This is a genomic window from Leptonema illini DSM 21528 (genome assembly GCF_000243335.1).
Lineage (GTDB): Bacteria > Spirochaetota > Leptospiria > Leptospirales > Leptonemataceae > Leptonema > Leptonema illini.
Map to the genome: position 1 here is coordinate 1624870 of NZ_JH597773.1, position 41110 is coordinate 1665979.

Below are 41110 nucleotides of genomic sequence, written 5' to 3' on the forward strand. Positions count from 1 at the left end.
GTCCAGGCCGTATCTGTATATTCGGCGGCAAAGATCGTATAATCGTATTCCTGCTCGAGCACGGCAAGGCGGCGGCTGAACTCCACATCATCCAGCGATCCCTCGCGCTCCGCACGGGCAGGAACGTCATGGACGCTGACCAGCAGAGTTTTACCGCCTAACGCCTCTCGCAAAAGACTACCGAATTCGAGCGGATCGACGTCCTGATGGATCGGTAGAAGGCAGAAGTTCCGCGGATGCGAGCCATGCGTCGTATGACCGTTGATCCGTTGAGCGAGGATGCGCGTGATGGGAAATAAAAGCGTAGGTTCTTTTCTGATAATTCTTTCAAAGGATTTGCCCGACAGACGTATGAGCTCGCAGTCCCGTACGGCAAAAACGGTGGCTGTGCGCGTTTCACCCGTTAATACAGAAAGCTCGCCAAAGACGTCCCCCGGATGAAAAAAGCCGCTGCGTAGAATACGCCCGTCAGCGTCACGATGGATCCATCGCAAACGTCCGTTAAGAACCACGTAGAGACCGTCGCCGGCATCGCCCTGACGTAAGACCTCTTCATGGTCAGGGATGCTCATCCATTGCATCATAGGCTCAAGGCGGCGAAGAACGGTGGCAGGCAGGCTCGAAAACAGATCAAGCCTTTTCAAGAACTGAAGCAAATCCTTTTCGACGGGGCGGAACAGTCTTTTCTTCGACGAACGCAGCCGTCGCCCGATGACGTCGGCTACGGCTCGAAGCTGCTGTGGATAACGATGCATCAGATCTTCGAAAAGATCGCGGCTGATGCGAATGAGCTCGGAATTCGTTACCGCTCGCACCGTCGCCTGACGGCGGTCATCGGTTAACAGAGCCGCTTCGCCGAAGTATTCGCCGGCGTTGACCTCGCCGATTACCGTTCCGGCCTGTTCAGCTCGCAGGCGGCCGCTGACGACGACATACAGGTCGCTCCCGGATTCCCCTTCTTTCAATACGATTCGGCCGGGCTTGAGTTCGAGCGGCTCAGCCTGGCGCAGTAGATCTTTGATCGTCTCGACGGGCACGGCTTGAAAGAGCTCGGTATTCTGTAAGAATTGAACGAGCGAGATTCCCCGCCGCCGCAGACTTTTTAGATCCATCGTTCACAATCCAGAACGATGAGATCCGGCGTCAAGACCAGAACGCGAAAATGCGAAATCGACCGGCGAGGCTACGCCTTTAGAAGCCAGCGGCTCCTATCCATTTCGCAAGAGCTGAACGGCAAGGCCGCCGTTTGAGAAGCCGAGGCGCTTCTGCCAGGCCATGGCCGTCGCCCTCTGCCACCGCGGATCGCTGCTTAACCAGGCGATTGTCAGGTCGGGGCGGCTTCTGGCCAGGCCGCCAAGCGCGGCATATAGATTTCGCAGATCTTCGCCGATGCGCTGCCCGTAAGGCGGATTACACAGAACAAACGAATCGGGCAGATACGATACATCAGAAAACGAACACTGCTGCCATTCTATAGTGAGGCCCGCACGCCGCGCGTTCTCTTGGGCGGCCTGAATCGCTCCTGCGTCGCGATCCGAGCCGAAGAATAGAGGCTGCGACTCGGCACGTATCTGCCCTTTCCAGTGTTCGCGCAGCTCTGTAACAAGCTCGACATACTTCGAAGCGTCCGGCCATGACTGAAAGGCGTAGGTTCTCTCCGTAACAAGGCCGGGCACGATGCGTTTTGCGATCAGGGCGGCCTCGATCAGAATCGTACCCGATCCGCAAAACGGATCATACAGAGGCGGACGGTTCCGCGCCCATCCGGAGGCAAGAACCATGGCAGCTGCAAGGTTTTCGCGCAGCGGCGCCTTCGCCGTCTGCAGGCGATACCCGCGACGGTGAAGATGGTCGCCCGACGTATCGATGCTGATCGTGCATCGATTCTTCACGATACGCACGTATATTCGCTGCGACGACTCCCCCTCTTCGCCCGGTCTCACGGCGCAATCCTCGTTAAGCCAGTGCAGAAGACGCTCCTGCACGGCCTTCTCGTGATAGAGGCGAGAGCTTTCACATGTTACCCTGACATCGATCGGAACGGAGGGCGTCAGGAAACGTCCCCACTTAATGCGACGGCATTGCTTCTCGAAGCCGTCAAATCCCGCTACAGGAAAAAGCGCGATCCTCTGTAAGATGCGCGACGCCGTGCGCAGGCAGAGGTTAGCCTGAACAACGTCGCGGTCCGTTCCTGAAAAGGCAAGGCCGCCCACCTCGGGAACGCCCTGAATGCGCAACAGTCGCAGCTCGTTCTGCGCCAGCGTTTCAAGCCCCGGATTGCAGATGCAGAAATAATGATTCAGGTCTTTCATCTTCTTTTTTACCGATTGTTCGGCCGCCACAGGAAGCGGATTTCCGGGCCGCAGCAGCCCGAAAAAAACTCTGGCGCCATCCAACCCTGATTGACATAAATGTCAGTTTTCGCTATATCTGGTAGCATGGCGGTCTGCTCAGAGGGCAGGCCAGACCACAAAAAGAGAAATCAGTACATATGGAAGAAGTTCATGACATTAATTCAGAATGCGCGCATCTTTAACGGAAGCAAGGCGCCCTCCTTTATCGGAGACATCCGCCTTGAGAACGGTCAAATCAGCGAAATATCAAAGCAGCCTCTTCAGCCCCGTGCGTTTGAAGAGACGGTCGATGCGACGGGGCTCTGGGCCATGCCGGGCTTTATCGACTTTCACACGCACTACGACGCTGAGATCGAGATCTCGCCCGATTTGCAGGAGTCCGTGCGTCACGGCGTAACGACCATTACTCTCGGTAGCTGTTCGCTCTCTCTCGCGCTTGGAGATCCGGTCGACCTCGCCGATATGTTCAGCCGTGTGGAGGCCATTCCGCGCAAGTCCGTTCTTGAGATTCTACAGTCACGCAAAACATGGAACTCGGCCGAGCAGTATCGCAATCATCTGAATGATCTGCCGCTCGGCCCGAACGTCACCTCTTTTGCCGGGCATTCGGCGATCCGTACGCATGTTCTCGGTCTGGAGCGAGCGCTGAGCCGCCGCGCGAAGGTCAGCCGTGAAGAACTGGGCCGCATGAACGATCATCTTGAAGAGGCTCTTGATAACGGCTTTCTTGGCATGTCGATCAACACGCTTGTGTGGGATAAGATGGACGGCAGTCGCTTTCGCTCTCGACCGCTTCCGTCGACCTTTGCTCCCTGGAGCGAATATAAATTTCTCAACCGCACGTTGAGGCGCCGCGGAAAGGTCTTTCAGGGCGTTCCGAACGTTTCGACGAAGGTGAACGTCATCATGTTTCTTCTTGAAACGATGGGCATTCTACGTCCGGCGTTGAAAACGACCGTTATCTCGCTGATGGACGTCAAATACGATCCGCATCTTTATAAAGTACTCTCTTTGATGGGACGCCTTACGAATACAATTCTAAAATCGGATTTTCGTTTGCAGGCGTTACCCGAACCCTTCGATCTTTATGCCGACGGAATGGATGTCGTCGTCTTCGAAGAATTCGCCGCCGGAGCTGCGGCCAATCATATTGAAGATGAATATGAACGGCGAAGGCTCGTGCAGAATCCGGAATACCGTAACTGGTTTCGCAAGCAATGGACGAACTGGTTTCTGCCAAGAGTGTTCCATCGAAATTTCAAAGAGACGAAGATCGTCGAAGCGCCCGATCCTACGCTTCTCGGCAAATCGATCGACGACGTGGGCAGAGAGCGCGGAGTCGATTCGGTAACGGCCTTTCTCGATCTCGTCGCTGAATATGGAAACAGCATCCGCTGGTATACGGTAATGGCGAATCACCGTCGCGAACCGCTGGAGAAGATCGTTTCTCTGCCCGATGTGCTGATCGGATTTTCAGATGCAGGCGCTCATCTTCGCGGCATGGCGCATTACAACTTTCCGCTGCGTATGCTGAAGCTTGTGAACGATTCGCACAGAGACGGACGCCCTTTTATGAGCCTGGAGCATGCCGTTCACAGGTTAACCGGCGAGATCGCCGACTGGTTCGGAATCGATGCCGGCTATTTAGGAGTAGGCCGTAGAGCCGATCTTGTGCTCGTCGATCCCGCTAAACTCGACGATTCGCTTGCCCGCGACGTTGAGGCGCCGATGCCGTTTCTTGACGGATTCAAACGCTGGGTGCGCCGCAACGACGATACGGTGAAGCAGGTGTATATCAACGGACGCCTTGCCGTAAAAAACGGTATTCCAGTACCCGAGCTCGGTCAGAAGAAAGGCTTCGGCCAGTTCCTCGGCTCACAGATCGGCTACTGAAAGATTTCAATTGCCGGCCATTTTGAGAATGAGCTTGAACTCGGCGGGCGTCACAGGCTGCACGGAAAGTCGAAAACTCGTAACAAGCGACATGCCAGAGAGAGCCTCTGTCGCTTTGATCTCTTTCAAAGAGATCGGACGCAGAAGCGGGGCCACGGGAACGATATCGACGACCGACCAGTCGCCCTCCGTCGCCGTCGGGTCGGGATACGCCTCTTTTGCAATCTCGACGATACCGACGATGCAGGGATTCTTACCGCTGTGATAGAAAAAGGCTCGATCGCCTTTCTTCATGCTTCGCAGGTTATTTCGCGCCGTGTAGTTACGCACACCGTCCCACATCGAGCGCTTTTCGCGCAGATGATCGTCCCAGGAGAAGGTCTCGGGTTCGGACTTGAGAAGCCAGTAATTCACGGGCAAAGATTCAAGGCATGCAGAAGTCTGTAAACCGGAAAACCTAAGGACTGAATACGAAGATGCTCGCCATCAGTCTGAGCGCAAAAACATAGAACGGCTCCGGAATCACAATAATTCTTCTTGCGTATTTTTCGCCCTGTGAGTTATGCTGCGACTCACATGTCGTCAGCCTTCTTGAAAATCAACATTGCCCACCTTCTCTTCAACCTTGTTTTTCTTTTATTGTTGCGGGTCAAAACCGGGAGTGACGCCAATGACTTTCTGGTCTGGAATCTCTTCCTTGCCTTTCTGCCGCTTGCCTTCGCGCTGCTCCTGACTGCGATTCGCTCAGGCAGTGCAATACTGTCTGTCGTCCTTGCCCTTCTCTGGCTGCTTTTTTATCCGAATGCCCCATACATGATTACGGATCTCATCCATATCGATGTAAACGTACCGATTGATCCGTCAACAGGAGATGTAAAGGGGGTTCTCTGGGTTGCAGTCCTGATCTTTTCTTTTGCAATGCAGGCGCTGCTTTTCGGCTTTTATTCCATCAAGCTCATACGCACCGTGCTGCTCAGGCGATTCAGCCGCGGTCTCACAGAAATAACGATCGGCCTCAGCCTGACGCTCTCAAGCTTCGGTATCTATCTCGGTCGTATACTTCGATTGAATTCATGGGATGCGCTGACTCATCCGATCGAGACACTGCTTCTGATTCTCGAACATCTCTTTCCACCGACAAAAAACCCGGAAACGTACCTGACCATTATCGTTTTCACTACCGTTCAATATCTGCTTGTACGAAGTATTCATGCTTTAGATGAAAAGAGGTAACACAGATGACTCGAAAAACAACGCTTCTCTTCCTGCTCGGCTGCGGCGTGCTCTATTTCGCTCTGCCGTTTACGGGCATGTTGATCCGCTGGCAGGGAACCGTATTTCCGGATACGCCTCCGGGTTATGCACCAGGCTATGGCATCTTTCCCGCTGTGGCGACCGATCCGGCTCCAGGATTTAACCTGATCGTCTTTATCGCCGGCTGTATCGTCGCCGGATTCATGGCGCTTTTCATTTTGATCCCCGCTCTGTTCGGGTTTAAAAAAACTGACGACGGATACAGGCCGTCCACGGGCACACCGTTTCCTTCCTATTTCTTGCCGTCGCTTATTGTCTTCATCGCCAGCTGGATCATCAACTGGGCAAGATGGCCCGCGCCGCTGGACATGTACATCTTTGTTCCTCTCTGGTGGAGCTTCATTCTACTGCTCGACGCAATCGTTTATAAAAGGAATTACGGTCGCTCGATTTTCTCGACCACACCGACGACCTTCAAGCTCGTCTTCGCCGTATCAAGCGTCGCCTGGTGGTCCTTCGAGTACCTCAACTATTTCTTTCTCGAGCTCTGGTATTATCCGAATGCAGATCTGTTCACGTCGTTCGGCCGTACCTTCTGGTATCTTCTCAGCTTCACCGTCGTCTGGCCCGGCATATTCGAATTCTACAGCCTTCTGCGCACATTTCCGTTCTTCAGAAACCGCTACAGCCAGGGTATGACGATTCGCTTTCCCGTGTGGCTGCAGATTGCGCTGCTTTTCGGAGGATTCGCTCTCGCCTTTCTGTCTGGCATCTTTCCGCGGCCGTTATTCTTCGCTCTCTGGCTGTATCCGATGCTGCTTGCAGCGTTAGCCATGAGTCTGTCGGGCAAATGGACGATCTTTCGTCCGATCACGCAGGGCAACTGGTCTTTCGTCGTTCTGATCGGTCTGGCCACGCTGGCCAACGGTTTCTTCTATGAGCTCTGGAATGAGGGAAGTCTGTGGTTTCATCCGACGGTGGACGACAATCCCAATTACTGGAGCTATAACGTTCCTTATGTGAACGTCATCTTCCTCTTCTCGCAGATGCCGCTTCTCGGTTATTTCGGCTACATCGCCTTTGGAAGCATCGTCTGGTCGATCTGGCTCTATATCGCCGAGGTAATCGGGTTCTCGCCGAAATTCGATCCGACCGAGTGATCGAGGCATAACCGGATAGATGCAGGATCGTCTGCTTCAAAAATCAAGGCTGATGAAGCAGACGTCGTCTTCAAAGGAAGAAGAGCCGTGAAACTGCTCAAGACGATGGCATAGATGATCACGAAACATAGTCGGCGGCATATGCAGACTATCGAGTAGAATCTTATTCAGGGCGGACTCTCCAAAAAAATCATGCCCGACTGTGGAACGAGCCTCAAGCAGCCCGTCCGTATAAAAAAGCAGACGTCCCGAAGATGGCAGCTTCAGCCTGGTATTGCTGTAGCTCCGGTTTCTCGCAATCATTTCGCCGTTTGAAAATACGGCGACAGGAATCCGGGGTTGTACAAGTATTTCAGAAACGCCGTCGGCAGTAATCAGAAAGGGACTGTTGTGGCCTGCGCTGGAATAGACGAGGCTACGCTCTACCGGGTCGTAAATTCCATAGAAAATGGTAACGAAGTTACCCGAAGTCTGATTGAAAAGCACGTCATTCATATACTGAATGAGTGACGCCGGATCGCTCAATCGATCGCCTGCCTGGAGCAACACCGTTTTTATCATCGAGGTAATAAAGGCTGCCGTAACGCCATGCCCCGATACGTCGCTTAAAAAGATTCCCATCTCTTCAGAGTCCGGCAGGCGAATAAAATCGAAGAAGTCGCCGCCCAGCTGTTCCATCGGCCTGTAAAACGTCGACATAGTATGAAGCGGCGGGAATGCCGGAATCAAACTGTACTGAATCTTTTTTGCAAGAGCGATGTCGCGCTCCATAACGAGATTGCGCTTTTCCAGTTTGTTTCGTTCGATTTGAAGCTCCTGCGTACGCTCCTGTACCTTTTGATCCAGGCTGGCATACAGCTCCGCATTGTGAATCGATGCAGCCATCTGTCCTGAAAGCAGCTGCAAAAGAGCGATGCGGTCATTTGTAAAGGCGCCGCGAACATGGCTGTTTTCGAGATACAGAATCGCAACGGGGTCACCCAGATGAACGACACCTATACACAGCAGGGACTTCGGCTGTTTCTCGACGATGAAAGGATCCTTGAAAAATCTGGCGTCCGTCGTTGCGTCATCAATGACAAGGTGCTCTCTTGTGCGGGCCACATAGCGTATCACCGATGCGGGAAAATCCCCACCGGCATCGAGATCCTGATGATCGACCATTTCCGTCGGACGATCTGCAAATCCTGTCGCGACCTGAAAAATCGATCCTCCGCGAACCAGAAACATGATGCCCCGATCGGCGCCGGCATTTTCAAGCGAAATCTGGATCAGACGACCAAGCAGTCGTTCGAGGACGATCTCGCTGGAAATCGCCATCGATGCCTTAATCAACGTCGACGATTCAAAAGCGATACTGCCCGACCCCGATGAACGCGAAGACGGCGCCACCAGTACGGCTTTCTCGTCTTCCAGCAGAAGACCCCCATAGTACTCTTCAAGCTGACTTACCTTTCCCGTCGCTCCCCACACGCGGTAATGGTTATACGCACTGCGCAGAAGCTCACGAGCTGCATGATTCACTCCGTAGCGAAGATGAAATCTGGCCGCCAGCTCATAGATCAGAGCGGTATGGTGAAGATTGCGATAATCGAGCGCTGATTCGATGGCGCGATTGTACAGGTTGACGGCGTCAAAGTATCGGCGGCGGAATTTAGCGAGCTCCGCCTCCATAAGTAGCTTCAGATGTAAGAAATTGTGCGGATTATGATCGGCCCATCGCTTCATACGATGAAACTCGCGCCGCATGCGCCGCAGAGCGCCCCTGCGCTCCACGACATTGCCGTCCATTAAGGTCGCATCGGTAAGAAAGCTGAAAAGACTCCACGAAACAAGGTACGGAGACCCGGCCAGGGCCTGTATCGAAGCGTCGCCATGCATGCGATGATAGCGGGCCTTTTCGAAAAGCTCATAGGTAAAGCAGATCTCCATTTTGTTCAGATGAAAGATGCCCACTCCGGATTCATATTCAATATCGACGATTCGCTGGAGGATTGCGTCCTCATCGTACTCGCCGTCGCTCAGAGATCCTCTTTCGCGCGTTAGACCGCGATAGGCCAGCCACTTCTGGTGATTCGTACGCCCCGACAGAAACCCGGTCTCGACGTTCGCGCGTTCGAGAAGCGAAAGATAATGCTCGTTCTCGGCGACAAGGCTTTTCAGGTCCAGTTCCGGATTCCAGAGATTGATAAAGCCGGCGGCAAAAGACACATACAGCCAGTCGCCAGAACTGAGACCGAGCTCCAGGGCCTTCGAAAAATGAACGCGCAACTCTCTCCAGTGCTCGTTCCATGATACGCTGAAAAGGGCGTACAGGTTCAGGATCATACTCTTCCATTCACGCCCCGTGTACTTATCACTGATCTTGAGAGCAAGGTTCCCAAAATCGTGAGCGCCCTGAAAGTCCCCCATGCCGGCCAGCAAAACTCCGTAGCCCATATATGCGCCGGCCGTCTCAATACTGTTCCCATGGCGAATGGCCAGGAACGTCTTGGTAAGAATCGCCGTCGCGAACAGGTTCGCGTTTCCCGACATGTATGCCGAGGGAATAAAATTTATCAATAGCTTCAGCGCAAGCCTGACGTCTCGATCCTCTATCTCGGGCATCGCCGCCAGGTCTTCGAGCCGGCGGCCACGAAGGCGCAGCCTGACGCGCAGAAGCATATATATAACTGTGGCAGTCGATGGGCTTTCAGAAATATTTACGTTGAGGTATCTCAGTCCGTCGATGCAGGCATTGATCGAATCCTTCATTCTCCAGAGATAGTTGTAATGAACGGCCTGCATTTCTCGAACGACGGCCTTATCGTAATTTCCTCTCGCATGCCGTATAATCTGTCGGCATACGGCGTCGGCCTCAGCCGAACGACCGCACAGATACTGAAGCTTTGCCTGCATTCTGTAGATGCGATCCGTTAATTCGTAATCGGTAGCCCAGGACGTCGAGGGAAGCAAATCTTTCGCAATTGAGTTGAACTGCAAAGCCGGCGCATAAGCGTTAGACGCCCTGGCCTTCTCGGCGGCGATCAGATTATAATAACGCACTCTCTGCAATTCTTCAGCGTCTTTGATCAACGGCAGAGCGTAGTTCAGATGATGAACGATATCAAGCAGCTTTTCTGGTTCTTTCTCGAAATCCGTATGCTTCACGAGCAATCGCCCGATTCGCAGATGAAACGTCTGCTTATCCTCATCCGGTATCTGGTCGTAAGAAGCCTGCCTCAGTCGGTCGTGCTGAAAACGATACCGTACATCGCTGCCCGACATACTGTTGTCGTTGATGCTTTCGAGAAAATGAAAGATACGATAGTTAGCCGTAAGCGGAATGATAATGCCCTGCTCAAGCGCTTCCCACATAGCGTCGGCGGTCTGTCGCCTCGATTTTTCATGCAGCACATCCAGGGTCTGAAAATCGAACGATCCGCCGAGACAGGCGGCAAGACTGAGCAGAGTGCGTGCAGACGGGCTGAGCCTTGTGAGCCGACGTCGCAACAGTTCGACGACGTTATCACCCACGTATTCGTTGCGAAACCGCACGAGATCCCACTTCCATTCTCCCGAGGTCGGATCAAAAGCGACGATGCCGCTATCGTACATATCTTTAAGCAGCTCGCGCGTAAAGAACGGATTCCCCTGCCCGAAACGGTGCACGATGACGGTAAGATCGGCCGCTCGTTCAGGCGTGCATCGAAACGTATCACAGATCATCTGCAGCACGGCCTCAATACTCAACGGCTCGACATAGATCTCGTGAACTTCGCGTATCTTTCGGATTTCATCGATCAGAATTCGCAGCGGCTCTTCGACCTCTTCGGATCGATACAATCCGATAAAAAACATATTCGTAGCGTCACGCGCAGTCGCTATATTCTGAATCAGATGCAGGCTGGCCATATCGGCCCATTGCAAATCGTCCAGCATCAGGACAAGAGGCTGTTCCCCTGAAGCAAAAACTCTGATAAAACTACCGATCGTAAACAGAAAACGGTTATGCGCCTCGGCCGGCCCGGGTTCGTCAAGCGCAGGCTGCGGGCCCATCACAAGGCTGAGTTCGGGAACCAGATCGATTAAGATCTGTCCGTTGGATCGAACGGCCTTCTGTATCTCTTCCTGCCAGACCTTGAGGCGATCTTCGGGCTCGAGAAGAAGCTGAACACAGAGATCTCTGAGCATGGCGATAATACCCGAGTACGGAACATCGGTATTTAACCTCTGGTATTTCCCTCGAATAAAAAATCCGTGACCGGGCGTGATCCATCGATGGATCTCATTCACAAGCGCCGTCTTGCCCGCCCCGGATTCCCCGAATATAGAAAGTGAAACGGATTGACGGCGGTTAACTGACTGATAGAGCGAATGCAACCTTTCAATCAGGCGATCAAATCCATAAAGCCTTTCCGGAATACGAAACTCATCGGAGCGATCGTAAAGCCCGGCGACAAAATCGCTACGACCGCTTTCCAGCAAAGCTCTGGCCTGTTCAAGGTCTGCCCTTAAACCGAAGGCGCTTGCATAGCGCTCCTCCGGCGATTTTGCCATCAGCTTTTCGACGATACAGGAAAGCGGCTGAGGAATGCGATCCTTCTGATCCTTTCCGGATACAGGAAGATCGGTCAGCGGTGTGGGATGCCGCGCAATATGGCAATGTATAAGCTCGGTGGGATCGGCTGACGTAAAAGGAGGCGCTCCACTCAGCAGATGATACAGAGTGACGCCAAGCGAGTAGTAATCCGTGCGAAAGTCTATGCTACGATTCACTCGCCCGGTTTGCTCGGGCGAAATATAAGCGGCCGTCCCTTCGATAACGCCGCCATGACCGACTTCCTGTTTTTCGCGCTCAAGACGCGAGGAAAGACCGAAATCGATAAGCTTGACGATTCCCTTTTTTCGATTCCAGATGATATTGGACGGATTGATATCTTTGTGAATGATGCCGGCTGCATGAACGGCTCCCAGAGCGGAGCTGAGCGCGATACTCAGGTTCAGGGCCTCTTCGATCGATACGGATTCAGATCTGATAATCTCGCTCAGAGGCAGACCATTGAAATCCTCAAGAACAAGGACGGGAATATTCTCAAATCGCTCAAGAGAATGCGCGCAGATGACGCCGTCAATACGGAGGCCGCGAAGGATTTCGTATTCGCTCAGAAAACGGGCAATTTCTTCGGGGCTGGCGAAATCACTGCCCGGCATTTTCAGAATTACCGACTGATCGTCAGCCTCCCGCACGGCGGCGAAAATCCGCGTCCTCGGGCTTTCATAGATTCTGTTTACTACGCGATATCCTGATAGCGCGAACATTCAACCGACCTGTCATTACGGATTGACGACCTGCAGGGAACGACCGAGCCTCCAGGTCGGGAGATTCGACGATACTGTCGGCCTGTCGCAAACGGTCTCACACTGTTTTCTTTCTCTATAGGGCGCCAGAGTCCATTTCGAAAACCGCTACTCTCGCGCGATGGAACAACAGATCATCGGCCTGAATATTGTCGACAAAATACAAACGCCAGTCGGTTCATTTTCCAGAAAAGCGCGGCATTCCGCGAATAAGTAGAATCGCTGAATCTGGCAGCGGTACGGAATGAATGAGAGGATCGCCGCCGCTCTACGTTCGTTCTCTCCCGTCAGCTTCCCCGCTCTCGAAGACGTTGCAGGATCTCAAGCTGATGCTGCCTTATCTCCAGCATCTCCTGCTGCTGCTGGAGGAGCAGATGATCCAGTTTCTCCTGCAACGTACGCACTTCTATCTCTGCTTTCAAATTTATCATATAGTCCTTCCGCGCTCGTTCTCGGTCCTTTTCCTCCTGACGATTCTGACTCATCATGATCACGGGCGCCTGCAGAGCAGCCAGGCAGGACAGGATAAGATTTAAAAGAATAAACGGATACGGATCAAAGCCAGAATTCCGAAGCCAGATGATATTCCCGGTCGTCCAGACGGCGATGAAAAGAAGAAACGATAGAATAAAGGTCCAGCTGCCTCCAAAGGAAGCCACCCGGTCGGCGATGCGCTGACCGAACGTAAGAGGCTCTTCCTTTTCCGGTGTGATCTCAGCGGAAAGAGTGGATTGATCGCTGATAGAAGCCAGCACCTGTCGCTCGTTATCAGACAAGGCTCCCAGCTGCCTCTGTAAATGGTCTGCAAGATAGTGCGCCTTCCATGCATGCAGCTCTGCGAGAGACAGATAGCCGTTCTCTGCGAAATCGGGATGAGATTTCTGTATATAATGCAGAACAGCATGTCGGATCGTCTTCGCTGATACACGCTCGGAAAGTGGGAACATTCGACCGGAAAGATCACTGCGAAATTCTGCCATGCCTCACCATGCAGCGCTTTCAACCGCTGTCAATCCTGACTTTCCTGTCCCTCCTCTCCTTCAACGAAGCGTTGAATTCCCCGAACGATTAGGTCGGGACGCTGCCACGGGATGAGATGCCCCTGATCGGCTATACGTTCGACGATTACACTGTTCGCTCGCTTACCCGATGACAGCATACGAAGCGCAAAATCCGCATTCTCCGGTGGAACAAGGCTATCATCATCCCCCTGAATAACGAGAACGGGCATCGTTAACCGTGACCAGAGCGGCAGCATGGCCTCAAGCTGCGGCTTGAGAGGTTTGATCTCTTCATCGGCGCGAAGAAGCAGATCGGGCACAAGCGGGCGCACAACCCAGGTGCGTCCCAGTTTCTGAAACCATGTCGGATTCTCAAGCTCGGGGTCAATGGAAGCGGCCACAAGTATCAATGCCTGCACCGATCCGGGATAATCCATGGCAAAACGAACCGCAACAGGTCCTCCATATGAATGGCCGACGATGATAGCTGGCCGGCCAGGAGCAACGTGTTCGAGCACTGCTTGCAGGGCCGCGGCCTGAACCTCAAGCCTCGTCTCAAGCCCTCCGACTGCCGATCCGCCCCAACCTACGCGATCGACTGCAATCAGATGAGCCGAGGCGGCCAGTTCCTCATCGGCCATTACATGAGCGAAATCATTCCAGGCTCCGGGAGAGCCGTGAATCATCAGCACAGGCGTGGCCTTCCCATTACCCGTCTCTGCCACGAGTACAGACCGACCGGAGGCCAGGTGGATCATCTGGAACACCGGTTGAGCGCGGTCCTTAAAGACAAGCTCGGGCTCGGGTGGTGCGAAGGATCCACATTCGGTTAAGAACATGAATGCAAACAGCAGATAGCAAACTCGGCGCACATTTCAAGAAGGTGCGGATTTACGAAACGAACAGAAAAAATAAGCGGATCGGTTAGGCGTTGCTCTGTAATGATTGTCTCCTTCGGTCAGGCAAAGAAGCATGGCAGTATGCAAAGACCATCCGTCACGGGCAGCACTTTAAAGCGAATAACCGCTACTCCTATTTTTCAGGATTTCAAGAGATTTCTGCTGCGTGGAAACGTCATCGATCTCGCCGTCGGTATCATGATCGGCGCCGCCTTCGGAAAGATCGTCACCTCCCTCATTGCCGACATCCTGATGCCGCCTCTCGGACTTCTCATAGGTAACGTTGATTTCAAGGATTTAAAGATCGTTATCGGTGGAAGCGAGACCGAACCGGTAACGCTGAACTACGGTCTATTTATTCAAAATGTGTTCGAATTTCTCATCATCGCCTTTGCTCTTTTTCTGATCATAAGATTCAGCGAGCGTTTGAAACGACTCTCGGCTCAGTCAGAAGCTGCTCCGTCCGTTCCGGCCGATATTCAACTACTGACTGAGATCCGGGATCTGCTGAAGGGTGAATCCGGGAGCGGAAAAAAGGGAGGTAGAAGAGAATAACTCATCTTCGCCGTTCATAGAGAGATAATCCTCTGTTTTTGCTTGATCCCCATCCCCCTGAACGACCTCTGGTCGTGACCGGTGCAAGAATTCAAACCGGGGAGAACGATATGGGCGACGTTACAGGCTTTCTTAAATTCAGACGCAAAGATTCCGGCTACAGACCGATCGAAGAGCGTGTTCACGACTACAACGAGGTGGAGAACGATCTGCCGAACGACGAACGTCATGAGCAGCTCGGCCGGTGTATGGATTGCGGCGTCCCCTTCTGTCACTGGGCGTGTCCGGTCAGCAACATCATGCCCGAATGGCAGGACTATGCCCATAAAGGCGAATGGAAGAAGGCATGGGAATCGCTTCAGAGCACGAATAACTTCCCGGAAATCACGGGCCGCGTCTGCCCGGCGCCGTGCGAGGCCTCCTGTGTGCTCGGCCTGACCGATCAGCCGGTCACCATCCGCGAAAACGAAAGAACGATTATTGAAAGGGCCTTTGAAGAAGGCTTTATCCAGCCGCAGCCGCCGCAGAAGCGCACAGGCAAAAAGGTCGCCGTCATCGGATCGGGCCCGGCCGGCCTTGCCGCCGCCGATCTTCTCAACAGAGCGGGCCATACGGTCACCGTATTTGAAGCCGAAGAGCGAGCAGGCGGATACATGCGTTTTGGCATCCCCGACTTCAAGCTGAAGAAGTCCGTCATCGATCGACGCCTTGCGCTCTTTCAGGAAGAAGGGATCGAGATCCGATGTGGCGTGCTTGTCGGGCGCGACATTACGGTAGAACAGTTGAAAAGCGAATATCATGCGGTCTGTCTGGCCGTCGGTGCGCGTCAACCTCGTGATCTGACGGTTCCCGGACGCGAGCTGAAAGGCGTCTATTTCGCCATGCAGCTACTCAAACAGCAAAACCAGCTTGTGCACGGAGAAGTCATTCCGCCCGAAGAGCTGATCGAGATCGAAGGGAAAAACGTCCTTGTCATCGGCGGCGGCGACACGGGGTCGGACTGCGTCGGCACATCGAATCGTCGCGGCGCGAAATCCATACGTCAGATCGAGCTTCTGCCGCAACCTCCGGCAGAGCGCAGCGAGCAGACGCCGTGGCCGCTCTGGCCGAACATGCTTCGCACATCCAGCTCTCATAAAGAGGGTTGCGAACGTCAGTGGAGCGTTCTTACGAAAGAGATCATCGGCGAAAACGGCGTCGTGAAGAAAGTGAAATGCGTCGAGCTCTCCTGGCAGGGCGGCAAGATGAACGAGGTCGCCGGAACGGAATTCGAGCTTGAGGTTGATCTGATCTTTCTTGCAATGGGATTCGTGCATCCGGTACGTAACGGACTGTTAACCGACCTCGGCGTCGCCTACGATGCACGCGGCAACATTCAGGTCGACGGCAACTACCAGACCAGCGTGCCCGGATTCTTCGCCGCCGGCGATGCCACCCGCGGACCTTCGCTTGTCGTTCATGCCATCAATCTCGGACGGCAGGCGGCTCTTGCCATCGACAGGTATCTGACGGCGAAGTAATCTCTGACCTGAGAGGGATCACAGATAACCCGGACGCTACGTCCGGGTTTTTTATTGCGGGCGTCGGCTACGCCTCGCAGTTCTGCTTCAAGGTCGCAAGGGCCTGTGGCCAGACCCGCTCGAAAAACTCTACGTGCTGCTCATCCATATCGGTTTCGATTCGCAGCTCCGTGCCTTCGGAGTGCTTTTCGAAATAGTAGTTTTCCTCAGCGCCGGCCCATGGCTTCACCTTTTCGCTCGTCGTATCCTCGACTCCGTTCGCGATCATGCCGAGGTGCTCGATCTTCACGTGTAAATGTGGGACCGCCTCTTTAATGCGACTGACCATTCCGCCTTCGCTGCCTTCATTGCCTTCTGAGGGAAAGGGAGCCAGGAAGAGCATCTTTGCTCCGGTCTTCCACTCTCCTCTGAAAAACGACCCTTCTGAAAACACTCGAGTCCAGCTGCGATAGCCGGTGTCGCCCAGCATCGATTCCCAGACCTTTTCTACCGGTGCCTTGATGACGATATCGAAATGCAAACGCTTCATAATGCCTCCCGTGAAATGAACTGATGATTTTTACAGAAACAAATCAGGGAGTAAAGAAACGGCTATTGAATTTGTTTAAAGCAGGGAAACCACGGTGACACGGAGGAAAGCCAGAACGACCACCGTTTGTATGATCGAGCGAACAGGCTCACTTGATTTCTTGAGATTATTTCCGCACAACGCGAAACGGTGGCGTGTAGAGGGCGGGATCAAAGCCGGTAATCGCAGGATCATTGGGGATTAATTGGACAAGTGAAACAGTCGAATTAACATATCCGCACATTCCCGTTTCTGTATCGCGATAAGAATAAACTGTCGCTTGAACTGTTGCAGGCTTATCTGAAATATAATAAAATCCCTTATCAGTCTTATATATTGACTTTGCAGATGTCTCGGAGCCCTGAATATAGCGGGTGCCGTTACAGTTTTCAGATCGGTAAACGATCGGCATCGAGCGATACGCATGTTCAATTTCAAGACCTGAAGTAGCCCCCATGCCGAGCATCACATTTACGCGATACCCTGTCCCGGTCAGGAACCCAACGGGCGTAACATCGGCCAGCTTCACGTCGTTCGAGTCCAGGACCTCATACTGAGGAATGGATTCTATGGCTGCCTTCAGTGCAGCAAAGTTCTCGTTGATCTTTGCCGAAGAGATCACCTCTCCGCTCTGAAACGAGGTCATCGTCGATACTGTAACGGCAAGAAGCGCCGTCCCGAAGAATCCCAGGGCAAGCCCGGCGCCACCGTAGAGGCCCTTGAAAAACCACGAGCGATGTTCTTTCTTTGCTTTGTTACGTTCCATAGCGGTGTCATCTGCTCTATACGGAAATTGAATGCTGTCAATCCAAACTCAGCGGCGAGCAAGAGGGAAAAAAGGGCGCAACGGCGATGAACGGATAAGGCCGGGGAGCCGGGGGCAGAAAGCCAGGAAAAATAAGCCTCAGAGGACACCGAGATCGCGGAGGAACCTTTCGAGTACTTCGCTCTTGTCGGTGACTAAAACTCTTCGTTTCCGAGAGTCTGTAAAACCCTTCTGAGCAGAGGCCCTATGAGAAGCCCCTTGCTGCTATCTATTTAAACATCGCATGTCGGAATGCCTCGTCAGACGTGATATTCTTTTCAATGAAAAATATGCCTGCCGGGCTATCACTCTGCACTCCGGACTCTGCGTTTCTTCGAGCCTGCTCTCTTGTGATTTTTGAGTAGTACCCGTTCGCATAGTAAAGCCCGTTTTTATCTGCCTTTTTATAGAGATTACCGTAGTAATCGACGATTTCAGGCGCGAATCCAGGACCGGTTATTTTACGAACGGTTCTATCAGAGTTCTCCCAGTAATAGGCAGATGGCTCGTGAAGCTGAATCCGATCATCGTAAACAGTCAACTCGCCGACGATGCGTCCCGTACAAGGAACATCTGGAGTCTCGCAGTAATCGGAATACCAGACAGGAGCGACATACGCTGAGTCGACCAGAATCGCCTCAAACGAACTTCCGCATGAATTACCGCCGCACAGCATATTTCCAATGAACTCTTGCCGCTCAAGGTGGATGATTCTTTGAGCATTCAGCATGCGGTTCTGAAATACGTAGCCACCGAAGATCCAGCAGTCGAACCTTGAACTTCTGAACCAGTGAGCCGTAGTTCCTTCGATCGTATCTGTCTTGTCGCTGACTCCGGACACGGCGACGATCTGCCCGAAGACAAAGGCTGAGATCTTCCTGCCCGAAACGGACGGAGTAGCTCTGCAGTTCAACGATGTTGCAGTAACGATAACTGCCTTTTCCGTCTCGGATTCAGCGGAAAGCGAGCATTGCTGCACGACCATTGCGCCAAACAGCAACAGCAGTCCCTTCAAAAGAACCCTCACGATCATTCTCAATCTCCACAGTAGACGTCGGGGTCATGAAGGCTGTGCAGCTTTCCTTCGATAATCTGTCTCAGGCCTTCCGGCGTATCCTTTACAATGGCCTCTCCCGAAACATTGTGATTCTCCAATACGACGCTCTGAAAATCGAAGCTGTAAGGGCACCGAAAGAGCACCTCGTTACCCGAACGCTCCAGTTTCCAGGGAAAGGATACTCTCGTGACCTCCTCAGTGACGACACTTCCCTGAATGATATTACAGTTCGGACCTGACACATTGATCGTAGTCGTGCTACAGTAGCCCTGGATCAACCTTCCGCCCTTGAGAAACTTCTCAAGCCTCTCTGAGATACAGAATCGTTGCTTATCAGGCCCGAAGAGAAAGAGTTTGCTGCCCTGCTTCAAGCACTGCTCCGTTTCCTGTATAGCGGAGGGAAGCGTCGAGACAGCAGCCGGTGATACAAACCCCTCCACATCTTTTCCGTCCACCTGTGCAACAACGAGCTGAAGCGCCGTGTTGTCTTTGTTCTCTCTGGCGGATACAACCTGAATTCGATCACCCTGATGAAGGACGGCGATAGCCTCGGATTTTGGCTGCGCATCTTTCAGGAGCGGAACCTCGGGAGCGAGGACGATTCCGGGTTCGGATTTCCCTTTACATGATGCAGTAATCAGAACAAGGGCAGCAAGCAGGACACGCAAGAATGTGGTTCTTTTCATCTTGTGGAACTCCTGACTGGCGGCATTATTCCGGCGCTATTGCTCAATTCTCCGAGCATTGGCAGAAGATGGTGCCATCACGCCGGCTGCCTGTCAACAGGAAAAATAACCAACTATCTCGTGCGTAATCTGCGGGCCTTCTGGACATCGCTCGGATCCCTAAAATGCTCCGTGACGATGGAGCTGGCGGATTAAAGGTAAAGAATGAACCTCAGAGGACACTGAGATAGCAGAGAATCGTTTTCTCCGTGCCTCCTATGTTAAACGTATTTCCCGCTTTGCGCTGCGGTCGCTTTGAATACGAATCAAGAGGAATAAACCACGGAGACACGGCGTAAAAACCAAGAAAACCAGAGTTCGATGGGCCGTTCTCTTACTCGTAACCGTAACTGTAACTGATATCGCCGAATAATAATGCTGCTCCTGACCAACTCCTCCGCTTTTCAAACCCTCTCCGTGTCTCCTATGTTACATGACCATAGTCAAGCCCCTCCCGCACTCCGACCCAATTTTTTTAATCAGGCGATTCCTTTTCAAGCGGCTGCACTGTGCAGACCGTAGTATTTCAGTTTCTTCTTCAGATTGGCAGGGTCCGAATGCCGGTAAAACTCACCATTCCTGACCATGAGATACAGGATCTCGGTCATCTTTCGAGCTACTGCAACGATGGCCTTTTTCTTCCCTTTGATGGGGTACAGTCGCTGGTAAAAGGCACGCAGATCTCCGCCTTCGTTGGATCGGGTCAATGCCCATGCGGCCTGGATAATGACTCGCCGGATAGGCTTGCATCCCGTGTGAACGATATGTCCGTAATGCACCATCGTTCCGGATATCTGGACCTTCGGCACCAGGCCCACAAAGAAGCCCACCTGTTTGGCGCTGGAAAATCTTTTCCCATCGCCGAGATAGCCGAGCAGAGCCAGCGCAAGAATAGGACCGACACCGGGCATCGACATGACAAGGGATGTATAATCCAGATTCTCTTTTAATGCGTCTCGAATCTGCTCTTCCAGCTCTTCGACTAACCCTTCCATGTGGTCGATGTCTCGCATCAGCCGGGAAGCCTCAGCCTGATAGAACTCTGGAAGTGATTCAAACGCTTCCTGTCTGTTTTCTCGTCGACTCAGATGGCTTCTTGTGAGATGAACAATTCCTGCTTCGACGAATACGGAATGGAGACGATTCTTACTCATGCTGATCATCTCGCTCCAGTGCGCCTGTTCGGTAGAGAGTCGACGGATTGCTTCCTGCTTCTCTGTCGGAATTTCCACGGTCGGCAACTCTTCCCGGGGATGGCGCTGCGCCAGCCGGGCCAGTTTCAGGGCGTCTTCTTTATCCGTCTTTTTCAAAGAGTCATAGATGACGGCAACATCGCCGGGATTCAACACGATCATGTCGCAGCCGATATTTTTAGCCAGCCGTCGAGCAATGCGAAAGGCCTGGCTACCGGCTTCCATAACGACGGTCTCGCCTTTTTTCAGCCATTTTTCAAGGGCTCGAAGTCCCTGATCATCTGTTTTCCCGGAAAACCGCTCAATTCGTTCGCCCGTAACCCGAACTGCTTCAAGGGTTCTTTTGCTCAGATCGATTCCGACTACCGGTTTGTTCGTATCCATACTCCAGCACCTCTCTTCATTCGTAGTAACGAAGGAGCAGGAAGGGCTTGACAAGCTCTGATTTGTACACCAGTCTCCTATTCGAGGTCACCCGAGCTTTCCTCTCGGCGCCTCATATGGAAGTTCGGTGGCCGGTTTAGGTTAATCTCCGTGCCGAGATCACAAGTCCCACTGCTCAGAACAACCTGCCACCGGCCTTCCAGCCCCGTCGAACTGGAAGTACATCAGAACTTTGCTTCGTCTACTTGCTTTTCATGGCCATCTCCGTGGTTAAACGGATTGCCGGCTTTCTCCGATCCCTCAGCGCCCTCTGAGGTTAACCACTCCTACAAACGAAAAAGGCCGCTCTTGCAAGCGGCCTTTCCATGAATCGTTCTGAATCAGATCACTTCTTCAGAAGCTCTTTCATCGCCGTTCCGATGTCAGCCGGAGACTTCACGACCTTAACGCCCGCTTCGGTCATCGCCTTCATCTTGGATTCAGCCGTACCTTTGCCACCGGAGATGATGGCGCCGGCATGGCCCATACGACGTCCCGGAGGAGCCGTCTGACCGGCGATATAGCCGACCATGGGCTTCTTAACGTTTGCCTTAATCCATTCTGCAGCGTCTTCTTCGTCAGTACCACCGATCTCGCCGATCATGATGATACCTTCGGTTTCGGGGTCTTCATTGAGAAGCTTGATGGCCTCTTTATGCTTCGTGCCGATGACCGGGTCACCGCCGATACCGATACAGGTGGACTGACCGAGACCGACAAGCGTCAGCTGACCGACGGTTTCATAGGTCAGAGTTCCGGAACGGGAAACGACGCCGATCGATCCCTGCTTGTGAATAAAGCCGGGCATGATACCGACCTTCTGCATGCCGGGGCTGATAACGCCGGGGCAGTTCGGTCCGATCAGAGTCGTCTTTGAGTTCTTGAGAACCGTATACAGACGGGCCATATCACGTACGGGAATGCCCTCGGTGATACATACGGCCAGAGGAATCTCGCATCCTACGGCTTCGAGGATGGCGTCGGCGGCAAAGGCCGGCGGCACGAAGATCACGGTGGCGTTTGCGCCTTCTTTCTCAACGGCGTCACGCAGCGTGTTGAAGATAGGAACCTTGTTTTCCCATTTCTGTCCGCCTTTACCGGGCGTCACACCGCCGACGATCGTCGTGCCATATTCAAGCATCTGCGTCGTATGCAGCGTGCCTTCTTTACCGGTGATGCCCTGCACCACCAGTCGGGTATTTTTGTCTACGAGTACTGCCATGTTCTTATACTCCTCACTTGCCTTTAACGGCGCCCGCTACCTTTTCGGCGGCGTCGCTGAGTTCGGCGGCTACGATGATGGGAAGGCCTGAATCGGCGAGAATCTTCGCTGCGATGTCGGCGTTCGTTCCTTTCAGTCGAACGATGAGAGGCAGGTTGATCTGCACCTCTTTCGCCGCCTGAACGATACCGTTAGCGACACGGTCGCACTGAACGATGCCACCGAAGATGTTAACGAAAATCGCCTTCACGTTCGGATCACCGAGAATGATACGGAAGCCGTTTGCGACGGTCGTCGGATTCGCTCCACCGCCCACGTCGAGGAAGTTAGCCGGCTCGGCGCCTGCATGCTTGATAAGGTCCATCGTTGCCATGGCAAGGCCGGCGCCGTTTACCATACATCCGACGTTGCCGTCCAGACGCACATAGTTCAGGTTGAATTCCGACGCCTTGACTTCAAGCGGATCTTCTTCAGTCAGATCGCGCAGCGTTTCGGTTTCGGGATGACGATAGAGGGCGTTATCATCATACGCATACTTGCAGTCCAGAGCATGCAGTTCGCCCGATTTCGTGAGAACAAGCGGGTTGATCTCAAGCATCGAAGCATCTTCTTTCTCGTAAACGTCCCACAGAGCGAGAAGGAACTTCGTTCCCTGCTTCAGCGTTTCAGCCGGAACGCCCAGCTTGAAGAGAATCTCGCGCGCCTGCCATGCCTGCATACCGATGGCCGGCTCGATGGCGATCTTCACGATCTTCTCGGGCTGGTGAGCGGCGACCTCTTCGATGTCCATACCGCCTTCGCTCGAAGCCATGACGATGGGCTTGTTCAGCGCACGGTCATGCAGAATGGAAAGATAGAGTTCTTTTTCGATGTCGGTGCCCTGCTCCAGCCAGATCTTCAGAACCTGCTTGGCTTCGCCGCCGGTCTGAATGGTGTGCAGATAGTTACCGAGCATGGCCGTTCCATACTGGATGGCCTCTTCTTTTGTGCGGGCCAGCTTAACGCCGCCTTCCTGCACTTTTTTTGCCGTAGACGGATTCGGTCCGTCGTACAGCGTTCCTTTACCGCGTCCACCTGCGTGGATCTGACTTTTAACGACGATAAAGCCGCCGCCCAGGGCGTCGTAAGCGGCACCGATATCGGATGCCTTCTCAACGACCCTGCCGTCGGATACCTTGACGCCGTAGCGTCGAAGAATCTCTTTCGCCTGGTACTCGTGAAGTTTCATACTTTCCTCATACTACGTATTCGCTCTTTACATTATCAAAGACGGTGAAAAGGTTTGCGGCGAACGCACCGTACAGGTACGTGGTATGTCGCGCAAGACCGTTCGATCCTAAAATTTCTTTAGAATTACAGGGGCCTGGAAGCGGCTCTCAGGTCAATTGATTTTAGTCCGGAGCCGCTAAAAAAACCCGAACGGTGCTCATCTGAATCGAAACAGTGCAGTATGAAACATAAGATCGACCTCTCCATCCTGAAGCTTCTTGAGAAGCCGGTGCCCTCTCATGTCGTCGAGTTGCATCGTACGCTTACCTCGCACGGCTTCCAGTGCCATCTTGTAGGCGGATGCGTGCGCGATCTTCTGCTCGGTCGTAAGGTGCAGGATGTCGACATCACCACCGACGCCCGCCCTGAAGACGTCGTGCGCATCTTCCGTCGCACCGTGCCCACCGGTCTGCAGCATGGAACGGTGACCGTGCTGTTTGACAGTCATCCCTATGAGGTGACGACCTATCGCACCGAGTCGGAGTACACCGATGCCAGGCGCCCCGATCGCATCGAATATGCGTCCACGCTTGAAGAGGATCTCAGCCGACGGGACTTTACGATCAACGCCCTTGCTCTGAATCCGGCGACGGGCGAGCTCATCGACGAGTTCGACGGCCAGGCCGATCTCGAACGCCGCATCATCCGCACGATCGGCCGCCCCGAAGATCGCTTCTTTGAAGACGGATTGCGTCCCGTACGCGCCTGTCGCTTTCGCGCCACACTGGGCTTTCGTATCGAAAAAGAAACGCACGATGCGATGCTGCGAGAGGACGTGCGCTCGCGCATGAAAGGCGTCGCCATCGAGCGCTTCTCGGATGAGCTCTGGAAAGGCCTCAAGGCTTCGCATCCTTCGCCTATGTTTGAGGCCATGCAGGAGGCCGATCTGCTTTCGATCTTTGTTCCCTGTGCCACATCTCAACCCGTATCGTTTCTCGAATCGCTCAATGCCTTTGCCGATCCCGTATTCCGCATGGCGCTCTGGCTGGATCGAGCGTCGAGCGAACCGGAACGTTGTGCGAAGCATCTTCGCCTCTCGGGGGCCGTCATCAAGCGCATCGTTCTCTACGGAGCTCTCTTTCGTCTCCTGGAATCGTTTGACGGCGATTCTATCGTCGCTCTTGAAGATGCGCAAAAAGCCGCTCTCGAAAAGAGCCGCTGGCGCAGATTGCTCGGTCGATTCAAGAAAGAGCTTCGCGGCGAAGGCGATCCGGCGCCGGCTCTCTTTCTTGAGGCCGCCTCTGCCTTTATCAACGAGACGGCGGTGACGCTGCCACATTTCTCGGGTAACCCCATTGACGTCGATGCCGATCGTCCGGCACGGCCGCAGAGCGGAGGAATCGTCGCCGAAAGACTGACGGCGCATTACGACTGGATGATGCGTTCGTTAGCCACCGAACCGTTACTTATCACCGATCTTGCGATCAACGGAAACGATCTGCAGCAGCTCGGCTTTCGCGGCGCCGAGCTGGGCGCCCTGCTTCAGCTGCTGCTGGATCGCATCCACATAGACCCTTCGCTCAATACGAAGGAGTGGCTTCTTGAAGAGGTTGAACGTCAGCGAAAGTCGTAGGGCCCGTGAAAGACGCCTTTTTCGGTGACGATACCGCTGATCAGCTCGGCCGGCGCCACGTCAAAGGCCGGATTAAATACATTCACATTAGCGGGCGCCGTTCTACGTTCACCGAAGCTGCGCACCTCATCGGCTGTGCGCTCTTCGATGACGATGGCCGAGCCGTCGGCGATGGTCGTATCGATCGTCGTCGACGGAGCCAGAACGTAAAAAGGGATTCCGTAGTGCTTTGCGAGAATCGACAGCGCAAGCGTACCGATCTTGTTTGCCGAGTCGCCGTTTCGCGCGATGCGATCGGCGCCGACCATAACGAGGTCGACACGACGCTGCTTCATCACCATCGCCGCCATGCTGTCGGTGATCAGAGTCGTAGGAATGCCGGCCGTCACCAGCTCGTATGACGTCAGTCGGGCTCCCTGTAGAAGCGGCCTCGTCTCGGTATTGATTACCTTAATCTTCTTTGCTTCTTCAAAAAAGGCCGTATAGATCGCCCCCAGCGCCGTTCCCCGGCCTGCTGTGGCCAGCGATCCCGTATTACAATGCGTAAGAACGGTCGCCCCTTCCTTAATTAAAGTGGCGCCGTGTCGACCGATGGCGTCGCAGAGTTCGACATCCTCTCTGTAAATGGCGACAGCTTCCGCTTCAAGCTGCTGCTGCAGTTCATCTGCGGCTAACCCTTCGAGGCCTGCCGCCTTTGCCGACATGCGATCCATCGCATAAAACAGATTCACCGCCGTGGGACGGGTTTTTCGCAGCGTATTGCAGATCTCAAGAAAGCGCTCCACAGAGGCTGCCTCGCCCGCTTTCACGGAATTGCGAAAGACGACGATCGCAGAAAGAGCCGCCATCACGCCGATGGCCGGAGCTCCGCGCACGCGCAGGGCGACGATGGCCTCGCATGCCGTATTCAGATCGTGAATCGGCAGCCAGATGGTTTCGACGGGAAGCCGTGTCTGATCGATGATCGTCAGCTGACCGTTTTCGTATTTCAATGATGGAATGTAATTCATCAGTCGTTACCCTAAAACTCCCCGGAATTGCCCGAATTTCTTCCCGGATCAGTACGAGTGCTCTCGCGCTCATGACGATCGTATATGGATTCATACTCTGGAAAATGATCAAAGAAAAGATCGGCCGGCACAATGCGGTAGTGCACGCCAAACTGCGATAGAAAATCCGCCGTATGCGCAATAAACGGCGTCATATTAAACGGAATGCGCTCCTCAAACTCATGGATCTGCGTCAGAGAAACGTCCGCTCCTTCTGAGATGTGAGCCTTCATGAGATTCCAGTTTGATTTAAAGCGCATAGCGTTCGGGTTTATTTCTTCCCGTATACGCTCCGAAAGTTGAATCAGTCGCGGAAGCGGACATCCGGCATCGGCATAGTGTGCGATGTTGATCTTGATGAGATGATTTTCGAGACCGAGCGGCTCCCATACCGAGCGAATCGTTCCGGCGTGATACCGGGCCTGGCGGATGTCTTCAAGCAAACGATGCAGATCGGCGTCGGGATACTGGCCCGGCGGATAACCGAACTCCCCGGCCCACAGCCAGGCGTAAATATCCTCGGCCGTATAACTATGATAGTGCGAGTAGAACCACTCGGCTCGCTCGCTCTTCTCGTCCATCAGGAAGAAATCCGACTCGAAGATTTCGTCCAGGAACATGCTATTTCCTTGATCGAGAGATCGATCGAATGACGCCTTTCTTCTTGGGACGGTCCTGGGAGCCCTGCTTGCGCGAAACTCCGCTTCCGGCGCCTCGTTTTATGGAAGGGCCGGATGTTTTCTTTGAGAAGGCCTTCTTTGTAAATGACTTTTTTGCGGTCTTTATGGACACGTCTGTCGTTGCGTTAGTCTTCGCCTTCTTCGTCGCCGTCTTGCGTCCCGGAACGCCTTTCTCCGATGTATTCGCATCGCCTGCTTTCTCGTTATCCGAGTTCTCGCGCACGAGAATTCGGATGGGAATGCCTTCGAGTTGAAACTCCTCGCGCAGACGGTTCTCAAGGTAACTCAGAGCCGACGCAGGTAGAAGACTGGCGCGGTTAACAAAGAGTACGAATACGGGCGGCATGCGTCCGGTCTGAGTCGCATAAAGCAGCTTGAAACCGGCCGGTATTCCGAGTTTGCCTTTCAGCCACTGACGCACGATCTCGTTCAGCCTCGCCGTCGGAACGCGAAACGAGGCGCGCTCGAATACTTCGATGGCTTTTTTTAAGGGTTCCATCGCTCGCTTGCCCGTTAGAGCCGAGCAGAAGAAGATGGGGATCTTCTTCAAATACGGAAAGAGAGCCTGCACGTCGGCCAGGAATTCCTTCTGCGTGTTCGTTTCTTTTTCGGGGATGGCATCCCACTTGTTGATGACGATGATGGACGGACGCGAGAGCTCCTGCACAAGAGCGGCGATCTTTTTGTCGTAGTCGGTGATGCCTTCGGGAGCGCTCAGCAGCTGCACGACGATATGACTGTCCTGTATGGCGCGACGGGTGCGACGCGCCGAGAAGAACTCGGGGGCCTCTTTAATGCGACCCTCGCGACGCAGGCCCGCCGTGTCGACGACGCGTACCGTATGGCCGAAGTGCTTGAAAACCGTATCGATCGTATCGCGCGTCGTACCGGCGATATCTGATACAAGCGATAGTTCCTGCCCGATCCAGCGGTTGAAAAGCGAAGATTTACCGACGTTCGGTTTGCCCACAAGGGCGATACGAACGTCTTCAGTCTCGGAATCCGAGACGACGGTCGAGTCCTGTTTGACGACGGGTGTATAACCCTCTTCCCGGTCTTTCTCGGGAGGCTGTTCGTCGCTCGTCGTTCGATCGCGGGCGGCGCCGTCCAGTCGGTCGTCGATCTCTTTGCAAAGCGTGCGCATGTTCCAGCGGCTTTTCGCCGATACGGGAATGGGCGATAATCCGACCTCGTAGAAGTCGGGCATAATATCGTCGGCCATTTCGGGGTTATCAACTTTGTTAACGATCTCGACGACCGGCATCTGCGGAAACTGACGCCGGAACAGCTCGCGAAGCTCAATATCAAACGGGGACGGCGACGGAGCGTCATAAACGAGGATTACGCAATCGACGGATTCGAGAAAGCTGCGGGCCCGTCTGAGGATCTCTTTTTCAAGAGGCTGTTCTTCATCGAGATCGAGGCCGGGCATATCGACCAGTTGAAAATGATAGCCATAGCGGCGGATCTCGACCTCAAGCAGGTCGCGTGTCAGGCCGGCGAAGTCGTCGGTGATCGCCCGCGCCTTTCCAAGCAGCGTATTGAGCAGCGATGACTTACCGGCGTTCTTTTTGCCGGCAAGGGCCACAACGGGTATATTCTTTTTCATGATCGCTCCCTGTATTTCAGGGCGCGGTCCATCTCCCGCTGATCCTGTTTCTTACGTTCGTCTTCGCGTTTATCGACGTTCTTTTTACCGCGACAGAGGCCTAACTCAACCTTGATCTTGCCGCGCGCGTTAAAATAGAGCTTAAGAGGCACAAGCGTGAGGCGCTTCTCATGCACCTTTGACATGAGCTTCGTGATCTCTTCTTTTTTCAGGAGAAGCTTGCGCGACCGGGCCTCTTCGTGATTGAAGTAGGTGGCGTTGCGATACGGCTGGATGCGCAGATTCAGCAGATAGATCTCGTTGCCTTTAGGAATGGCAAAGGCGTCGGCGATGTCGGCCTGGCCTTCGCGCAGGCTTTTCACCTCGGTGCCGACCAGCACGATGCCTGCCTCGAGGGTCTCAAGAACCTCGTAGTTATGGCGGGCCCTTTTATTCACAAGGGGCTGCGGATTATTTCTTTTCTTTGGTTCAGCCATAATCAAACACCGACCCTGCCGGTTTTTCAGATGCCTGCACCGTGGAAAGTCGGAATTCAAGGCGACTGATTCTGAGGACCCATGCGCCGGACACAGCCGTTGCCGCGGTTATTGAGCCGGAGCCTGGTCTACGGGCGAAAAGTTCGGGCTCATCAGCATCCCCGAAATCTTCATGCACAGTTCGCCTCCGGCTGCACCGCCGTTCATGATATAGAAATTGTAAAGGCCTTCGTTTCTCGTCTCAAGATCGTCGACAGGTCGCAGACAGACCTTTCCATCGAGCGACGTATCTGATAAAGAAGCGCTCAGACGGCCCGTCCCTTCAAGGCGCACGGTGAAGAGCGGACTCTGTATCTGCGCTTGATTGAAGTCAACCGTTCCTTTCTTGAATTGCAGCGGCAGATTAAAGCGCTCGATCGTCAGCTCCTCTGGTGTGGCCGGCAGCATCGCCAGAAGCCCTGGAAGCTGTTCCGGTTCGAGGCGATCCAACTTCACCTGAATCGTCCCCTCCCATTGCGACGGAGGCGCCGTAACGCTGCTCATGTCGAGATTGACATCGAGCGACTTGAAGCTTCCACCGAAATTGCCGATGCCGAAGTTCCCGCCGTTCAATCGTACCGTGCCTTTAGGCGCAAACCGGATCAGGGCCAGCTTCTTCAGATCCGCCACGGCGTTCTCAGCTTCCAGACGAAAGCCGCCGTCGCTCTGTAGCGAGAGGTCGTCGATCTTCGTCTGACCGATCAGGCCGAGCTTCATGCTTGTGAATTCCAATCGCAGGGCCGGAGCCAGCCTCTTCTGAAGCGTCGACTTGAGTATGCCCTCAAACGGAAAAAGTAGCAGGAAAAAAAGAAAGAACGACACCACGCCCGCAACGGCAACCCACAGGCGCTGACGTCCGCTCAGCCGCGCCTCTTCTTCAAGCGATTCATCGAGCTCTTCGTCGATTCCCTGTTCTTCGGTTTCCGTTGCCATCTTATCGTTCCTGTTTTACAGGCTGCAGCACATAGACGGTGATGCTTGCATCATAGGAATCCCGCGAAAGCGCCTTTCCTATATGCAGATCGCCGACGGTAACGCCGTTCGTCTGCGTGTATTCCATGTCATAGAGAAACTGCATGAGCGGCTCCAGCTGCACTCCGCTGAACGTCACCTTTACCAGCGTTCTTTTATCGTTGCGCCCGACCTTCTGCTCATCACTGCGGATGCTTGATGCGGTCAGATTGCGGTTCTGCAATGACTGGGTAACGATGCTCAGTAACTGGTTTTCGTCGGGCGGATTTCCCGTCGACGCCATCGACTGTATCTCGTCGCGCAGCTTCACAAGCGTCTTCACGTCGCGCCTGGCCTGCGCAAGCTGCTTTCGCAGATTGGAACGCTTCTCGAGAATGAGATGCCCGAGCAGGCCGAGCGCAAGCACGCCAAACAAGACGCCGGCAAGCATCAGAAGAAGCCTTTCGCGTGAACTCAGTTTATCCAGCATCAGCGACAGTTGACCTCAAGATTATTCGTGACCGGCTTCAGAACGAGCTTCAACCCGAGGCGCACCTTCTGTCTCGGATTGATATCTCGCCGGATCACTTCGACGGCCGAGAAGAGCTTGCTGTTCTGATAGTGTTCCTGAATGGCGACGAGCTGATTGACGCTATCCACCTCAAGATCAAGCTCCACCGCCGATTCATCGTATTTAATGCTTTTCAGTTTAAGCGACGCCTGCGACGGATCGGCCGTATGATCGGTCACCTCTTTCAGGATATCGAGCGTGCGATAGCCGCCGAGCACGGTACGCATCACACGCAGGCGATTCTGGCAGATCGCACGGGCGGCCTTCACGGGATCCTGCTTCGGGTTGATGCCGGGGATGGCCTTTGCAATCTCCTGCATCTGTCCCTGTAAGGCCGAGAGCTGATTCTGTTCTGATACGATGCCTATAATAAACGAAAAAAGCAGAATAAGCAGCGCCGATGAGGCGACGATGCCCGGCATCATAAAAGGCCTCCAGCGAATCTCTCCACTGCGCAGCCGGGCGCCCGTCGGCGTCTGCAGAAGATCGAGTCGGGCCTCTTTCTTTGCTCCGACGGCGTGCAGGGTACCGAGACAGATGATCCACTGCTCGACGCCCTCTTCGGCCAGCATGAGCGGATAACGCCTGAAACGAAGATTCGTCTCTTCTTCAAGAACGTCGCTGATACCGCGCAGCAATGATCCGCCGCCCGAGATATAAAGATGCGACGGTTCGCGAAGAGGCGATGCGAGAATGGAGCGCTCGATCTCGGCCGCCATCTCCTTCACAAGGCGAAGAAGGCCCTGCTTCATACGCTTCAGCTTGGGAGCCGTAAGACCGGATCGTCCGGGTAGCGACGCCGGCAGCTCGTCGATGTCCTTGCGTGAGATATCGACGCCCGAGTCGCGTTTAAAACGCTCCGCCTCGTCTATCGAAATGCCGAGTTGCTCCGCTATCTCTTCGGTAAAGTCCGCTCCGCCGATAGGCAGGATGCGCGTGAAGGCCAGCTTGCCGTCAGAAAGCAGATTGAACAGCGTGCCATGAAGGCCGATGTCGAGCTGTGCGATAACACGACCCGCCGTCTCCTGCACCGGCAGCAGATTCACCGCGCTGGCCAGCAGATGCGGAACAGGAGCCATGTATCCGATGCTTTTACCGCTTTTTACGACAGGATCGGCAAGCAGCTCGATCTGGCTTTTCTCGACGGCAAAGGCCGTCATGCGTGATTGCTCGTTGCCGCTCTGCCAGCACGTCGATACGATCTCGACCTCTTCCAGAGGCACGGGCAGAAGCGGTTCCAGGTCGCCGGCCAGGATCTCGGCGGCCAGCTTCGCATTCTCGGTGGGCAGATCGACGTTACGGGCAAAGAGCTCTGTGGATGTTACCGGCAGATAAAAGACCGATTCGTCGGGAAAAAGCGTCTGGATAAAGCGCAGCAGGTTGTAGCTGCCCGTTTCGCCGTCCCCGTCGGGCGCAGACAGAGCCGGCAGTGTCTCTTTCTTTAGAATGTCAAAGGTGCCCATGCCGCGGCGCACAAGCAGGGCGCGCAGCTCATGACTTCCGCGATCGACGATGACGACGTTTTCCTGAAAAAGACCCATTCTCGTTACAAGTTATCCCGGAAATCCGGGCTTATTATAGATAGCTCCTACCATTATCGGATGCCGGGGCACCAGATTCCACGCCCCCGTCTGGACTTCGAGCGAAAAAGGGCGACGGTCGACAGGCATCCCCTTATCGCTATTTGTCGCTACTCCTCACTATAAAAAAGCAGCTTGCGGCGCTTGCGGTCATATAGCCCCGTTACCTTGCGGATGACCGGGCTGCCCGTTCCGTTTTCCGGAGGCATGATCGTTCCGATACCGATGATCCGATAGATCTCGCCCTCCGTTTTAAGAAGGCCCGTGAATTCGCCGCCGGCACCGGCCAGCTCGCTGTACAGCGAAACGCCTGCCGACGTCGTGCGCTGCAGAGAAGGCAGATGCTGCAGCTCAGACAGCTCTTTAATATAGCCGCCCTTCTCACGTCTCAGCTTGAAGATCTCAAGCACCGCCTCGCGCGTCATCGAATCGCTGAGGCTCATCAGCACGTGATAGCGGGCCGCGTTGACGTTAATCTTGCCGGGATCGCCGTCCGGACTTATGTAGGCGGTGAGGTTATTCGCCGGAATCCAGTCCGCCGGCGTAAGAAGCGACTTCTCGTCTTCGGTCAGGAATTTCAGCTCTTCCTGTTCCTCTTCCCAGTTCGGCGGCGCCTTTGATTCGTAGATCGTCTGCCGGTTGAGATCCTTTACGATTGCCATCTCAGAGACCGAAAGAATGAGCCCGTTCTTGATCGTAATGGGCGGCTTCAGATTCTCATAGTAGCTCTTCTCGGCGCCCTGGCCATCGGTCGTATCGTTCTCGTCGATCCAGTCGACAAGCGAATCGACGGCATCAAGAGGAATGCCGTACTGCGAGAAAAGCCTCTGGAAGATATTGCGATACGTGTCGTCGGGCATATCGTCCAGCGGACGCACGAGCCGGTTAACGTTCAACTTGCCGTCCTCAGGCTGGATGCTGTATTTCACAAAGCATCGACTGCATTCGTCGCTGACCTGAAGGTCGGGCGGATCAAGGGCAAGCCCTGACTGAAAGAGATACTCTTCGGGTACGTTTTTAAGAGCGCCGAGGCCGGCCTGAAAACCGGCAAGGGCAAGCTGCCGCGCTTTGAGGCCTTCGGTGCCCATGCGCGCCGCCGCCCATTCATCGTGTGCATCGGAATAGAACTTCACGGCAATGGTAAAGGCGGCCACCCCCATCGCAAAGACGACAAGGATGACGACCGCTCCGCGGCGGCCCTTCTTCTTCCAGCGACGCCACACCTTCAGCAAACGCTCCACGTCGTCATTCGCACATACGCTCCGTGATCAGCAAGCGAAAAGAGCAGAATCAGGGCGCCATGCGCACAAGCAGATTGCCACGCTTGCGTCCCGTGTCGACGTACCGGTGCGCCTCGACGATATCATGCGCATCAACGATACGATCAATGACGGCCTTGAAGTCGCCGCTCTGCATCTTCGCGAGAATCAGCTTCAGATCTTCAAGTTTTTCGGGTGCCGGACGAAGCCCCGTCGCCGCAATCTTCACTTTCTTTTTCGAGAAAAGAGACGTAAATAAAACAGCCGGAAAGACCGAGAAATCGAACGCCGCTTCAAGTAAGACGCCGTTCTCGGTTAACACGTTTTTACATTTGCCGAAGCAGAGATTGCCCACCGTATCAAAGATAACGTCGTATCGCCTGTCGGACTTTGTGAAATCGGCCGTGCGATAGTCGAGAACGTGATCCGCTCCGATCGATTTCACAAGCGCATGGTTCGCCTCGCTGCAAACCGCCGTCACCTCCGCTCCGAGCATACGAGCGACCTGCACGGCTGCCGAGCCCACAGAGCCCGAGGCGCCGTTGATCAGGATCTTCTGCCCGGCCTTCAGACATCCGACGTCTCTTAAAAACGGAAGCGACGTTAAGAAGCCATCGAGACAGGCAACGGCATCTTCAAAGGCAATCGAATCGGGAAGCGGCAGAAGCACGGCCGTATCGGGCAGAACGATATACTGCGCATGTGCGCCAAATTCAGGACCGGTAATGCCGAAGACGCGATCCCCCTCTTTAAAACGCTCGCTTCGCGAACCGACGACCGTGCCGGCAAGCTCTTCGCCCAGCACCTGCATCTTCGGGCGAAAGAGCCCTGTAAAAAGACGCGCCATCATATCGCCACGCCGAAAGACCGCCTCTGTGGCCGTAACCGTGCTGTAGTGCACGCGGATCAAGACCTCGCCGCCTTTCTCGTCCGCCTTCTTTTCACTCAGAACAGGCACCGGCCGATCCTCGACGCCATAGACTTCGGGGCCTCCGTATGTTTTATAGGCCAGCACCTTCATAGTCTGCCCCTCGGTGAGCGGATTCATCTCTTTTGCTTTCTTAACTTCTTTTGTGTTTGACATACAGACAGCATAGGCTTACACTGTAAGCCAGTCAACCGGAAAAGATGAAAGCGAAGAAGAAAACCAATCCGACATCAACAACACGGCCCGAGAAATCCGCTAAAAAAGGAAGCAGCCGTCAGATTGAAAGGCACCCCGGAAAGGAAGCAAGGCGTCTTCCTTTAAGTAGAGAACGCATCTTGCTGGCCGCACTATCCATTGCCGACACAGAAGGGCTGGATGCGCTCTCGATGCGACGTATTGCCGCTGCTTTAAAAGTGGAGGCCATGTCGCTCTACAAGCACATCGCCGATAAAGAGCAACTTCTCGATGGACTTGTGGATCTCGTTCTTGAAAAGATTGAGATCCCTTCGTTAGACGGAACGGGACTCACATGGCAACAGGCGATGACCATTCGAGCGCACTCCGCCCGTCGGGCCTTCAGCGCTCATCCCTGGGCCGTCGCTGTGTTTGAATCGCGCAAACGTCCGTCTGAAACGCGCATCCGTTACGGAGACGGAGTCCTTCGCATCCTGCGTCAGGCCGGATTCTCGGTAGTGATGGCCTACAGGGCCTTTCTTTTACTCGACAGCTACATCTATGGCTTCCTCTCTCAGGAGCTGAACTGGGCCATCGACGAAGATCAGATCCCCGAGCTGGCTCGCACCATGATGCCATTTCTCGAACAGGCGCCCTATTTCAAAGAGGTTATGCAACATGCGATGAGCACGACATCACAGAATCAGTTCGATCGCGAGTTTGAATTCGGATTGCAGATGATACTGAGCAGCCTTGAATCCTACAGGCATGATCCGGGTCCGAAAGCGTTTAAAAGCGGATTGCTGTTCTTTCCCGTCGGGGGCTTTTTCTAACGGAAGAACTTCACCGCAGAGGCCGCGGAGGGCTCAGAGAAGATCACAATCAGATTTCAATAACGAGAAGTAATTAGAATTTGTTGTCCACGAAAGGCACGAAAGACACGAACCTTGAATACAGGCATTTCTCCGGCCTTGCCTGAGCCTTATCCCGTGAACGCAACCCAAAAGAATTTAAGCCTTCGTCGACCACGGTCTTCTTTCGCGCTTTTCGTGTTTTTCGTGGACTAAAAGGATTTCAAACAACGATAGGATTCTTGATGCCGGCAATATAACGACATGGTATGCACGAATCGAGGTTTCGGCTATCGGCCTTTCGATTTCGCGTTTATGCAACCGGAGCTTGAGGCTCTCGTTAAGAATTTGTTGACCGCGAAAAGCGCGAAAGACGCGAACCTCGAATACGGCATTGCAACGGCCTTACCTGAACCTTATCCCGTAAGCTCAGAACAAAAGAATACAAAACTTCGTTGGCCACGGTCATCTCTCGCGCTTTTCGTGTTTTTCGTGGACTAATAGGATTTCGGATTATTAAGCAAGACGCCGGGAAAAACCGCTTGTCGTCTGGCTGCCTGCTTCCCTCGTTACAGAAGAGCTGCTTTGATTGCCTTAAATCGGCCTCGAAAAAAGGTGTGCCTATGAGCCGTAAACTGCGTTTTCCAAAAGACTGGATTGAAAGAAAACAGCAGAAAGAGAAGATCAGCGTCCTGACCTGCTACGATGCCACATCGGCGGTGCTCGTTGAACGGGCCGGCGTCGATGCGATCCTTGTAGGAGATACGATGGGCATGGTCCTTCAGGGCCATAGCTCGACGATGCCGGTGAAGCTCGATCATATCATCTACCACGGACAGTGTGTGCGTCGCGGCGCTCCCGGCACCTTCCTCATTGTCGATATGCCCTTTGGTACCTATCATGCTTCCGTCGAACAGGGCGTGAACAATGCCATGCGTCTGATCCAGGAAACGGAGGCGCAGGCCGTAAAGCTTGAAGGCGCCGACGAAGATACGTTGAAGATCATTCGCAAGATCGTAGCCGGAGGCGCTCCGGTGATGGGCCATATCGGATTCACCCCGCAGAGCTATTTAAGCCTGGGCGGTTTTCGCATCCAGGGCAAGTCGAACGATGCCGCCGATGCGCTGATCGAACAGGCCAAGGCTCTGCAAAGCGCCGGATGTTTCTCTATCGTTCTCGAACTCATGCCAACTGACGTATCCCGTCGTATCAGTGAAGCCGTGCAGATTCCAACCATAGGCATCGGCGCCGGTATTCACTGCGACGGCCAGGTCCAGGTCTTTCAGGACCTGCTTGGCCTGCTGCCGGACTTTGCTCCGAAGCATGCTCGCAAATACGATCAGGCAGCGGAACGCTGGATAACGGCCATCGGCCAGTATGATAACGATGTGAAGTCGGGGAGTTTTCCGGGGCCCGAGAATTCTCACTAAGCCCTGGCCGCACCCACCCTCACCCCGCGGGTGGCACAAGCCACACCTGCGCCCACCCTCACCACGCGGGTGGTGCCTTGTTGATTGGGTAAGCACCAGGCCTGGTTCGGGCGGGCGCAGGTGTGGTGGGAGGGGCTGGAAGCGAGCGACGGGAAGGCTTCTTAATCACCTATCTGTTTAAGAACTCGATTGGACGAAAGGCCAGGTTGAGTGCCAGGCAGGGATTCGGGAGGGTGCGGCCGGGGCGGTGGGGGTTGGAAGCGAGCGGCGGGAAGGCTTCTTAATTTCCTGGCATTTTAAGAACTCGAATGGACGAAAGGCCAATCGGCAATTCAATCCACTCAGCTGGAAAAACCTATAGATTCTGTTTGACATATCTCTGACGCCAAACTTATGTATTCTGTATGATACCAACAATGAAGAAAAGAATCACTATTCTTGGATTAATTGTTCTTGCTTCTCTAACAGGCTGTGTTAGCGCAGCAAGAACGCACTTTACTGCAGGTGAAGACGAGGATTCTAAGGTAGTGCGTTACGTTATTTCGCCCGGTCTTGGTGTTATAGGTGTGGATGGAGAAGAAATTCCGCCAATGAAGCAAGTGGCCTTCGATAATCGCGGAGGGGGTCTCCTGAACAAGGTCTTCAATCTGAACCCCGGAAAACATGAACTTAAAATCGTGTTTCGGTCTGATACTTACGAAGCAAAAAATTCCATTCCGTTAACGGTCGACCATCAGGCCGGCCAGGTTGTATTTCTCTGTTATGATATAAATCGAACAGCTTTTCAATGGAAGCCACGTACACTCGTTGCATCGCCCGATCAGATTACCGTTGAACATGGAATCGGACTGGGCATACTGCACATTTATCTAACGGAAGCAAAGGATCGAAACGATTGCTATGAGTAATAACGAGCAATAAAGTGGCAACCGTTCTGCTTAAATCTCCCCGTTCTTTCCAACCCGACTAGCCGCTCCTACAGCGATTTTCAGTGGACGGCTCGCTGGATAGCATCGGGCCGGTCGGGTTCGGGAGGCGCGATTCTGGAAGGCTTCTTACTCCCTGACATCTTAAGAACTCGATTCGCCATAGCGCCAGCCTGTCCGCTCCCTCAGCGTAGCGTAGCAGGAGTGCGGATCGGCGCCGATTGACGCAGCCTGGGCCCTATGGGTCGAGCGCGTCACTCGTCGCATGCTGAGGGGCGGATGGGCCCCGAGCAGAGAGCAAACGGGCACTAAATCCTGAGCATTCCGATAGGACCGTAAACGCCGGGATTCGACTAACGGGGTTACCGATCAAGAGCAGAATCTTTACCCAATCCAGCTAAAAGAAAATTCCGGATTGACAATGTTTACAGATAAGTTTAGTGTTCGCGTCAATAGAGACGTGCAGGCTGAGGTTTGGCGCGAAATCTGGACTAAGCCGCTCCGACTGTGTTCATATACCAAACGGGATATGACGATGGCCGTGAAACGGACGTATGGCAAGATTAATACGCATACATACATTACAAGTTTTTCGCAATTGCTCAATGGGTAAAACAAATGGCAAAAAGTAAAAAAGAAGATGAATTAATAGATTTACAACCAGACATAAATACGCCACGGCCCAGACTTCATAAATTAATAATTAAAAATTTTCGCTCAATAGGGACAGACCCCGTTGAAATCGACCTTGATGATATTGTAGTCTTAGTTGGCCCAAACAATTCAGGTAAAAGCAGCATCTTAAGAGCATATGAAGTCGCAATGTCACAAGGGTCCAATAAAGGAAAACTTTCAATCGATGATTTTCCAAATGGAGTCGTTGATGAAGATTGTTATCCAGAAATAGAACTACATACAATCGTATTTACGAATGCACCCGGAAAAAAATGGCTTGATGATTTAGGAAATCAAGAATACATCATTCGTGAACGATGGATTTGGAGCAGTCCAAACAAGGACCCCAAAAGGCAAGGCTTCAACATTGAGTTGAATGATTGGGATGAAGAAAAAGTTCCGTGGGGTGCCCCCAACGTTGCAAATTCAAGACGTCCTTTGCCTCATAGAGTGGATGCGTTTGATACTCCGGATGCTCAAGCCAAATCAATTACAGATTTGATTGCTGGTATTCTGAAAGACAAAATTATTGAAATCAAATCAGATCCAAGCCAAGAAATTTCTGATTACGAATTGATTTTAGATAAAATAAGAAATCTTCAGACGAAAGCTGTGAAAGCCACTGAAAGTGAAATCATTGTAATCGAATCAGAAATCACTAAATACATCGAAAAACTTTTTCCAAACCACCAAGTCAAATTCGATGCAAAAGCAGAAACGGATATCGAAAAAGCTTATGAACCTTTCAAAAGCAGGACCGAAATGTTAATCGGTCCAAAAGATGGATATTTTTCAAAAATCGAACACCAAGGAAGTGGTGCACGAAGAACAATATTGTGGGCAACTCTTAAATATATTTCAGAAAATAAAAACGATACAAAAGAAAGACCGCATGTCTTATTACTTGATGAACCCGAAATCTGTTTACATCCTTCAGCCATTCGGGAAGCAAGATCTGTTCTTTACGATCTTCCGAAATCAGGAAATTGGCAAGTAATGCTTACCTCTCATTCTCCAATATTTATCGATCTTTCGAGAGATAATACCACAATTATAAGAGTTTTTCGAGATGAAATGTCTAGCGTTCAAAGCACAACACTCTACAGACCAAGCAAGGCAAAGCTTTCTCATAATGATTTAACTAATCTCAAATTATTGAATATATGCGATCCATATGTTCATGAATTCTTTTTTGGGGGAAAACAGATAATTGTCGAAGGTGATACTGAATATACTGCATTTTCAATGATAAAAGAGCAACTCCCTGATGAGTACCTGGATCTTCAAATAATTCGAGCTAGAGGAAAAGGAATTATACCGTCTGTTGCCAAAGTCCTACTTCAATTTTCAAAAGGGTTTTCCATTTTACATGATACCGATACTCCTAAAACAAAGGACAATAAGAACAATCCTGCTTGGGGAATGAATTCGACTATAGGCAATATTCTATCTCTGGAAAATGCATTGGGCCGGGTTCATTTATTGGCATGCAAAACCAATTTCGAATCTGCAATTTTTGGCGAAGAGATTAAAAATGAAAAGCCATACAATGCATTAATACGAATAAGATCTGATCAGGCGATATTTGAAAAAGTAAAATTACTACTTGACGCACTGATTGACAATAATGTCACCCCACCATCGAATATAATCCGCTGGAACTCTATTGCTGATTTAGAATCCCAATGTGGATTAAAATAATGTGCCACTGCGATAACTGCATTTTTACTGCCGCGGGCACCTTCAGTCCCATATCGCCCTCTCCCTTCGGTCGCCTTATAAACGCCGAACTATTTGGGGCGTTATAATAGGTTCCGCTATGGCGTCGGGCTTCGGCAAATTGTCCTGCCTCCGCTGGCCATCTTCGTGAAACCTATTTCGTTCGCCAAAAAGCCGCCCTGCAGACACTTTTAAACCTATTTATGGAGATTTATGTGCAAGAAACCTTATTGATACCGGATCGCTACGACATGCTGGCCCGAAAAGCAGGCGGCGTGCTTCCACGCATTATCGTAAAAGTGGATGAAGCTCTGGATTTCATTGATTCTGTATATTCGGATATGCGCTCCGCTGGTAGAGGAGCATTTTTGATTTTTCGCGCAGAGTCAGGGGTTGGTAAATCTACGTTTCTCAACACGATTTCCTTTTTCCGTGATGGAATTGAGATTCAGACTGTTCCCGGTGAGCAAGAGCTATCGGGTTTCTTTCGAACTCTCCCGAAAAATTCCAGCCAGCTACGCATCCTTGTATTGGAGGGGCGAGAAGCATTGACGGATTTCTCGGAAGCAGATATTGAGAAGGTCCTTCATGGGATTAATGGGTTTCTCAGGTCGGAAAACGGAGAGAAAACCCTAATTGCTTGGACCTGCAATTCTGATGAGCTTCAGCAAAAACTCCTCGAACTGGGCCAGCGAATCGGTGGATCTGCGCTTCTCGGAAGTTATGGGGGCCTTTTTCGTTTTGCTGGTCCCGAAAAAGAACAGTATCTCGAAATTGCCCGCAGAACAGTTGCCGAATTAAATTCGGGAATATCGCTCTTAGAACTCGGTATTACCGAGGAGAATGGCCGGCTCTTGGCCGGCCAAGCGAACACAATAGGCGACTTCATGCTCGCCGTTAGGCAATTCGCGGCCAAATCAAAAGATCAGCTTGCGAAACTTTTAGAGAAAGACCAATTCCGTCTCTGGTTTTTCGTTGTAGCGGGAAATGAACCAGAAGGTGACGTAGCGACTCTTACGAGAGGCGTCTCGGCTCATGCGGATATCGACCGAATGCTCAATGCTACAGGCGCTAATGTTGTCAGGGAGTTACAAAATGTGCGGGACAAGGTAGGCACATTGGTCAATACTCTGGATGTAAGACTCATCTATGTTCCCTTGACGTTGGTCAATTCAATACAAGCCATCTCAAAAATGCCTGAGGAGGATAACGATACAACCTAACCGGACAAACGAAAGGTAGTTCTCCCAGTACCTCTCGAATCGATTGAGTATTCTGCGAAAATTCTGGAGCCAGGCAAAGAGTCTTTCGACCTTCCATCTGCGTTTATATCGACGCAGCTCCCGCCCATCCTGTGTGCTCTCCTTTTTCCGGCCCCGTCT

General features: G+C 53.0%; 34 protein-coding genes (1 of these 34 cut by a window edge). 11 read left to right on the plus strand and 23 right to left on the minus strand.

Going from position 1 to position 41110, the window contains the following annotated elements:
* Together LEPIL_RS24035 and LEPIL_RS07425 are read right to left on the minus strand one after the other, a co-directional pair.
* Nucleotides 1-1112 carry the start of a cyclic nucleotide-binding domain-containing protein gene (locus LEPIL_RS24035; protein ID WP_002771432.1) on the minus strand. The gene continues 1138 nt to the left of window position 1, outside the view, so the window shows 1112 of its 2250 coding nt (coding positions 1-1112); the start codon lies at nucleotides 1110-1112; its stop codon lies off the left edge, out of view.
* A gap of 96 nt (nucleotides 1113-1208) precedes the next feature.
* On the minus strand, nucleotides 1209-2342 hold the full coding sequence (locus LEPIL_RS07425; RefSeq protein WP_143464619.1) for a THUMP domain-containing class I SAM-dependent RNA methyltransferase: 1134 nt from the start codon (nucleotides 2340-2342) through the stop codon (nucleotides 1209-1211).
* A 162-nt stretch (nucleotides 2343-2504) separates the two neighbouring features.
* Here LEPIL_RS07425 and LEPIL_RS07430 point away from each other — a divergent pair, with 162 nt between their 5' ends.
* Entirely contained in the window at nucleotides 2505-4247 is a 1743-nt protein-coding gene (locus tag LEPIL_RS07430; protein ID WP_002771435.1) for an N-acyl-D-amino-acid deacylase family protein, read from the plus strand.
* Nucleotides 4248-4253: 6 nt separating this feature from the next.
* Here LEPIL_RS07430 and LEPIL_RS07435 read toward each other — a convergent pair whose 3' ends face one another.
* Nucleotides 4254-4661: an EVE domain-containing protein gene (locus tag LEPIL_RS07435; RefSeq protein ID WP_002771437.1), complete on the minus strand. Its 408-nt coding sequence runs from the start codon at nucleotides 4659-4661 to the stop codon at nucleotides 4254-4256.
* Between the two features lie 162 nt (nucleotides 4662-4823).
* On the opposite strand from LEPIL_RS07435, the gene LEPIL_RS07440 reads away from it, so the two are divergent.
* Together LEPIL_RS07440 and LEPIL_RS07445 are read left to right on the plus strand one after the other, a co-directional pair.
* Nucleotides 4824-5480 carry a DUF1361 domain-containing protein gene (locus LEPIL_RS07440; protein WP_002771439.1) on the plus strand — a complete coding sequence of 219 codons (657 nt, stop codon included), beginning with the start codon at nucleotides 4824-4826 and terminating at the stop codon, nucleotides 5478-5480.
* A 5-nt stretch (nucleotides 5481-5485) separates the two neighbouring features.
* Nucleotides 5486-6661 carry a hypothetical protein gene (locus LEPIL_RS07445; protein WP_002771441.1) on the plus strand — a complete coding sequence of 392 codons (1176 nt, stop codon included), beginning with the start codon at nucleotides 5486-5488 and terminating at the stop codon, nucleotides 6659-6661.
* Nucleotides 6662-6697: 36 nt separating this feature from the next.
* Here the strand turns inward: LEPIL_RS07445 and LEPIL_RS07450 are convergent, their stop codons facing one another.
* The 3 genes from LEPIL_RS07450 to LEPIL_RS07460 all read right to left on the minus strand — a co-directional run bounded on the left by LEPIL_RS07450 (nucleotide 6698) and on the right by LEPIL_RS07460 (nucleotide 13760).
* A complete protein-coding gene (locus tag LEPIL_RS07450; protein ID WP_002771443.1) occupies nucleotides 6698-11962 on the minus strand; it encodes a SpoIIE family protein phosphatase in 5265 nt (1754 codons plus the stop codon).
* 326 nt (nucleotides 11963-12288) lie between these two features.
* On the minus strand, nucleotides 12289-12981 hold the full coding sequence (locus LEPIL_RS07455; RefSeq protein ID WP_002771445.1) for a DUF1003 domain-containing protein: 693 nt from the start codon (nucleotides 12979-12981) through the stop codon (nucleotides 12289-12291).
* 29 nt (nucleotides 12982-13010) lie between these two features.
* A complete protein-coding gene (locus tag LEPIL_RS07460) occupies nucleotides 13011-13760 on the minus strand; it encodes an alpha/beta fold hydrolase (protein WP_052608235.1) in 750 nt (249 codons plus the stop codon).
* A gap of 222 nt (nucleotides 13761-13982) precedes the next feature.
* Between LEPIL_RS07460 and mscL the strand changes: the two genes are divergently transcribed.
* Both mscL and LEPIL_RS07470 read left to right on the plus strand, forming a co-directional pair.
* On the plus strand, nucleotides 13983-14456 hold the full coding sequence (mscL, locus tag LEPIL_RS07465; protein ID WP_052608488.1) for a large-conductance mechanosensitive channel protein MscL: 474 nt from the start codon (nucleotides 13983-13985) through the stop codon (nucleotides 14454-14456).
* A 110-nt stretch (nucleotides 14457-14566) separates the two neighbouring features.
* Nucleotides 14567-15976: a glutamate synthase subunit beta gene (locus tag LEPIL_RS07470; RefSeq protein WP_002771451.1), complete on the plus strand. Its 1410-nt coding sequence runs from the start codon at nucleotides 14567-14569 to the stop codon at nucleotides 15974-15976.
* A gap of 67 nt (nucleotides 15977-16043) precedes the next feature.
* On the opposite strand, the gene LEPIL_RS07475 is transcribed toward LEPIL_RS07470, so the two are convergent.
* From LEPIL_RS07475 to sucC, 7 genes are all read right to left on the minus strand, one after another.
* The gene (locus LEPIL_RS07475; protein ID WP_002771453.1) at nucleotides 16044-16505 is read right to left on the minus strand and encodes an SRPBCC family protein; all 462 of its coding nucleotides are present in this window, start codon (nucleotides 16503-16505) and stop codon (nucleotides 16044-16046) included.
* Nucleotides 16506-16671: 166 nt separating this feature from the next.
* On the minus strand, nucleotides 16672-17310 hold the full coding sequence (locus LEPIL_RS23780; RefSeq protein WP_002771455.1) for a hypothetical protein: 639 nt from the start codon (nucleotides 17308-17310) through the stop codon (nucleotides 16672-16674).
* Between the two features lie 268 nt (nucleotides 17311-17578).
* A complete protein-coding gene (locus LEPIL_RS07485) occupies nucleotides 17579-18382 on the minus strand; it encodes an SH3 domain-containing protein (protein ID WP_002771457.1) in 804 nt (267 codons plus the stop codon).
* A gap of 2 nt (nucleotides 18383-18384) precedes the next feature.
* On the minus strand, nucleotides 18385-19092 hold the full coding sequence (locus tag LEPIL_RS07490) for a hypothetical protein (protein WP_002771462.1): 708 nt from the start codon (nucleotides 19090-19092) through the stop codon (nucleotides 18385-18387).
* 533 nt (nucleotides 19093-19625) lie between these two features.
* On the minus strand, nucleotides 19626-20708 hold the full coding sequence (locus tag LEPIL_RS07495) for an IS110 family RNA-guided transposase (RefSeq protein WP_002771464.1): 1083 nt from the start codon (nucleotides 20706-20708) through the stop codon (nucleotides 19626-19628).
* A 385-nt stretch (nucleotides 20709-21093) separates the two neighbouring features.
* Nucleotides 21094-21969: a succinate--CoA ligase subunit alpha gene (gene sucD, locus LEPIL_RS07500; protein ID WP_002771466.1), complete on the minus strand. Its 876-nt coding sequence runs from the start codon at nucleotides 21967-21969 to the stop codon at nucleotides 21094-21096.
* Nucleotides 21970-21982: 13 nt separating this feature from the next.
* Nucleotides 21983-23197 (minus strand): ADP-forming succinate--CoA ligase subunit beta, encoded by a 1215-nt coding sequence (sucC, locus tag LEPIL_RS07505; RefSeq protein WP_002771468.1) that lies wholly within the window; start codon nucleotides 23195-23197, stop codon nucleotides 21983-21985.
* Nucleotides 23198-23419: 222 nt separating this feature from the next.
* Between sucC and LEPIL_RS21805 the strand changes: the two genes are divergently transcribed.
* Nucleotides 23420-24811, plus strand: a complete 1392-nt coding sequence (locus LEPIL_RS21805) for a CCA tRNA nucleotidyltransferase (RefSeq protein ID WP_002771470.1) — start codon at nucleotides 23420-23422, stop codon at nucleotides 24809-24811.
* Here the strand turns inward: LEPIL_RS21805 and mtnA are convergent.
* From mtnA to LEPIL_RS07555, 9 genes are all read right to left on the minus strand, one after another.
* Nucleotides 24796-25821: an S-methyl-5-thioribose-1-phosphate isomerase gene (gene mtnA / locus LEPIL_RS07515; protein WP_002771472.1), complete on the minus strand. Its 1026-nt coding sequence runs from the start codon at nucleotides 25819-25821 to the stop codon at nucleotides 24796-24798. The two genes, LEPIL_RS21805 and mtnA, sit on opposite strands and share 16 nt — an antisense overlap.
* Before the next feature lie 11 nt (nucleotides 25822-25832).
* The gene (locus LEPIL_RS07520; RefSeq protein ID WP_002771474.1) at nucleotides 25833-26480 is read right to left on the minus strand and encodes a hypothetical protein; all 648 of its coding nucleotides are present in this window, start codon (nucleotides 26478-26480) and stop codon (nucleotides 25833-25835) included.
* A 1-nt stretch (nucleotide 26481) separates the two neighbouring features.
* Complete coding sequence (gene der, locus LEPIL_RS07525) at nucleotides 26482-28149, minus strand: ribosome biogenesis GTPase Der (RefSeq protein ID WP_002771476.1); 1668 nt, start codon at nucleotides 28147-28149, stop codon at nucleotides 26482-26484.
* Nucleotides 28146-28625, minus strand: coding sequence for an SsrA-binding protein SmpB (gene smpB, locus LEPIL_RS07530; protein WP_002771478.1), 480 nt, complete (start codon nucleotides 28623-28625; stop codon nucleotides 28146-28148). Before smpB ends, der begins: the two co-directional genes overlap by 4 nt.
* A 108-nt stretch (nucleotides 28626-28733) precedes the next feature.
* Entirely contained in the window at nucleotides 28734-29597 is an 864-nt protein-coding gene (gene gspN, locus LEPIL_RS07535) for a type II secretion system protein GspN (RefSeq protein WP_002771480.1), read from the minus strand.
* Nucleotide 29598: 1 nt separating this feature from the next.
* Nucleotides 29599-30105, minus strand: coding sequence for a type II secretion system protein GspM (gspM, locus tag LEPIL_RS07540; RefSeq protein WP_002771483.1), 507 nt, complete (start codon nucleotides 30103-30105; stop codon nucleotides 29599-29601).
* On the minus strand, nucleotides 30105-31727 hold the full coding sequence (locus tag LEPIL_RS07545) for a cell division FtsA domain-containing protein (RefSeq protein WP_002771484.1): 1623 nt from the start codon (nucleotides 31725-31727) through the stop codon (nucleotides 30105-30107). The genes gspM and LEPIL_RS07545 overlap by 1 nt, the downstream gene beginning before the upstream one ends.
* A 149-nt stretch (nucleotides 31728-31876) precedes the next feature.
* Entirely contained in the window at nucleotides 31877-33007 is a 1131-nt protein-coding gene (locus LEPIL_RS07550) for a type II secretion system minor pseudopilin (RefSeq protein ID WP_002771487.1), read from the minus strand.
* A gap of 49 nt (nucleotides 33008-33056) precedes the next feature.
* The gene (locus LEPIL_RS07555) at nucleotides 33057-34109 is read right to left on the minus strand and encodes an NAD(P)-dependent alcohol dehydrogenase (RefSeq protein ID WP_002771489.1); all 1053 of its coding nucleotides are present in this window, start codon (nucleotides 34107-34109) and stop codon (nucleotides 33057-33059) included.
* 44 nt (nucleotides 34110-34153) lie between these two features.
* Here LEPIL_RS07555 and LEPIL_RS07560 point away from each other — a divergent pair, with 44 nt between their 5' ends.
* From LEPIL_RS07560 to LEPIL_RS07590, 5 genes are all read left to right on the plus strand, one after another.
* Nucleotides 34154-34960, plus strand: a complete 807-nt coding sequence (locus tag LEPIL_RS07560; protein WP_002771491.1) for a TetR/AcrR family transcriptional regulator — start codon at nucleotides 34154-34156, stop codon at nucleotides 34958-34960.
* Nucleotides 34961-35601: 641 nt separating this feature from the next.
* Nucleotides 35602-36408, plus strand: coding sequence for a 3-methyl-2-oxobutanoate hydroxymethyltransferase (gene panB / locus LEPIL_RS07570; RefSeq protein ID WP_002771493.1), 807 nt, complete (start codon nucleotides 35602-35604; stop codon nucleotides 36406-36408).
* Nucleotides 36409-36812: 404 nt separating this feature from the next.
* Complete coding sequence (locus LEPIL_RS23370; RefSeq protein WP_143464653.1) at nucleotides 36813-37316, plus strand: hypothetical protein; 504 nt, start codon at nucleotides 36813-36815, stop codon at nucleotides 37314-37316.
* A 636-nt stretch (nucleotides 37317-37952) separates the two neighbouring features.
* The gene (locus LEPIL_RS07585) at nucleotides 37953-39710 is read left to right on the plus strand and encodes an ATP-dependent nuclease (RefSeq protein ID WP_002771499.1); all 1758 of its coding nucleotides are present in this window, start codon (nucleotides 37953-37955) and stop codon (nucleotides 39708-39710) included.
* A gap of 233 nt (nucleotides 39711-39943) precedes the next feature.
* Nucleotides 39944-40951 (plus strand): hypothetical protein, encoded by a 1008-nt coding sequence (locus LEPIL_RS07590; RefSeq protein WP_002771501.1) that lies wholly within the window; start codon nucleotides 39944-39946, stop codon nucleotides 40949-40951.
* Here the strand turns inward: LEPIL_RS07590 and LEPIL_RS22885 are convergent.
* On the minus strand, nucleotides 40916-41110 hold a 195-nt coding region (locus tag LEPIL_RS22885), incomplete at its 5' end, for a transposase (RefSeq protein ID WP_157135125.1). The genes LEPIL_RS07590 and LEPIL_RS22885 overlap by 36 nt on opposite strands.

What these genes read in the sequence shown, in the direction of transcription:
- LEPIL_RS07430 (WP_002771435.1), top strand. Translation starts at nt 2,505, where the DNA reads ATGACATTAATTCAGAATGCGCGCATCTTTAACGGAAGCAAGGCGCCC.
- LEPIL_RS07440 (WP_002771439.1), top strand. Translation starts at nt 4,824, where the DNA reads ATGTCGTCAGCCTTCTTGAAAATCAACATTGCCCACCTTCTCTTCAAC.
- LEPIL_RS07445 (WP_002771441.1), top strand. Translation starts at nt 5,486, where the DNA reads ATGACTCGAAAAACAACGCTTCTCTTCCTGCTCGGCTGCGGCGTGCTC.
- LEPIL_RS07450 (WP_002771443.1), bottom strand. Translation starts at nt 11,962, where the DNA reads ATGTTCGCGCTATCAGGATATCGCGTAGTAAACAGAATCTATGAAAGC.
- LEPIL_RS07455 (WP_002771445.1), bottom strand. Translation starts at nt 12,981, where the DNA reads ATGGCAGAATTTCGCAGTGATCTTTCCGGTCGAATGTTCCCACTTTCC.
- LEPIL_RS07460 (WP_052608235.1), bottom strand. Translation starts at nt 13,760, where the DNA reads ATGATCCACCTGGCCTCCGGTCGGTCTGTACTCGTGGCAGAGACGGGT.
- mscL (WP_052608488.1), top strand. Translation starts at nt 13,983, where the DNA reads ATGCAAAGACCATCCGTCACGGGCAGCACTTTAAAGCGAATAACCGCT.
- LEPIL_RS07470 (WP_002771451.1), top strand. Translation starts at nt 14,567, where the DNA reads ATGGGCGACGTTACAGGCTTTCTTAAATTCAGACGCAAAGATTCCGGC.
- LEPIL_RS07475 (WP_002771453.1), bottom strand. Translation starts at nt 16,505, where the DNA reads ATGAAGCGTTTGCATTTCGATATCGTCATCAAGGCACCGGTAGAAAAG.
- LEPIL_RS23780 (WP_002771455.1), bottom strand. Translation starts at nt 17,310, where the DNA reads ATGGAACGTAACAAAGCAAAGAAAGAACATCGCTCGTGGTTTTTCAAG.
- LEPIL_RS07485 (WP_002771457.1), bottom strand. Translation starts at nt 18,382, where the DNA reads ATGATCGTGAGGGTTCTTTTGAAGGGACTGCTGTTGCTGTTTGGCGCA.
- LEPIL_RS07490 (WP_002771462.1), bottom strand. Translation starts at nt 19,092, where the DNA reads ATGAAAAGAACCACATTCTTGCGTGTCCTGCTTGCTGCCCTTGTTCTG.
- LEPIL_RS07495 (WP_002771464.1), bottom strand. Translation starts at nt 20,708, where the DNA reads ATGGATACGAACAAACCGGTAGTCGGAATCGATCTGAGCAAAAGAACC.
- sucD (WP_002771466.1), bottom strand. Translation starts at nt 21,969, where the DNA reads ATGGCAGTACTCGTAGACAAAAATACCCGACTGGTGGTGCAGGGCATC.
- sucC (WP_002771468.1), bottom strand. Translation starts at nt 23,197, where the DNA reads ATGAAACTTCACGAGTACCAGGCGAAAGAGATTCTTCGACGCTACGGC.
- LEPIL_RS21805 (WP_002771470.1), top strand. Translation starts at nt 23,420, where the DNA reads ATGAAACATAAGATCGACCTCTCCATCCTGAAGCTTCTTGAGAAGCCG.
- mtnA (WP_002771472.1), bottom strand. Translation starts at nt 25,821, where the DNA reads ATGAATTACATTCCATCATTGAAATACGAAAACGGTCAGCTGACGATC.
- LEPIL_RS07520 (WP_002771474.1), bottom strand. Translation starts at nt 26,480, where the DNA reads ATGTTCCTGGACGAAATCTTCGAGTCGGATTTCTTCCTGATGGACGAG.
- der (WP_002771476.1), bottom strand. Translation starts at nt 28,149, where the DNA reads ATGAAAAAGAATATACCCGTTGTGGCCCTTGCCGGCAAAAAGAACGCC.
- smpB (WP_002771478.1), bottom strand. Translation starts at nt 28,625, where the DNA reads ATGGCTGAACCAAAGAAAAGAAATAATCCGCAGCCCCTTGTGAATAAA.
- gspN (WP_002771480.1), bottom strand. Translation starts at nt 29,597, where the DNA reads ATGGCAACGGAAACCGAAGAACAGGGAATCGACGAAGAGCTCGATGAA.
- gspM (WP_002771483.1), bottom strand. Translation starts at nt 30,105, where the DNA reads ATGCTGGATAAACTGAGTTCACGCGAAAGGCTTCTTCTGATGCTTGCC.
- LEPIL_RS07545 (WP_002771484.1), bottom strand. Translation starts at nt 31,727, where the DNA reads ATGGGTCTTTTTCAGGAAAACGTCGTCATCGTCGATCGCGGAAGTCAT.
- LEPIL_RS07555 (WP_002771489.1), bottom strand. Translation starts at nt 34,109, where the DNA reads ATGTCAAACACAAAAGAAGTTAAGAAAGCAAAAGAGATGAATCCGCTC.
- LEPIL_RS07560 (WP_002771491.1), top strand. Translation starts at nt 34,154, where the DNA reads ATGAAAGCGAAGAAGAAAACCAATCCGACATCAACAACACGGCCCGAG.
- panB (WP_002771493.1), top strand. Translation starts at nt 35,602, where the DNA reads ATGAGCCGTAAACTGCGTTTTCCAAAAGACTGGATTGAAAGAAAACAG.
- LEPIL_RS23370 (WP_143464653.1), top strand. Translation starts at nt 36,813, where the DNA reads ATGATACCAACAATGAAGAAAAGAATCACTATTCTTGGATTAATTGTT.
- LEPIL_RS07585 (WP_002771499.1), top strand. Translation starts at nt 37,953, where the DNA reads ATGGCAAAAAGTAAAAAAGAAGATGAATTAATAGATTTACAACCAGAC.